48 protein-coding genes and 2 pseudogenes (2 of these 50 only partly in view) are annotated in these 57671 nt (G+C 62.0%); 38 read left to right on the forward strand and 12 right to left on the reverse strand.

Features of this window, described 5'->3' with window-relative positions:
• The 10 genes and pseudogenes from HMPREF9695_RS05635 to HMPREF9695_RS05680 all read left to right on the forward strand — a co-directional run.
• Positions 1-19, forward strand: partial view of an RT0821/Lpp0805 family surface protein gene (locus HMPREF9695_RS05635; RefSeq protein WP_041711362.1) — the final stretch only. Its footprint begins 455 nt before the window's first position; only the last 19 of its 474 coding nucleotides appear in the window; the start codon falls outside the window, past its left edge; the stop codon is at positions 17-19.
• Between the two features lie 115 nt (positions 20-134).
• Positions 135-1553, forward strand: a complete 1419-nt coding sequence (locus HMPREF9695_RS05640; RefSeq protein ID WP_006019853.1) for a hypothetical protein — start codon at positions 135-137, stop codon at positions 1551-1553.
• Positions 1554-1749: 196 nt separating this feature from the next.
• Positions 1750-2850, forward strand: coding sequence for a c-type cytochrome biogenesis protein CcmI (gene ccmI, locus HMPREF9695_RS05645; RefSeq protein ID WP_006019854.1), 1101 nt, complete (start codon positions 1750-1752; stop codon positions 2848-2850).
• 278 nt (positions 2851-3128) lie between these two features.
• The gene (ccmE, locus tag HMPREF9695_RS05650) at positions 3129-3611 is read left to right on the forward strand and encodes a cytochrome c maturation protein CcmE (protein ID WP_006019855.1); all 483 of its coding nucleotides are present in this window, start codon (positions 3129-3131) and stop codon (positions 3609-3611) included.
• The gene (locus HMPREF9695_RS05655; protein ID WP_006019856.1) at positions 3608-5599 is read left to right on the forward strand and encodes a heme lyase CcmF/NrfE family subunit; all 1992 of its coding nucleotides are present in this window, start codon (positions 3608-3610) and stop codon (positions 5597-5599) included. The genes ccmE and HMPREF9695_RS05655 overlap by 4 nt, the downstream gene beginning before the upstream one ends.
• A 5-nt stretch (positions 5600-5604) precedes the next feature.
• Entirely contained in the window at positions 5605-6105 is a 501-nt protein-coding gene (locus HMPREF9695_RS05660; RefSeq protein WP_006019857.1) for a cytochrome c-type biogenesis protein, read from the forward strand.
• A gap of 191 nt (positions 6106-6296) precedes the next feature.
• On the forward strand, positions 6297-7889 hold the full coding sequence (locus HMPREF9695_RS05665) for a Do family serine endopeptidase (RefSeq protein ID WP_041711365.1): 1593 nt from the start codon (positions 6297-6299) through the stop codon (positions 7887-7889).
• Positions 7890-8215: 326 nt separating this feature from the next.
• A complete protein-coding gene (locus HMPREF9695_RS05670; RefSeq protein WP_041711916.1) occupies positions 8216-8941 on the forward strand; it encodes a response regulator transcription factor in 726 nt (241 codons plus the stop codon).
• Positions 8925-10343 (forward strand): sensor histidine kinase, encoded by a 1419-nt coding sequence (locus HMPREF9695_RS05675; RefSeq protein ID WP_006019860.1) that lies wholly within the window; start codon positions 8925-8927, stop codon positions 10341-10343. Before HMPREF9695_RS05670 ends, HMPREF9695_RS05675 begins: the two co-directional genes overlap by 17 nt.
• A gap of 11 nt (positions 10344-10354) precedes the next feature.
• A pseudogene (locus HMPREF9695_RS05680) lies at positions 10355-13237 on the forward strand (bifunctional [glutamine synthetase] adenylyltransferase/[glutamine synthetase]-adenylyl-L-tyrosine phosphorylase); the annotation flags it as partial.
• Here HMPREF9695_RS05680 and HMPREF9695_RS05685 read toward each other — a convergent pair.
• The 3 genes from HMPREF9695_RS05685 to HMPREF9695_RS05695 all read right to left on the reverse strand — a co-directional run bounded on the left by HMPREF9695_RS05685 (position 13158) and on the right by HMPREF9695_RS05695 (position 18256).
• Complete coding sequence (locus HMPREF9695_RS05685) at positions 13158-15617, reverse strand: PAS domain-containing sensor histidine kinase (protein ID WP_006019862.1); 2460 nt, start codon at positions 15615-15617, stop codon at positions 13158-13160. The pseudogene HMPREF9695_RS05680 and the gene HMPREF9695_RS05685 sit on opposite strands and share 80 nt — an antisense overlap.
• Positions 15618-15819: 202 nt before the next feature.
• Positions 15820-17187 (reverse strand): cation diffusion facilitator family transporter, encoded by a 1368-nt coding sequence (locus HMPREF9695_RS05690; RefSeq protein WP_006019863.1) that lies wholly within the window; start codon positions 17185-17187, stop codon positions 15820-15822.
• 100 nt (positions 17188-17287) lie between these two features.
• Positions 17288-18256 carry a zinc-binding dehydrogenase gene (locus tag HMPREF9695_RS05695; protein WP_006019864.1) on the reverse strand — a complete coding sequence of 323 codons (969 nt, stop codon included), beginning with the start codon at positions 18254-18256 and terminating at the stop codon, positions 17288-17290.
• A 189-nt stretch (positions 18257-18445) separates the two neighbouring features.
• Here HMPREF9695_RS05695 and HMPREF9695_RS05700 point away from each other — a divergent pair, with 189 nt between their 5' ends.
• The 3 genes from HMPREF9695_RS05700 to HMPREF9695_RS05710 all read left to right on the forward strand — a co-directional run bounded on the left by HMPREF9695_RS05700 (position 18446) and on the right by HMPREF9695_RS05710 (position 21939).
• A complete protein-coding gene (locus tag HMPREF9695_RS05700; RefSeq protein ID WP_006019865.1) occupies positions 18446-19549 on the forward strand; it encodes a substrate-binding periplasmic protein in 1104 nt (367 codons plus the stop codon).
• A gap of 168 nt (positions 19550-19717) precedes the next feature.
• Positions 19718-21091: an MFS transporter gene (locus tag HMPREF9695_RS05705; protein WP_006019866.1), complete on the forward strand. Its 1374-nt coding sequence runs from the start codon at positions 19718-19720 to the stop codon at positions 21089-21091.
• Between the two features lie 59 nt (positions 21092-21150).
• Positions 21151-21939: an enoyl-CoA hydratase/isomerase family protein gene (locus HMPREF9695_RS05710; RefSeq protein ID WP_006019867.1), complete on the forward strand. Its 789-nt coding sequence runs from the start codon at positions 21151-21153 to the stop codon at positions 21937-21939.
• On the opposite strand, the gene HMPREF9695_RS05715 is transcribed toward HMPREF9695_RS05710, so the two are convergent.
• A complete protein-coding gene (locus HMPREF9695_RS05715; RefSeq protein WP_006019868.1) occupies positions 21940-23064 on the reverse strand; it encodes an acyltransferase family protein in 1125 nt (374 codons plus the stop codon).
• Between the two features lie 385 nt (positions 23065-23449).
• Here HMPREF9695_RS05715 and HMPREF9695_RS05720 point away from each other — a divergent pair, with 385 nt between their 5' ends.
• The 7 genes from HMPREF9695_RS05720 (at position 23450) to HMPREF9695_RS05750 (ending at position 30952) form a co-directional block, all read left to right on the forward strand.
• Positions 23450-24226, forward strand: a complete 777-nt coding sequence (locus HMPREF9695_RS05720) for a FadR/GntR family transcriptional regulator (RefSeq protein WP_006019869.1) — start codon at positions 23450-23452, stop codon at positions 24224-24226.
• A 132-nt stretch (positions 24227-24358) separates the two neighbouring features.
• Positions 24359-25198 carry an ABC transporter ATP-binding protein gene (locus tag HMPREF9695_RS05725; RefSeq protein ID WP_006019870.1) on the forward strand — a complete coding sequence of 280 codons (840 nt, stop codon included), beginning with the start codon at positions 24359-24361 and terminating at the stop codon, positions 25196-25198.
• A complete protein-coding gene (locus HMPREF9695_RS05730; protein ID WP_006019871.1) occupies positions 25198-26076 on the forward strand; it encodes a branched-chain amino acid ABC transporter permease in 879 nt (292 codons plus the stop codon). Before HMPREF9695_RS05725 ends, HMPREF9695_RS05730 begins: the two co-directional genes overlap by 1 nt.
• On the forward strand, positions 26076-27116 hold the full coding sequence (locus tag HMPREF9695_RS05735) for a branched-chain amino acid ABC transporter permease (protein ID WP_006019872.1): 1041 nt from the start codon (positions 26076-26078) through the stop codon (positions 27114-27116). Before HMPREF9695_RS05730 ends, HMPREF9695_RS05735 begins: the two co-directional genes overlap by 1 nt.
• A 19-nt stretch (positions 27117-27135) precedes the next feature.
• The gene (locus tag HMPREF9695_RS05740; RefSeq protein ID WP_006019873.1) at positions 27136-28314 is read left to right on the forward strand and encodes an ABC transporter substrate-binding protein; all 1179 of its coding nucleotides are present in this window, start codon (positions 27136-27138) and stop codon (positions 28312-28314) included.
• Between the two features lie 5 nt (positions 28315-28319).
• Complete coding sequence (locus HMPREF9695_RS05745; RefSeq protein WP_006019874.1) at positions 28320-29132, forward strand: ABC transporter ATP-binding protein; 813 nt, start codon at positions 28320-28322, stop codon at positions 29130-29132.
• Positions 29133-29149: 17 nt separating this feature from the next.
• Positions 29150-30952, forward strand: coding sequence for an AMP-dependent synthetase/ligase (locus HMPREF9695_RS05750; protein WP_006019875.1), 1803 nt, complete (start codon positions 29150-29152; stop codon positions 30950-30952).
• A gap of 25 nt (positions 30953-30977) precedes the next feature.
• Here HMPREF9695_RS05750 and HMPREF9695_RS05755 read toward each other — a convergent pair whose 3' ends face one another.
• Both HMPREF9695_RS05755 and HMPREF9695_RS05760 read right to left on the reverse strand, forming a co-directional pair.
• Positions 30978-32348, reverse strand: coding sequence for a vWA domain-containing protein (locus HMPREF9695_RS05755; RefSeq protein ID WP_006019876.1), 1371 nt, complete (start codon positions 32346-32348; stop codon positions 30978-30980).
• Between the two features lie 4 nt (positions 32349-32352).
• Positions 32353-33300 carry an AAA family ATPase gene (locus HMPREF9695_RS05760; protein WP_006019877.1) on the reverse strand — a complete coding sequence of 316 codons (948 nt, stop codon included), beginning with the start codon at positions 33298-33300 and terminating at the stop codon, positions 32353-32355.
• A gap of 272 nt (positions 33301-33572) precedes the next feature.
• On the opposite strand from HMPREF9695_RS05760, the gene HMPREF9695_RS05765 reads away from it, so the two are divergent.
• Positions 33573-35195, forward strand: a complete 1623-nt coding sequence (locus HMPREF9695_RS05765; RefSeq protein ID WP_006019878.1) for an ABC-F family ATP-binding cassette domain-containing protein — start codon at positions 33573-33575, stop codon at positions 35193-35195.
• 12 nt (positions 35196-35207) lie between these two features.
• Here HMPREF9695_RS05765 and HMPREF9695_RS05770 read toward each other — a convergent pair whose 3' ends face one another.
• Complete coding sequence (locus HMPREF9695_RS05770) at positions 35208-36551, reverse strand: c-type cytochrome (protein ID WP_006019879.1); 1344 nt, start codon at positions 36549-36551, stop codon at positions 35208-35210.
• A 159-nt stretch (positions 36552-36710) separates the two neighbouring features.
• On the opposite strand from HMPREF9695_RS05770, the gene HMPREF9695_RS05775 reads away from it, so the two are divergent.
• Positions 36711-37004 carry a hypothetical protein gene (locus tag HMPREF9695_RS05775; RefSeq protein WP_006019880.1) on the forward strand — a complete coding sequence of 98 codons (294 nt, stop codon included), beginning with the start codon at positions 36711-36713 and terminating at the stop codon, positions 37002-37004.
• A 12-nt stretch (positions 37005-37016) separates the two neighbouring features.
• On the opposite strand, the gene HMPREF9695_RS05780 is transcribed toward HMPREF9695_RS05775, so the two are convergent.
• Positions 37017-37904: a substrate-binding domain-containing protein gene (locus HMPREF9695_RS05780; RefSeq protein ID WP_006019881.1), complete on the reverse strand. Its 888-nt coding sequence runs from the start codon at positions 37902-37904 to the stop codon at positions 37017-37019.
• 87 nt (positions 37905-37991) lie between these two features.
• Between HMPREF9695_RS05780 and HMPREF9695_RS05785 the strand changes: the two genes are divergently transcribed.
• From HMPREF9695_RS05785 to HMPREF9695_RS05805, 5 genes are all read left to right on the forward strand, one after another.
• Positions 37992-38684, forward strand: coding sequence for an ABC transporter permease (locus tag HMPREF9695_RS05785; protein WP_006019882.1), 693 nt, complete (start codon positions 37992-37994; stop codon positions 38682-38684).
• Positions 38685-38686: 2 nt separating this feature from the next.
• Positions 38687-39409: an energy-coupling factor ABC transporter ATP-binding protein gene (locus tag HMPREF9695_RS05790; RefSeq protein WP_006019883.1), complete on the forward strand. Its 723-nt coding sequence runs from the start codon at positions 38687-38689 to the stop codon at positions 39407-39409.
• 18 nt (positions 39410-39427) lie between these two features.
• Positions 39428-40258 (forward strand): ABC transporter substrate-binding protein, encoded by an 831-nt coding sequence (locus HMPREF9695_RS05795; RefSeq protein ID WP_006019884.1) that lies wholly within the window; start codon positions 39428-39430, stop codon positions 40256-40258.
• Between the two features lie 64 nt (positions 40259-40322).
• A complete protein-coding gene (locus tag HMPREF9695_RS05800) occupies positions 40323-41453 on the forward strand; it encodes a molybdopterin-binding protein (RefSeq protein ID WP_006019885.1) in 1131 nt (376 codons plus the stop codon).
• A 10-nt stretch (positions 41454-41463) separates the two neighbouring features.
• Positions 41464-43413, forward strand: a complete 1950-nt coding sequence (locus tag HMPREF9695_RS05805) for a molybdopterin biosynthesis protein (RefSeq protein ID WP_006019886.1) — start codon at positions 41464-41466, stop codon at positions 43411-43413.
• A gap of 10 nt (positions 43414-43423) precedes the next feature.
• Here HMPREF9695_RS05805 and mobA read toward each other — a convergent pair whose 3' ends face one another.
• The 4 genes and pseudogenes from mobA to HMPREF9695_RS05825 all read right to left on the reverse strand — a co-directional run bounded on the left by mobA (position 43424) and on the right by HMPREF9695_RS05825 (position 47895).
• A complete protein-coding gene (gene mobA / locus HMPREF9695_RS05810) occupies positions 43424-44053 on the reverse strand; it encodes a molybdenum cofactor guanylyltransferase MobA (RefSeq protein ID WP_006019887.1) in 630 nt (209 codons plus the stop codon).
• Complete coding sequence (locus tag HMPREF9695_RS05815) at positions 44046-44897, reverse strand: formate dehydrogenase accessory sulfurtransferase FdhD (RefSeq protein ID WP_430648567.1); 852 nt, start codon at positions 44895-44897, stop codon at positions 44046-44048. Before HMPREF9695_RS05815 ends, mobA begins: the two co-directional genes overlap by 8 nt.
• Before the next feature lie 66 nt (positions 44898-44963).
• A pseudogene (locus HMPREF9695_RS05820) lies at positions 44964-45800 on the reverse strand (Mrp/NBP35 family ATP-binding protein); the annotation flags it as partial.
• A gap of 55 nt (positions 45801-45855) precedes the next feature.
• Positions 45856-47895 carry a 4Fe-4S binding protein gene (locus tag HMPREF9695_RS05825; protein ID WP_006019890.1) on the reverse strand — a complete coding sequence of 680 codons (2040 nt, stop codon included), beginning with the start codon at positions 47893-47895 and terminating at the stop codon, positions 45856-45858.
• Positions 47896-48041: 146 nt separating this feature from the next.
• Between HMPREF9695_RS05825 and HMPREF9695_RS05830 the strand changes: the two genes are divergently transcribed.
• The 11 genes from HMPREF9695_RS05830 to mobB form a co-directional block, all read left to right on the forward strand.
• The gene (locus tag HMPREF9695_RS05830; RefSeq protein ID WP_006019891.1) at positions 48042-48797 is read left to right on the forward strand and encodes a biotin/lipoate--protein ligase family protein; all 756 of its coding nucleotides are present in this window, start codon (positions 48042-48044) and stop codon (positions 48795-48797) included.
• A 7-nt stretch (positions 48798-48804) separates the two neighbouring features.
• A complete protein-coding gene (locus HMPREF9695_RS05835) occupies positions 48805-49362 on the forward strand; it encodes a DUF6505 family protein (protein ID WP_006019892.1) in 558 nt (185 codons plus the stop codon).
• Positions 49359-50378: a DUF6352 family protein gene (locus HMPREF9695_RS05840; RefSeq protein ID WP_006019893.1), complete on the forward strand. Its 1020-nt coding sequence runs from the start codon at positions 49359-49361 to the stop codon at positions 50376-50378. Before HMPREF9695_RS05835 ends, HMPREF9695_RS05840 begins: the two co-directional genes overlap by 4 nt.
• A 25-nt stretch (positions 50379-50403) precedes the next feature.
• The gene (locus tag HMPREF9695_RS05845; protein WP_006019894.1) at positions 50404-50913 is read left to right on the forward strand and encodes a DUF3305 domain-containing protein; all 510 of its coding nucleotides are present in this window, start codon (positions 50404-50406) and stop codon (positions 50911-50913) included.
• Positions 50910-51611 (forward strand): DUF3306 domain-containing protein, encoded by a 702-nt coding sequence (locus HMPREF9695_RS05850; RefSeq protein ID WP_006019895.1) that lies wholly within the window; start codon positions 50910-50912, stop codon positions 51609-51611. The genes HMPREF9695_RS05845 and HMPREF9695_RS05850 overlap by 4 nt, the downstream gene beginning before the upstream one ends.
• Positions 51612-51720: 109 nt before the next feature.
• Positions 51721-52509 carry a Cro/CI family transcriptional regulator gene (locus tag HMPREF9695_RS05855; protein WP_006019896.1) on the forward strand — a complete coding sequence of 263 codons (789 nt, stop codon included), beginning with the start codon at positions 51721-51723 and terminating at the stop codon, positions 52507-52509.
• A gap of 41 nt (positions 52510-52550) precedes the next feature.
• A complete protein-coding gene (locus tag HMPREF9695_RS05860) occupies positions 52551-52781 on the forward strand; it encodes a hypothetical protein (RefSeq protein WP_006019897.1) in 231 nt (76 codons plus the stop codon).
• Between the two features lie 13 nt (positions 52782-52794).
• Entirely contained in the window at positions 52795-55761 is a 2967-nt protein-coding gene (locus tag HMPREF9695_RS05865) for a formate dehydrogenase subunit alpha (RefSeq protein ID WP_006019898.1), read from the forward strand.
• Between the two features lie 14 nt (positions 55762-55775).
• Positions 55776-56372 (forward strand): formate dehydrogenase FDH3 subunit beta, encoded by a 597-nt coding sequence (fdh3B, locus tag HMPREF9695_RS05870; protein WP_006019899.1) that lies wholly within the window; start codon positions 55776-55778, stop codon positions 56370-56372.
• Between the two features lie 80 nt (positions 56373-56452).
• Positions 56453-57463 (forward strand): formate dehydrogenase subunit gamma, encoded by a 1011-nt coding sequence (locus HMPREF9695_RS05875; protein ID WP_006019900.1) that lies wholly within the window; start codon positions 56453-56455, stop codon positions 57461-57463.
• 82 nt (positions 57464-57545) lie between these two features.
• Positions 57546-57671, forward strand: the start of a protein-coding gene (gene mobB / locus HMPREF9695_RS05880; RefSeq protein WP_006019901.1) for a molybdopterin-guanine dinucleotide biosynthesis protein B. It continues 402 nt past the right edge of the window; only the first 126 of its 528 coding nucleotides appear in the window; it begins with the start codon at positions 57546-57548; the stop codon falls past the right edge of the window.

The raw sequence follows: 57671 nt of genomic DNA on the forward strand, positions 1-57671 counted from the left end.
CTGGACGGCGGTGGGCTAGGGCACCGCCGCAATTGGCCCCCAAATCCCTGTTCCTCAACGCCAAATTAACGACGCCCCGGCTATGACACCCGGTGGACACCTGCCGGTGTCACCGAAGGTGAGCGTTTGGGTGCATGAGCCAATCGTCGATCGAACGATTGAGAGACTATCTCGGGCAGCTTCCGCCGAAGGCGCAGGCGCTGCTGATGCGCGAGTTCGAGCGGGCGATCGAGCGCGGCGAGGACGTCGCCGTCGCGGGCTTCGTGCTCGAGCAACTGCGCATGATCGTGCGCGCGCCCACCGAGGATATGACGCCCCGGACCGACGATCCGATGCGGCGGGTGTTTCGTCCGCTCGAGCCGTTTCTGGTCGAGAGCATTCCCCATGTCAGGCCCGGCCAGATCAGGCGCTCGTCGCTGGCTCCGATCTGGATATGGCTCGGGCGCGAAGGCGCTCCCGATGCCGTTCACGCCTATGAGGCCGCGCTGGCACAGGCGTCTGCTTCTCCCGACATCAATGCGGCCGTCCGCACCATGCAGGTTGCCGCGTCCGAAGCCATTGCCAATGTCACCGGCACGCTGTCCAGCGGCGAACGCCAGCGCACGCTCGGACGTCTCGGCGCGCCCAGCGTGGTGGATGACATCGCGCCGATCGGCGCAGTTCTCGCAGCCAGCGATTCACTGGAAAAACTCAACAACAAGCTGACCGGACATATCCGGGTGTTCGCGGATTCCCACATCACCTCGACGATGGCCGCGCTGAATATTCCGTCGCTGCAAACCCCGCAGGTGCTGCCGTTCGCGATCTCGCTGGTGATGCAGCGGCTCGCATCACCCTGGCAGATTGTCCGCCTCGGCATCGCGGTCGCAGCATCCGACGATGAGATTCGCGTGGCCGGTACGCCGTTCGGCGTCACCGTGACAATGGCGATCCACGATCTGTCGCGCGTCGCCGCAGAACTGCGCAACGACATCAAGCGCGGCCAGTTCCAGGACACCTCCAACCATCTCAAGACGCTGCACGACGGCGTCCGCGGGCTGCGCACCGAACTCGACATTCGCTCGGACTCCGCATGGGGCAAGCAGCTCGCCGCGATCCGCTCCGAAATCTCCAATTCGCTGCAATCGGAAATCGACAGCGTGCCGGGCCGGGTACGCCGGTTGCTAAGGCAGGGGCCGGACAAGGACGTCACCACCGCGAACCGGATCGATCCGGTGGACGTCGAGGAGACGGCGGCGCTGATCGATTTCGTCGCGATGTGCCGCAACTACGCCAGCGAACTTGCCATCAACGAAGTGTCGCTGCGCGCGCATACCGAACTGCAACACTATGTCGAGAAGGCCACCGAGACGCTGGTGGAATCGCTTCGCACAACCGATCAGCGGGTCCGCACGTTCCGCCTGATGCAGGTGAAGGCCGCAATCCGGTTCTGCGAGGTGATGTTCGGCCCGGATTACGCCTCGCTGATGAGCAAGGCGGCCGAGATGGCGCGGCCGGTGGAGCGCAAGGCGGCCGAGCCCGCGAAACCCGCCAGGCAGCCGCGCGCCGGTTGATCTGGCGCAAGGGTCTCAAGACCCCCGCGCGCTATTGCCTCCACCTGACGCTGCGATTCTCAAAAGGCCGCAAGACGGCCTCGAATCCCATTGAATCCGTGACGGAAATGTCAATTGCGCCCATCCGCCAGCCATGGTGTAACCCGGCACGGAATAGCCGCTTGTAACGGTTCTACTTTGCCGGGAACCCTTTGAAATGACGCTCTGGTTTGTGTTCGCGCTGATGACTGCCGCAGCGGTATTTGCCGTGCTGTGGCCGCTCGGGCGCGGCAACACCTCGGCGCGCGAAGGCAGCGAGGCGGTGGTCTACAAGGATCAGCTCGCCGAGGTTCAGCGCGATGCCGCCGCCGGCATGATCGGAGAAAAAGAGGCGGAAGCGGCGCGCGTCGAGATCAGCCGCCGTCTGCTCGCGACATCGGATGCCCATGCGGGTACTCCTTCGTTGTCGAGCGTTTCGTTTCGCCGCGCTGTTGCCGTGATCGCGCTCATTGGCCTGCCGCTGGTCGCGGTGGGGCTCTATGCGCAGTTCGGCTCGCCGTCGCTCGGCGACTTTCCGCTCGCGGAACGCAGCCGTACCGCAGTTGCGACCGCCTCGATGGACAAGCTGGTGGCGCAGGTCGAAACCCATCTCGAGAAAAATCCGACCGACGGGCGGGGCTGGGACGTCCTGGCGCCGGTGCTGGCGCGGATCGGCCGCTACGACGACGCGGTGCGCGCCTGGCGCAATTCCATCACCTACAACGGCGAGAGCGCATCGCGCCGCGCCGATCTCGGCGAAGCGATTGCCGCAGCGAGCGGCGGGGTCGTGACTGCCGAATCCAAGGCCGAGTTCGACCGCGCCATCGCGCTCGATCCGAATGAGGTGAAGGCGCGCTATTTCACCGGCCTCGCGGCCGAGCAGGACGGCCGCAAGGACGATGCCATCAATATCTGGCGCGGTATGCTGGCGTCGGCGCCGGCCGATGCGCCGTGGCGTCCGCTGGTGCAGGGCGCGCTGGTGCGCGTTGGGGTGGTTGCGCCCAAACTGTCCGACGACACCATCGCGGCTGCCAAGGACATGACCGAAGCCGATCGCAACACGATGATCCGCGGCATGGTGGATCGTCTCGCCACGCGGCTGAAGGACAACGGCAACGATGTCGAAGGCTGGTTGCGGCTGGTGCGCGCCTATATGGTCCTCGGCGAACGTGACAAGGCGCAGGCTGCGCTGATCGATGCGCGGGGCGCCGTCGGCAACGACGCCGGGCGGTTGCAGCAGTTGAACGATGGTCTCAAGAGCCTTGGACTGGATGGATAAATGCGGATTGCATCAGCCACGTCATTGCGAGCGAAGCGAAGCAATCCATCTTTTGGGACAGAAAGAATGGATTGCTTCGTCGCGAGTGCTCCTCGCAATGACGGAGCTCTTTTCACCTCTCCCCGGCGGGGAGAGGTCGGATTGCGAAGCAATCCGGGTGAGGGGGATCGGATTTTACTTCGAGCATCTAGCGCCCCTCACCCCAACCCTCTCCCCAATGGGGAGAGGGAGCAGAGCGCGAGGACGGCAAGCATTCAGGTGCAAACGGAAATGATACGATGACGCGCAAACAGCGGCGATTGACATTGATCGGGTGTTCGCTGGCGGTGCTGGCGATTGCGGCGGCGCTCGTCCTCAATGCGCTGCGCGACTCCATCCTGTTCTTCTCGACGCCGACCATGGCCGCCGAAAAGCACATCCAGCCGGGCCAGCGCTTCCGCCTCGGCGGCATGGTGCGCGAGGGATCGCTGGTGCGCGGCGAGCAGCTTAAAGTGAAGTTTGAGGTGACCGACGGAAACGCAATCCTGCCGGTGACCTATCAGGGGATTCTCCCAGACCTGTTCCGCGAGGGGCAGGGCATCATTTCCGAAGGCGCGCTCGACGCGCAGGGCGTGTTCAAGGCCGATACGGTCCTCGCCAAGCATGACGAAACCTACATGCCCAAGGCCGTCGCGGACGAACTGAAAAAGACCGGGCACTGGAAGGACGACTACGACAAGAAGCCGGCGAATGCCCAGAACGTGCAGGGGAACGCGAAGTGATCGCCGAGGCGGGACATTATGCGCTGGTGCTGGCGCTGGTTCTGGCGCTGATCCAGTCGGTGGTGCCGGTGATTGGCGCGCGCCTGCGCGATCCGGCGCTGATGAATGTCGCACGCTCCACCGCGCTGACGCAGTTCGCGTTTGCCGCGCTGTCCTTTGCGGCGCTGACCTGCCTGCATGTTACGTCGGATTTTTCGGTCGCGAATGTCTACGAGAATTCCCATTCGCTGAAACCGATGATCTACAAGATCACCGGCGTATGGGGGAACCACGAAGGCTCGATGCTGCTCTGGGTGCTGATCCTGGCGCTGTTCGGTGCGCTGGTGGCCGCTTTCGGCAACAACCTGCCGCGCACGCTGCGCGCGCTCGTGCTGGCGGCGCAGGCATGGATCGGCGCGGCGTTCTATCTGTTCATTCTCGCGACCTCGAACCCGTTCGCGCGGATCGCCAATCCGCCGATCGAGGGCCGCGACCTCAATCCGATCCTGCAGGACATCGGCCTCGCGATCCATCCCCCGATGCTTTACCTCGGCTATGTCGGCTTCTCGATTTCGTTTTCCTTCGCCATCGCGGCGCTGATCGAAGGCCGCATCGATGCCGCATGGGCGCGGTGGGTGCGGCCATGGACGCTTATGGCATGGATATTCCTGACGCTGGGCATCGCGATGGGGTCGTACTGGGCCTATTACGAACTCGGCTGGGGTGGCTGGTGGTTCTGGGACCCGGTGGAGAATGCTTCGCTGATGCCGTGGCTGGCGGGCACCGCGCTGCTGCATTCGGCGGTGGTGATGGAGAAACGCGAGGCGCTGAAGGTCTGGACCATTCTTCTGGCGATCCTGACATTCTCGCTGTCGCTGCTCGGCACCTTCCTGGTGCGCTCGGGTGTGCTGACTTCGGTGCATACCTTCGCCAGCGATCCCGCGCGCGGCGTGTTCATTCTGATGATCCTGTGCCTGTTCATCGGCGGCAGCCTAAGCCTGTATGCCTGGCGTGCGACGGCGTTGAAGCAGGGCGGCTTGTTCGCGCCGATTTCGCGCGAAGGCGCGCTGGTGCTGAACAACCTGCTGCTCACAACAGCCTGCGCGACGGTGTTCGTCGGCACGTTGTATCCGCTGGCGCTAGAGGTGCTCACCGGCGACAAGATCTCGGTCGGTGCGCCGTTCTTCAATCTGACATTTGCGCCGCTGTTCCTGCCGCTCTTGCTCGCGGTGCCGTTCGGGCCTTTGCTGGCGTGGAAGCGCGGCGACATTGTCGGCGCGGCGCAGCGCCTGACCGCGGCGGGCATTGTCGCGCTGGTCACCATGGCGGTGCTGTGGGCCTGGACCAAGGGCGGCGGTGCGTTTGCTCCATTGATGATCGGTGTCGCGGCGTTCGTGGTGTTCGGCTCGCTCACTGACATTGTCGAGCGCACGCAACTGTTTCGCGCGCCGTTTGCGATCTCATTGAGCCGCGCGCGTGGATTGCCGCGCTCGACCTGGGGCTCGGCCTTTGCGCACGCCGGGCTTGGGATCGCGCTGATCGGAATCGTCTGTGAGACGACATGGAACAGCGAGAGCATCGCCTCGATGCAGCCGAAGGATGTCGTCACTGTCGGCGGTTATCAGGTGCGGCTCGATGACGTGACCCAGCAGCAGGGGCCGAATTACCGCGAGGCGATTTCGCACTTCACGGTCATGCTGGACGGCAAGACGGTCGGCATCCTGTCGCCGTCAAAGCGCAATTTCGCGACGCGCGGCATGTCGACCACGGAAGCTGCGCTGCTGACGCGCGGCGCGAGCCAGGTCTATATTTCGCTCGGCGACAGCCACGCTGACGGATCGGTGGCGGTTCGCATCTATCACAAGCCGCTGGTGCTGCTGATCTGGTTCGGGCCGGTGCTGATGGCGTTCGGCGGTTTGCTGTCGCTCACCGACCGGCGGCTCCGCGTTGGTGCGCCGAAGCCGGCAAAGACAAACAAGACTTCCGGCGCGTTGCAGGCTGCGGAGTAGCCGCGATGAAACGCATCCTTCCGGCCTTGCTGGCGATCATGCTGACACTGGCGCCGTCTGTCCTCTTCGCCGTGCAGCCTGACGAGATCATGGCCGATCCGGCGCAGGAGGCGAGGGCGCGCAATCTGTCGCGCGAACTGCGCTGCATGGTCTGCCAAAATCAGTCGATCGACGATTCCGATGCGCCGCTGGCGCGCGATCTGCGTCTGCTGGTGCGCGAGCGGATCGCTGCCGGCAACACCGATCAGCAGGTGATGGACTTTCTGGTCGCCCGTTACGGCGAATTCGTGCTGCTCAAGCCGCGCGTCGAAAGCCGGACGCTGTTGCTGTGGCTGATTCCCCCGCTGGTGCTGGCCGGGGGCGGGCTTGCGCTCTGGTACGGCAACCGCCGCCGCAACCGCGCTGCCGCGGCCGAGGAGGGTGCGTCATTCCAACTCACCCCCGAGGAAGAGGCGCGGCTGGAGAAGCTCATTGCGGGCGAGGAACCGCCGAAAACGTCCGTTTAGCGGGCTTTTTGTGCGCCGGTTCCGATCTCGATCCGGCACAGGCTCAAGGGCCGCTGAGGCCCTGTTTTTATTACAAAACATTAATTCCCCCGTCAGAGCGCGGTAAGGCCGCGCGCCCCATCTTCCAGAGCACAGGTGCACACATGCACCGCGAGATTCGCATCCCGTTTTCGCCCCTCTGGAGATTGTTCATGACTGACCGCCCTACCGATCTTTCCAAACTTCCATCCTACGTCGCTCCCCGCCGTTCCATTTTCTCCGCGCGCAAGTTCGCGCTGATGGCTTCGGTCGTCGCGGGCCTCGGCGTCGCCGCTTATGGTCTCAGCCCGTCGAATAACTTCGACCTGCTGACCACGACCGCGCATGCGCAGGTCAACAAGGACGTTCGTCAGGTTCAGCAGCCGATCGGCTTTGCCGACATCGTCGAACGCGTGAAGCCCTCGGTGGTTTCGGTGCGCGTCAAGATCGCGGAGAAGGTGACCACGGGCGAAAACGCGAGCCCGGAAGACAATCCGTTCCCGCCGAACTCGCCGATGGAGCGCTTCTTCCGCCGCTTCGGCGGTCCTGATGGATTCCCCGGCGGCCGTGGCGGCCGCGGTGGTCGTGGCGGTGGTCAGATGACCGGGCAGGGCTCGGGCTTCTTCATCTCGGCTGACGGTTTCGCCGTGACCAACAATCATGTGGTCGATGGCGCCGACAAGGTCGAAGTCACCGCAGACGACGGCAAGGTTCACACCGCGAAGGTGATCGGCACCGATCCGCGCACCGATCTCGCGCTGATCAAGGTCGATGGCGTCAGCAACATGCCGTTCGCTAAATTGTCTGACGGTCAGCCGCGCATCGGCGACTGGGTGCTTGCGGTCGGCAATCCGTTCGGCCTCGGCGGCACTGTGACCGCTGGCATCGTTTCAGCCCGCGGCCGTGACATCGGCAACGGTCCGTATGACGATTTCATCCAGATCGACGCGCCCGTGAACAAGGGCAACTCGGGTGGTCCGACCTTCAACACCGAAGGCGATGTTGTCGGCGTGAACACCGCGATTTATTCGCCGTCGGGCGGCAGCGTCGGCATTGCCTTCGCGATCCCGGCTTCGACCGTGAAGAGTGTTGTGCAGCAGCTCAAGGACAAGGGCACGGTCAGCCGCGGCTGGATCGGTGTGCAGATCCAGCAGGTGACGCCTGAGATCGCCGAAAGCCTCGGTCTGAAGAAGACCGAAGGCGCACTGGTTGCGGAGCCGCAGGCCAATGGTCCGGCCGCGAAGGCAGGCGTCGAATCCGGTGACGTTATTACGCGGGTCAACGACCAGCCAGTGAAGGATGCGCGCGAACTCGCCCGCACCATCGGCAGCATGGCGCCGGGTCAGACGGTCAAGCTGGTCGTGGTTCACAAGGGCCAGGACAAGATCCTCAGCATGACGCTCGGCGAATTGCCGAACGCCAAGGCTGCAAGTGCCGATACCGATCAGAAGGACAGCGGCAAGTCAGGCCGCGGCAACGTCACCGTGCCGAACCTCGGTTTGACGCTGGCTCCTGCGAACAGCGTGGCCGGCGCGGGCAAGGAAGGCGTGGTCGTGACCGACGTCGATCCGAACAGCCCGTCGGCTGAGCGCGGCTTCAAGGAAGGCGACGTCATTCTCGAAGTCGCCGGCAAGCTGGTTTCGAACCCGGCTGAAGTCCGCGAGGCGATCAACACCGCGCGCAGCGAGAACAAGAACAGCGTTCTGGTTCGCGTGAAGTCCGGAGACTCGTCGCGCTTCGTCGCGATGCCGGTCGCCAAGGGCTGAGGCTTCGATAGTTAGGCATCCGCGCAGGCGGGTGAGGAATGGGGAGTTGTCGCCGGCAAAGTAGCCCCCGCCGACGGCTCCTTCCCGGGGGCGGGCCAAAAGCCCGTCCCTTGAAATCAAGGCATGATGCGATTTTCAGCATCATGCAGGGATGCTTTCGATGGAAAACGCCCCCCTCCGTCGAAAGCGGCGCGATCGCACTCCAGTCGGTCGTGCAATGCGGGCGGCGAAGTCCCCCAGCTTCGCCGCCCGTTCTCTTTCTCTTGTCGGGGCTGGCGGCCGCGGGCACGTCGCTCGCTGCCTTGCAAGAGGACGATCATCGCGCCATGGTGATACAAAGCTCCGCTGCTCAGACCCAGACCGAATCACAGATGCGACTGCTCATCGTTGAAGACGACCGCGAGTCGGCGGACTATCTCGTGAAGGCATTTCGCGAGGTCGGCCATATCGCCGACCATGCGGGCGACGGCGAGGAAGGCCTCGCGCTGGCGGAGTCCGGCGATTACGACGTGCTCGTGATCGACCGCATGCTGCCCAAGCGTGACGGGCTGTCGATCATCGGCACGCTGCGCAACAAGGGCAATCATACGCCGGCGCTGATCCTCTCGGCGCTCGGCCAGGTCGATGACCGCATCAAGGGACTTCGTGCCGGCGGCGACGACTATCTGCCGAAGCCTTATTCATTCGCGGAACTGCTGGCGCGCGTCGAAGTGCTGTCGCGCCGTCATGGAGGCCCGTCCGAGGAGACGACTTATCGCGTCGGCGATCTCGAACTCGATCGGCTGTCGCATCAGGTCAAGCGCGGCGCCACCGAGATCACGTTGCAGCCACGTGAATTCCGGCTGCTGGAATATTTGATGAAGCATGCCGGGCAGGTCGTCACCCGCACCATGCTGCTGGAAAACGTGTGGGACTATCACTTCGATCCGCAGACCAATGTGATCGACGTGCATATTTCGCGGCTGCGCTCCAAGATCGACAAGGGGCACGACAAGCCGCTGCTGCACACCATCCGTGGTGCCGGATACATGATCCGTGACGGCATTCGGTAAACTGATCCGGACGACAGCGTTCCGGCTGACGCTGGTCTATCTGTTTCTGTTCGCGCTGTTTGCCGCGTCGCTGCTGGGTTACTTCGCCTGGAACACGCGGCGCATGATCACCGAGCAGATCACCGACACCGTCAACTCCGAACTGAGCGAACTCACCGAGCAATATACCAAGGGCGGTCTGCGCGGGCTGGTCGCTGCCGTCGAGGGCCGCGCGCTGCGTCCGGGCGCCAATCTTTATCTGGTGACAACCCCGCAGGGGCAGGGCGTCGCCGGCAATGTCGCCTCGCTTGAGCCGGGGGTGATGGATCATCCTGGCTGGGCCGAGACGTTTTACAAACGGCTGGAAGAAACCGACACCAAGAGCCACTTCGCGCTGGTGAGAGTGTCCCAACTATCCGGCGGCTTCCGGATTCTGGTGGGACGCGATCTGGAAGAGCGGCGTCGGCTGTTCGGCATCGTGGCCAAGGCCGCGCAATGGTCGGTGCTGATCGTGGTCGTTCTCGGCCTCGGCGGCGGCGTGTTCGTTGCGCGCCGCGTGCTGCGCCGGATCGACGCCATGACCGGGACCACGCAGCGGATCATGGCGGGCGATCTTAGCGAGCGATTGCCGGTGGGCCGAAGCGGCGACGAGATCGACCGGCTCGCGGAAAATCTCAATGCGATGCTGGAACGCATCGAGGCGCTGATGGCCGGACTGAAAGAAGTGTCCGATAACATTGCCCACGATCTCAAAACGCCGCTGACGCGGCTGCGCAATCGCGCCGAAGAAGCGCTGGCGAAATCCAGCAATGAAGGCGAGTACCGCGCGGCGCTGGAACGCACCATCGATGAATCCGATGGCCTGATCCGCACCTTCAATGCACTGCTGATGATCGCACGCGCGGAGTCCGGTCAGGCGCGCGACAACATGACCGATTTTGATGCGGCCGAAGTGGCTCATGGCATCCATGAGCTTTATGAGCCGCTGGCGGAAGACAAGGGCCTGACCCTCGAAGTCGCCGCCGACGCCGCCACGATCCACGGCAACCGCGAACTCGTCAGCCAGGCGCTGGCCAATCTGGTCGAGAACGCTATCAAGTACGGTCAGCCGGTGGCTCCGCGTCCAGACGGCGGGACCAAATCGCCCGATATCCTGATTGAGGCGCGGCGGGACGGGGACAATGTTCTTCTCAGTGTCACGGACCACGGGCCCGGCATTCCGGAGGCGGACCGCCAGCGCGCGGTCGAGCGGTTTGTCCGCCTGGAAGCCAGCCGCACCCAGCCCGGGTCGGGGCTCGGTTTGAGTCTGGCATCGGCCGTCGCGACGTTGCATGGTGGCGACCTGCGACTCGCCGACAGCCAGCCGGGGCTGCGCGTGACGCTTGTGATCCCGAGCCGGGGCGTGGAACAGAAGACTGTATGAGTTCACCTGAGATGGGCCGCGCCGACCGGTCCACCCTGGCGGCCCGTTTCGTGGCCGGACCGAAACTGTTTGCACCGCAGGACGCCGAGCGGCGGCTGGCCGACTGGCTGGGCGACGTGCCGCCTGACGTCGCGACCGCGCTCAGGGAGGTGTCCGGCTCCTTCCCGCATGTCAAAGCGATCCTTGAAGGTATCGCGGAAGCTTCGCCCTATCTGTTCGACCTGATGCGCGCCGATGCGGGCCGCGTCGTGCGGCTCCTTCAATGCGATCCCGACGATCATCTCGCGGCGCTGATCGAGAAGGCGGTGGCCGATGTCGCCGCCGCTGCGACCGAAGCCGATGTGATGATTGTGCTTCGCCGGATGAAATCCGAGGCCGCATTGATGATCGCGCTGTGCGACATCGGCGGCGTCTGGCCGGTGATGCGGGTGACGCGGGCCCTGACCGACGTTGCGGTTACCTCCGTTCAGTGCGCCATCCGTTTTCTGCTCAAGCAGGAAGCGGCACGCGGACGTTTGTTGCCCCCCGATGCCGAGCATCCCGAAATCGGCAGCGGCCTCGTCGTGCTCGCCATGGGCAAGATGGGGGCGGGCGAACTGAATTACTCCAGCGACATCGACCTGATCGTGTTCTACGAGCTGGAAGCGCCGACACTGGCCGAGGGCATCGAGCCGTCGCCATTCTTCGTCAAAGTTGCGCAGGGGCTGTCGCGCCTGCTGCAACAGCGCACCGCCGACGGTTACGTGTTCCGCGTCGATCTGCGGCTGCGGCCCGATCCGGCGTCCACGCCGGTGGCGATCTCGACGGCGGCGGCGCTGCATTACTACGAGCGCGAGGGCCGCACCTGGGAGCGTGCCGCGATGATCAAGGCGCTGCCTTGCGCCGGCGACCAGAAGGCCGGCAACGCTTTGCTGGCAGAGATCGCTCCGTTCGTCTGGCGCAAGCATCTGGACTTCGCGGCACTCGCCGACGTCCATGACATGAAACGGCAGATGCAGACGTTCCGTGGCCAGAACGAGATTTCGGTCGAGGGCCATAACGTCAAGGTCGGCCGCGGCGGCATTCGCGAGATCGAGTTCTTCGCGCAGACCCAGCAACTGATCGCGGGCGGGCGGCATCCCGAACTGCGGGTGCGCCCGACGCTGGAAGCGCTGAACATTCTCGCTGCGAGCAACTGGATTACGAACGAGGCTCGCGACGAGCTGACCTCGGCCTATGACTTCCTGCGGCGGGTCGAGCATCGCCTGCAGATGATCGCGGATGAGCAGACCCACACGTTGCCGGCCGAAGCCGAGGCCGTCGAACGGTTCGCGCGGTTCTTCGGCTACGACGATCGTGCCGCTTTCGCGAAGGATCTGCTGGCGCATCTGAACTGCGTGCAGAACCATTACAGCCGCCTGTTCGAGGGCGATCCGACCGGCACCGAAAAATTGCCGGAGATCGATTACAGCAAGGGCCCCGACGACAACCGGTTGCTCGAGCATCTGCTGACGCTCGGTTTCAAGAAGCCCAAGATGGTCGCGGAAACCGTCCAGCGCTGGATGCACGGCGAGTATCGCGTGTTCAGGGTCGAGGCGACGCGGCTGGCCTTCAACGAATTCGTGCCCGACCTGATCCGTGGCCTGTCGCGCGCCGAGGAGCCGGACGATGCGGTGACGGCGTTCGACCGCTTCCTGCAGGCGCTGCAGCGGGGTGGGCGGTTGATCTCACTGCTGAGCCAGAACAAGGACTTGGTGGCGCTGGTCGCGCTGGTGCTTGGTGCAGCGCCGCGCCTGAGCGACATGCTGGCGCGGCAGCCGCAGATCATGGATGGCCTGATCGATCCGCGCTTCTTCGGAGCGATGCCCGACCAGAATGAATTGTCGGCACGGCTCGAGTCGACGTTGGCTGATGCGAATTCATATGAGGAGTTTCTGGATCGGTTGCGGTTATTCGGGCAGGAAAGCCTGTTCCTGATCGGAACGCGCATCCTGTCCGGCACGGTCTCGGCGCAGCACGCCAGCGTTGCCTTCGCCGACGTGGCCGAGGGTATCGCGCATACGGTGCATGGCCTCGTCATGGACCAGTTCGCGGAGCAGCACGGCCGGATCAAAGGTCAGGAAACCGCCATCGTGGCGATGGGCAAGCTCGGCAGCCGCGAGATGACGGCGTCGTCCGATCTCGACCTGATCCTGATTTACGATTTCGACCATGAAGCGCCGGAGTCCGACGGCAACCGTCCGCTGGAGGGGTCGCAGTATTTCGCGCGGCTGACCCAGCGCCTGATCAGCGCGTTCACCACGCGCACCAACTACGGCGTGTTGTATGAGGTCGATATGCGGCTGCGGCCGTCCGGCCGCGCCGGTCCGCTGGCCTCGCGCATCGATTCCTTCGCCGAGTATCAGGAGCACGAGGCCTGGACCTGGGAGCACATGGCGCTGACGCGCGCCCGCGTCATCTCGGCGTCGCCGGCGTTCCAGGCCAAGATCGAAGCCGTCATCCGCGATGTGCTGACCCGCAAGCGCGAGACCGGCATCATAGCCAACGACGTTCTCGAAATGCGCCGCGCCATCGCCGAGGAAAGAGGCGAGAGCGACATCTGGGACCTGAAGAACGCCGCCGGCGGCATGGTCGATATCGAGTTCATCGCCCAGTATCTTCAGCTCATTCACGCGGCGGAGAAGCCGGAGATTCTCAATGTCAGCACGGTGCAGGTGCTGGACAATGCTGCGCGGCTTGGGGTGCTACCGCAATCCGATGCCGATACCCTGCGGGCGGCATCGCGGCTCTATCATGATCTCACACAAATCATCCGTCTCTGCGTGATCGGAAAATTCAAACCAGAGACAGCTGGGGAGGATCTTCTGCGGGTGCTGACGCGGGCTGGAGACGCGCCGGACTTTTCGGCGCTTGAGGCGCGGGTGCGCGAGACGCAGAACGAGGTGCGCGAGGTTTTCCTGAAGCTGCTTGAGGGATCGCCTCGGCAATAATGCTTGGTGCGGGGTGTTCGCCGTGTCCGCACGGCAGCGTCACGCAGACGATGGTTCCCACGCCCAGCTTCGAGCGCAGCTTCATCGAGCCGCCGTGCAGGTTTGTCAGCGACTTGGCGATGGCAAGTCCCAGGCCGGAGCCGTGATAGCTCTTGGTGAGCTGGCTTTCGACCTGCTCGAACGGCCGGCCGAGTTTCGCCAGCGACTGGCGCGCGATGCCGATGCCGCTGTCGGCGATGGTGAGCACGATCGAGCCGTTGCGCATCCGGCTGCGCACGGTGATCTTGCCATTGTCGGGGGTGAACTTCACCGCATTGGACAGAAGGTTGACCGCGATCTGCTTCATGGCGCGGCGGTCGGCGACGATCGGGATCGCGCCGCGAATATCGGCATTCACTGTCAGGTTCTTGTTTTCTGCCCGGCCGGAGACGACGCGCAGGGACTCGGTCAGGGTCTGCGCCAGGTCGAGCGGCTCGTAATCGAGCTTCATGCGTCCGGCTTCGATCTTCGACATGTCGAGAATATCGTTGATGACGTCCAGCAGGTAGTTTCCGCTGGTCATGATGTCGTTGCAGTACTCTTGATACTTCTCGGAGCCGAGCGCGCCGAACATCCCGCTGCCCATCACTTCCGAGAAACCGATGATGGCGTTGAGGGGGGTGCGCAGTTCGTGGCTCATGTTGGCGAGGAATTTCGACTTGGTCTGGTTGGCTTCCTCGGCCCGGGTCTTTTCCTCGGCATATTTCTGCGCGAGTTCAGCGAGCAACTGGGCCTGCCGCTCAAGCTCGGCCTGCGAGCGCTTGAGGTCGATCACGTTGGCGGTGAGGCGGAGATCGTTGTCGATCAGTTTCTGCTCATGCAGCTTGATCTGGGTGATGTCGGTGCCGACCGACACGTAGCCGCCATCCTTGGTCCGACGTTCGCTAATGTTGAGCCAGCTTCCGTCTTCCAGTTGGGCCTCGAAGGTGCGGGCGCCTGGGGCGAGGGAGTTCGGCAGCCGGGTGCGGATTTCCGGCATGCTGCCGACTTCGATCAGGGTCTCGTAGGAGGTGCCTTGCTTGACGGCGGAGTCGGGGAGCTTGTGCAGGCGCTTGAAGTGCGAATTGCAGAGAACGAGGCGGTTGTCGGCGTCCCACAGCACGAAGGCTTCCGGAATTGTCTCGATGGCGTCGCGCAGCCGCAGGTCGGCTTCGACGGTCTTCTCGGCGAGGCTCTTCTGCTCGGTGATGTCGACGGCGATGCCGATCAGGTGGCAGCCGTTGTCGTTCTGGCCCTGGCTGAGCTCGCAGCGCACGCGCAGCCAGATCCAGTGGCCGTTGGCATGGCGCATGCGGAACGTCTGGTCGATGTGATCGAGTTTGCCGGAAACGAGCTGGTCAGCAATGTGGAAGAGGTCGATGTCGTCGGTTTTGACCAGCGCATTGATTTCGCCGAACGTCAGCAGGTCGCTGCGGCTTTCGAGGCCAAGCAGTTCGAACATCGACTGCGACCAGAAGATGCGTCCGCGTGAGAGGTCCCAGTCCCACAATCCGCAGCGGCCACGGTTCAGCGCGGTATCGATCCGGGCGCGCACGGCGTCGTTGATCAAGTCGCCTTCACGGGCGCGGGTGGACTGCCAGTGGAATGCGAAGCCGAGGATCAGCACGACAAAGCCGGTGGTGGCGGACAGCGTGATCTGCAAGGCGGCATCCGAGCGCCAGGGAGATTCGACCTGTTCCTGAACCACGACGACCTGACCGGGCATCGATTTCACGATGCGCTGGGCGGCGAGGGCGCGGGAGGTGTTGGGAAGATTGACTTCGACCACGCTGGTTTGTGTTCCCTGCAAGGTCAGCAACTGTGTGGCGCTGAGGACATCGATCAGGCGGTTGGCGTCGTCGTTTGGAACATCGATGGACACCCGCGCGATGATGCTCTGGTCGGGGCTGGTCACGATGATATGGCGGCCGGCGGCGGTGCCCCAAGAAGGCACCAAGCCGGGCAACAGGCTCTGAAGCCGCTCGGCCGACGCCGCACGGTCCTGACGCGTCAGGACGATGCGGTCGAGACGTTCCGCCAGCACATCTGCCAGCGCTGAGAGGTCGCGTTTGACCGACGCGCGCTTTTGCCGGGTCTGGTCGAGGACCTGGACGAAGGCGCCGATGCAGATGGTGATGAGAAAGGCGATGATCAGGGTGGGAACGGCGCGCCGCAGCGTCGGCTCCGCGATCAGCAGCCGGTGATAAGCCGGCTTCGCGATCGACTGTGCCAATCCCTTGATAGAATCGGATTGGACACACGTGGTCGCTGCGTGCGAACGCGCCATTCCTTGCCCCTCGAATTTTCTTGTCTGCACCCCGTTCGGGAGGTTTTCCCCAACCCTCCGAATCAATGTGATTTGAATCCAGTTTTCGGGGGCTGTCGAGAGTCAACGAATCGTTAATGCGAAATAAATCTTGTCCAAAGGAGAATCCGACTTGTTTCGATGATGAATGTTGAGTCCGAAACGAGAACGGAGGCGCTGATCGTCAGCGCACGGGCTCGGCGTGACTGATGACGCGCTTCACGGATGGAAACGCGCGGCGCAGGGCGCGTTCGATCTCATCCACCTTCTCATGAACATTGATGACGCTCATTGAGGGGACCGCGCGGCAGTGGAAGTTCACAATCTCGCCGGCCTCGGTATCGCGCACCCGCACATTATGCACGTCGTGGATCGCGCCGCTCTCGGCCGCGTATTGAGACAGCGCCTTCTGGATGGCTTCGACGCGATCCGCGCCGGCATCGGTGCCGTGGGGAAGCTCCGGCTCGAGCGGCTCAATATGGGTGTCGACCTCGACGTCAGCGCCGAATTCATCGCGGATGGCATGTTCAAGCCGGTGCGCGATGTCATGAGCCTCGTCCAGCGGCATGTCGCCATCGACTTCGAGGTCGATGCTGACCGTCAGTTTCCCGCCGAGGTCGTGGACCGTCACATGATGGATTGCGAGGCCCGAGTTGCGGGCGATCACCATGATCCGCTCGCGCACGCTTTCATTGCTGCGGGCGACCGGCACCGCGGTGAAGGTCAGGTCGGCGTCGTGAAGCGCTGTGGTCACCGCATCCTGCGCCTTGCGCTTGATGCTGTCGATGCGATCGATGGGATAGGTGCGGGGGACCTGCACGGTCGCATCGACAAAATGCCGGGCGCCGACCATTCGGACACGCAGCCGCTCCAGATCGACAACGCCGGGAATGCCGCGGATCGCTTCCTCGGCCTTCTCGGACGCGCCATCGGGCGCGCGGTCCAGCAGGGTCTCGATGGTGGATTTGCCGAGCCGCAATCCCAGAATCGAAATCAGCACCGCGACGGCGATGGCCGCGCCGGCGTCGCCCCAGGCATAACCGAAGGCAGCCAGCCCGAGACCGATGATAACGGCGAACGAGCCCAGCACGTCGGAAGCGAAGTGCAGCGCGTCGGCTTCCAGCGCCTGACTCTTGGTTTCCATGGCTGTCTTGTGGAGCGCCCGTGCGCGCCAGAAGTTCACCACGATGTCCACGACCAGCACCACGAACGGCAGGGCGGTCAATGTTGGCGGCGCTACGCCTTCACGCAGGCGGCTGTAGGCCTCGACCACGATGCCGCCGGCCAGAATATAGAGCAGGGCGATCACGCCCAGCGCCGAAAGGCTTTCGAGCTTGCCATGGCCGTAATGATGTTCGGCGTCGGCTGGCTTGTCGGACACCCGCACCACGATCCATGTCACCACGGTGGCGATCAGATCGACGGACGAATGCAGCGCCTCGGAAATCAGCGCGAGGCTGCCGATGGCCACGCCCACGACGAATTTGATCGCGGCCATGCTGGCGCTGGCGGCGATCGATATGGCGGCTACGCGTTGTTTGACTGCGCTCATCGGACCCTCAATGCGCGCGTCTTGTCACGCCCTTTGCAGCGCACGTCAACGCGAGAGTTCGCGACTCCAAATGCGTATCATTCGCAGTTGGCAGCGAGCTTTAAAGTTTAAGGACAATCTTGCCGAAATGCTTGTTGGCAGACATGTAGTCCACAGCCTGCGCAATGTCGCCGAACGGGAAGACGCGGTCGATCGGCAGCTTGAGCTTGCCGGATTCCACCGCAGGCCAGATATCCTGCTTTACGGCCGCGAAGATATCGCGGATTTCCTCAATCGAGCGGCTGCGGAAGGTCACGCCGATATACTGGATGCGGCGCGCGGCATGCAGATCGAAATCGAAGTCGCCATGGGTGCCGCCGAGCCGCCCCACGTTGATGATGCGTCCGAGCACTTTCGTCGCTGCAAGATTCTGGTTCGCAAGCTTGCCGGACACCTGATCGATGATGACATCGACACCCGCGCCGCCGGTGGCTTTCAACACCTGCTCCACCCATGCCGGATCGTTCGAGTCGATCGCGATATCCGCACCCCAATCGGTAAGCTGCGCGCGGCGCTTCGGATCGGTGGACGATCCGATCACAAGCTTCGCACCCTTGAGCCGGGCGATCTGCTGCGCCATCAGTCCGACGCCCGAACTCGCGCCCTGCACAAGCAGGTTTTGACCCGGCTGAAGCGCGCCATTGGTCACGACTGCGTTGTGCATCGTGGTCAGCGCCAGCGTCAGCGAGGCGGCCTGCTCGAAGTCCATCGATGCGGGGATATGAAACAGGCGGCCATAGTCGGTGACGGCATATTCGGCGTAACCGCCGGGACCGGAGCCCATCACGCGGTCGCCGACTTTCACGCCCTTTGCCTCGGGGCCGAGTTCGACGATCTCGCCGGCCCATTCCATGCCGAGCACGGTGCCAACGCCGCCGGCCGCGCCGTGGACATGGCCCTTGATCATGCCGAGATCGGCCCGGTTCATGCCGCAGGCGTGAACCTTCACCAGAACCTGCGGGCCCTTCGGTGCGGGTTTCGGGACATCGGTGATCGCGGCGCCGTTCGCACCGTAGACAAAGGCTTTCATGGAATTGCTCTTTCGGTCATGCAGGCCTGGGATGAGACATTCAGGTATAGCAGTAGTATGCAGGCTTACAAAGCAGCCGGTGGGGCTGTGAGCACTGGCCCGGAGAGGGCATTTTGGTAACGCCGTGCTCATCAAATTCTGTCACAGCTTCGTCACCGATAACCAGCTCACAAACATGCGGAAGAGACGATGATCTTGCGGATAGCCTTTCTGGTGCTCGTGTGGTTGTCCATTCCGCCGTTCGCCCACGCGCAGACGCAAAAGGCAGCGCCACCTGCGAAGCGCGAACTTGTGGTCGGCGTCAACAACGCGCCCCCGTTTGCGATGCAGGGGTCCGACGGCGCGTGGTCGGGTCTCAGCATCGAGCTTTGGCGGCAGGTCGCGAAGGCGACGAACCGGACGTTTCGTTTCGTTGAAATCCGGGACGTGCCCGAGCTGATCCAGCAAACCGCCGCGGGGAATCTCGACGTCGCCGTCGGCGCAATCACCGTCACCGTCGAGCGCGAAAAGGTGCTCGATTTCACGCAATCATATTATTCGACGGGCACAGGCATCGCCGTTCCTGTTGTCAGCGTGATGAACTGGGCAACGCTTCGCCGCGCGATGACGTCCTTCAATTTTGTACAAGCCGTCGCGGCGTTGATCGGACTGACGCTGGTGGCCGGCATTCTTGTCTGGCTATTGGAACGGCGGCAGAACGAATATTTCGGGGGCAGCATCACCAAGGGGATCAGCTCCAGTGTGTGGTGGTCGACGCTGGCGATGACGCAGCGATCGTCGGCAGAGAAGGGGCCGCAGACCATTCTGGGCCGGAGCGTCGCGACCATCTGGCTGGTGGTGTCGGTCATTACCATTGCGGTTTTCACCGCAGGCGTGACGTCAGTGCTGACCACCTCGCAGATCCAGGGCACGATCTACGGCGCCTCCGATCTGGAATCGGTGCGGGTCGGCACGGTCAAGGGAACATCGTCCGAAGGCGATCTCCTGCGGCGCAAGCTGAAGTTTCAGCCCTACGACACGCTCAGCGACGGATTGAAGGCCTTGCGCGCAGGCCGCATCGATGCGTTCGTTTACGACAAGCCGCTGCTGACATGGGCCATTCGGCAGGGCTTCGCGTCGCGGCTGAAGGTGCTGGACATTTCCATCGAAGCGCAGAACTACGCGTTTGCGTTGCCGCCCGACAGTCCGCTGCGAAAATCGCTGTCGATTGCGATCCTCGACACCCTGCAGAAGGAGTCGTGGAGCGAGGCGCGAATCCGCTACCTCGGAGAGGACTCTCTCAGTTCACCTTGAGGGGCTGATCGGGCGGTTCGTTCAGAACAGTTCGACGGAAGCCACGCGGTCCACCGGCAATTCACACGCGCGCATATGCCGCATGCAATGCCGCCAGTGCAGGGCGGCATCTATTCCAGCTACATAAGCACCTCACGCAACGCGCGAACGCCTCAGGACACTTCGCGAATGGACGCTATTTCGGCGAAGATTCCTCCCGTGACCGATGGTCTTCCACCGGAAACCCGGCGTTGGGCGGTGCTGGCGATCTTCACCGCACTTGCGATGTCGGCGCTCGACACCGCTATTGCCAACATCGCGCTTCCCGCAATTGCGGCTGACCTGCACACGACGCCGGCCGACGTGATCTGGGTCGTCAACGTCTACCAGATCGCCATGGTCGCGACGCTGCTGCCGCTGGCGGCGCTTGGCGAAATCGTTGGCCATCAGCGCATCTATCTCGGCGGGCTTCTGCTGTTCACGATTGCCTCGCTGGCCTGCGCGTTGGCGTGGTCATTGCCGACGCTGCTGATCGCGCGCGCGCTGCAAGGACTGGGGGCTGCCGGTGTGATGAGCGTCAACACGGCTCTGGTCCGGTTCGTGTATCCCTCCCGGCTTCACGGGCGCGGCTTTGGCAACAATGCGCTGGTGGTCGCAACCGCGTTCACGCTCGGCCCGGCGCTCGCCTCGGGCATCCTGTCGGTCGCATCGTGGCCGTGGCTGTTTGCCATCAACATTCCGTTCGGCGTGGCTGCGATGCTGATCGGCATCAAGACCCTGCCGGAAACGCCGCGCGCGGCTCATGCTTTTGACTTTCCCGGCGCGCTGCTGACATCGATCAGCCTCTGTCTTTTTATTCTCGGAATCGGCAGCGCCGCGCACAAGGCCCCGGTCGGCGTTGTCGCCATCGAGCTCGCGGGGGCAGTGATCTTCGGCGCGTGGCTGCTGCGCAGGCAGGCGGATCATCCAGCTCCAATGCTCCCGATCGATCTGTTTCGCAGGCCGATGTTTTCCCTGTCGGTTGCAACCGCGGTCTGTTCGTTCGCGGTGCAGGGACTCGCCTTCGTGTCGCTGCCGTTCTACTTCGAGGATGTTCTCCACCGCACCCAGGTTGAAACCGGATTCTTCATGACGCCGTGGTCGATCGTGGTTGCCATCATGGCGCCGATCGCGGGACGTCTGTCGGATCGCCATCCCGCCGGCCTGCTGGGCGGATTGGGGCTTCTTATCCTAGGGATCGGAATGGCGCTGCTCGCCATGCTGCCGGCATCGCCGAGCGTCGCCGATATCGTATGGCGCATGGCGATCTGTGGTTGCGGTTTCGGCTTCTTCCAGTCCCCGAACATGAAAGCCATCATGGGCAGCGCACCGGCCGGGCGCAGCGGCGGCGCGAGCGGCATCGTCGCGACCGCGCGTCTGATCGGCCAGACTCTGGGGGCGGCACTGGCCGCGCTGTGTTTCGCCCTTGCCGGCCATCAAGGCGCGACTGTCGCGCTGGCGCTGGGTGCTGGCTTCGGCGCGCTCGGCTGTGTCATGAGTTTCCTGCGCCTCACTGTGCGTTGACGCTCTGGATTTTCCGGCTTACCGATTGTTCAAAGCAACAATGGTCAAGGGAGATGCGAGTGTCAGATCAGCCGGTGCTTCTGAAGGTCGATGGACCTATTGCGCGCATTGTTTTCAATCGTCCCAAGGTTCTGAACGCGCTGAGCGTGGATGCGGCGGATGCGTTTCTGATCGCCTGCAAAAGCGTCGCCGCCGATAAGGAAAACCGTGTCGTCATCATTGCAGGAGAGGGGCGCGCCTTCATGGCGGGCGGCGATATCTCTGCGTTTCAGGGACCGGCTGACGAAGTGCGCAGGCATGTTCCGACGATCATGGAACCGCTGCATGAAGGACTCGAAATTCTGGCGGGGCTGCCCCAGCCGGTGATTGCCAGCCTCCACGGCGCGGTCGCTGGAGCAGGCATGAGCATCGCGCTCTCGACCGATCTTGCGATTGCCGCCGACAATGCGATTTTCACCCTGGCCTATTCGAAACTCGGCACCAGCCCGGACGGATCGTCTTCATGGACGCTGCCGCGGCTGGTGGGCTTGCGCAAGGCGATGGAAATCGCGCTGCTGTCGGACGTCTACGATGCGCCCGAAGCGCTGCGGCTGGGTCTCATCAACCGCATTGTGCCGGCGGCCGATCTCGCCAGTGAAACCGAAAAGCTGGCGCGCCATCTCGCGGATGGGCCGACATTCGCTTACGGACAGGCCAAGGCGCTGCTACGTGGCTCGCTCGACAATTCCTTGCACGATCAAATGGAAGCCGAGGCAAAGGCGTTTGGCGCGTGCATCGGTACGAAGGATTTTGCCGAGGGTGTCAACGCGTTTCTCGCCAAGCGGCAGCCGACCTTCACGGGCAAATAACTACTCCGCCGGAGATGCAGCCGCCGCAGGTTTCTGCGGCGGGCCGATCAGCAGCTTCGTTAGCCAGCGCCGGGCCGGATTCTCAACCACCGCATAGGACACGCGGCCCACAGCAAGCACCAGCAACGAAATCGCGGCCACCAGCAAGAGCTGCGGCGCGAGACCGATGGTCTTCGAGACCTGTGAAATGAGGATCATCCCCACCGCGTAGTGGTAGAGATAGATCGAATAGCTGCACTCGCCGATCCAGACCAGCGGGCGAACTTCAAAAAGTCTCATCGATGCCGGCTTTGTTGCAAGGAACCAGAACAGGACCATGAATGCCAGCGCAGCGGCGCTGGCGAAGACCGGATCTCGCCCGATCATCGCGTAGTTTGTGCTGACCCGCGCAATCAGAGCATAAATCACGGCGAGCATGATAAGCGCTGCGCCTTTGGCGAGCCGTTCCTTATACAGTTCGTAGAACACCGCACCGGCCGCGAACCACGGCAGGTAATCAGGGATGAATAGCGCATCATAGACCCCGTTGTATCCGGGCATCGCGCGTCGCAGCAGGGCGCGGGCGATGTAGACGACGAGTGTAAAGATGACGAGGTTGCGCGCGAGTTTCTCCCGGGAGAACAGCCAGAACAGGATTGCAGCGATCATGTAGAACCGGATCTCGACCACCAGCGACCAGTAGACCCCGGTGACGTAATCCACCTTCGGAAACCAGCCGGACCACAGCGACGGCGGCGTCAGCGTCAACGACGGCAGGAAATTCGGCCAGGACTGGCGGCGGTGGAGGGCGAACGGCGCATCGGACCAGTTCAGAAGAAAGAAGGTGAGAATCGCAGAAACAATCAGCGCGGGCCAGATGCGCACGAATCTGCGGATCGCGAAATCGATCACCGATCGCGATGATTCCAGCGTCATTGCGATGACAAAGCCCGAGATGATGAAGAACAGCTCGACGCCCATGTAGCCGTACTTGAAGATCAGGACGTTGCTGAACGTCTCGCCGTACGGGTACAGCGTCGATTTATAGTAGAACGACTCGAGATGATAAAAATAATGAAAGCCCATCACCAGCAGGATGGCCACGCCGCGCAAGCCGTCCAGGGCTCGGAGTCGTTGGCTGACCATAGGTTATCCGCTCTGCTGATCGGTGACGGCGCAATATAACCGGAAATTCCGTCTTCGGATTTCGTCTACGGCACCCTCTTTGTCAATTTGCACAGTTGCAACGATGCCAATCGAATTCCGGCATCCGCATGCTCTTGTTTTCGCCGCGGGGAACAGCTCGGCCGCGGTTGTTCAATGCCGGGATGCGGGAGGGCGACATTCTCCAGGAACTGCAACGGGATCAATCAAAAGCCATCGGGTTGGTCTGCATTGTCGGACAAGACAACAAAGGTGAAATCTGGCCGACGAATTTTCGCAATGCAGCAAAAAAAATCGCTGTTAACAGAGCATTGACGAGCCAAAGACACGCCCCTACCAATTGTCCGACAATCAACATCGAGCCTTCATGTCGTCGACGTCCCCGAACTTCAAGCGCATCGAGGTCGCGCCCGCCTATCAAAAGGTGGCTGACGCGATCGAGCGCGAGATCGTCAACGGCCGGATCAAGCCCGATGACCCGATCGGAACGGAGTCCGAACTGGTTCAGCAGTTCGGCGTCAATCGCTCGACGGTTCGTGAGGGTATCCGGGTTCTCGAGGAGAGCGGATTGATCCGGCGGGATTCAAGCCGCCGCCTGTATGCTTGCCTGCCGCGTTACAACAAGCTGGCAAGCCGACTCAGCCGTGCGTTGGTGCTGCACGAGGTCACATTCCGGGAATTGTTCGAGACCGCCATGATCCTCGAGGTTGCCGCCATCGAATATGCGGTGGATCACGCAACGGACGAGGACATCGCCGAGATCGCTCTCAACATCGAGAAGACCGAGCAATCCATCGCCAATCCCGCTGCGTTCGCCGAGCTGGACGCCGAATTTCACATTCTGCTCGCCAAGGCATCGCATAACCGCGTGCTGCAACTCGCGCGTGAGCCGGCTGGGCTGCTGTTCTTTCCGACTACAGAGATGGTCGTGCGCAATGTCGCCGAAGGCATGCCGCGTCTGATTGCCGCACATCATCATCTGCTCGACGCGATCCGAAAACGCGACAAGCAAGAGGGTATGGTCTGGATGCGGCGGCATGTCGAAGACTGGCGCCGCGGCTTTGAACGGGCCGGCAACTCGCTCGATCGGCCTGTGGAGCGGATGTACATGGAACATGCGCTGTTGGCGCAACAGAAGCGATGAGGACGGTGTCCTAAAAACACTTCGCCAAAGGAGCGCTGAAGGCGCCGGGCAATACAAAGGGGAGATCGTGGTGACAGGGTTGGGGAATCCGGTTCGTCCGGATATCGATGGGCTGATCGCGCGGAGCGCAGCATGACGATGCGGGATCGTGATCCGTCATCGTCGGCCGAGTTGAACGTCAGCAATCTGTCGCTGGCTTTCGGCGGCCTGAAGGCGCTGACGGATGTTTCGTTTTCAGTCGCGCCCGGATCGATCACGGCGGTGATCGGCCCGAACGGCGCGGGCAAGACATCGCTGTTCAATTGCATCTCCGGCTTCTATCGGCCATCCACCGGCATCATCGCATTCGGCGGCGAGGACATCAGCAAACTGCATCCGCCGGCGCGGGCCAAGCTCGGCCTGGCGCGCACGTTCCAGAACATCGCGCTGTTTCGCGGCATGACCGTGCTCGACAACATCAAGCTCGGGCGCCACGCCCATATGGAAACGAACGTGTTCGACGCGCTCTGGTATTTCGGCCGGGCGCGGCGCGAGGAACTCGAACTGCGCTCCGAGATCGAACGGCGCGTTCTCGACTTTCTTGAGATGGAGCATATCCGCGATCAGCCGGTGGCGTCGTTGTCCTACGGCCTGCGCAAGCGTGTCGAACTGGCGCGCGCGCTCGCCATGCGTCCACGCATCCTGATGCTCGACGAGCCGGTGGCGGGCATGAACCGCGAAGAGACCGAGGATATGGCCCGCTTCATTCTCGACGTGAAGGAGGAGTGGGGTGTCACCATCCTGATGGTCGAGCACGACATGGGCCTGGTGATGGATATTTCGGACCATGTCGTCGTACTGAATTTCGGACAGGTGATCGCAGCCGGGAAGCCCGCGGAGATCCAGAACAACCCCGACGTCATCTCGGCCTATCTGGGATCGGGTGATGTCGGCGAACTGTCGCGGCGCATTGCAGGCGAGAAGGCAGCGTGATGGATTGGCTCTTTCTCACCGAGATCGTTCTGTCGGGCCTCGGATCGGGCGCGTTGCTGGCGCTGACCGGCATCGCCTTCGTTCTGATCTACAAGGCCACCAAGGTCCTGAATCTCGCGGTCGGCGAAATGCTGATGCTGTGCGCGTATTTCTTCTTCGGGCTGACCGCTGCGCTCGCGCTTCCGGTCTGGCTCGCGATCATATTGACGGTGATCGGCGGCGGCATTCTCGGCGGGGTCATCGAGCGTGTTCTGATCCGGCCGATGCTTGGCGAGAGTCCGATCTCCGTGTTCATGGTGACGGTCGGTCTTAGTTCGGTGCTGATCGGATTTGTTGAATTCGTCTGGGGAAGCGACCCGGCGACGCTGCCGAACTTCCTGCCGTCGAAGCCGATCTTTATCGGCAGTGCATACATCTCGCCGAAAATAGCCGTGAGTTTCGCGGTGGCGACGGTTCTAATCGCGGCCTTCCTGCTGATCTTCCGCACATGGCGCGGCGGTGTCGCGCTGCGCGCCACTGCGACCGATCAGGGCGCGGCATTTTCCTGCGGCATCAATGTGCCGGCGGTGTTCTCGGTCTCGTGGATCGTCGCGGGCATGGCGGCGGCAGGGTCCGGCATTCTGATCGGATCGATCGGCGGTATTTCGCCGACCATGGGTGTGTTCGGTCTGTCGGTGCTGGTCGCCGTCATTGTCGGGGGTCTGGATTCGATTGCCGGCGCGCTCGTCGCGGGTCTGGCGATCGGCGTTGTCGAAGCGCTGGTCGGCACTTATTTGGGCGGTGAATTCAAGCTGCTCGTCACTTTCATCATTCTCGTGGTCGCCTTGATGATCCGTCCTTACGGATTGTTCGGCACCGTTGAAATCGAGCGACTCTGATGCGTATCGGCGCCATCCATCAAACTTACGCTCAGGCAGAAGCGCTGTTCGACACCAGCGTGCAGCGGTTCATGCTGCTGGTGCTGTTCGCGGGGTTGGTGCTGTTTCCGTTCTTCGCCGATCAGTACTGGATCTATCTCGCCTGTCTCGTCCTGATCCATATCGTCAGCACGACAGGGCTTAACATTCTCACCGGCTATACCGGCCTTGTCAGTCTGGGGCAGGCGGCCTTCATGTCGGTTGGCGCCTATACCGTCGCCATTCTGGAAATACGTGTCGGCACGCCGTTCATCATCAATCTTGTCGTGGCGGGATTCGTGTCAGCCGGTGTCGGCATGGTTGTAGGCATTCCGAGTCTGCGGGTGAAGGGGCTTTACCTCGCGATCGCCACCATCGCCGCGTCCTTCATTCTGCATTTCCTGTTCGCCAACGGGCCAGCCATCCTCGGCGGAACGCAAGGGCTCAGCATGCCGCCGGCGCGGCTGTTCGGATACGATCTCGCGCGTCCGTTCCAGTTGTACTGGCTGTTCATGCCGCTGACGGCGCTGTCAGTCCTCGCGGCGGCCAATCTGTTTCGCACGCGCATCGGCCGCGCCTTCATCGCGATCCGCGACCGCGATATCTCAGCGGAAGTGCTGGGCATTCCGCTGCTGAAGTACAAGCTGTTGTCTTTCGCGCTGTCGTCCTTCTATGCGGGCGTTGCCGGTGGCATGTGGGCTTACTTCTTCCGCGTGGTCACTCCCGAAAGCTTCCCGCTGATCTATTCGGTGTTCTTTCTTGCCGCCGTGATCGTCGGCGGGATGGGCACCATTCTCGGCGCGATCCTGGGCGCGATCTTCATGACCATGGTTCCGGAATTCCTGAAGATCGCGGTGTCCTACATGACCTTCATTCCGAATGCGGTGGCGCAATTGTCACCGATCCGGACCATCGTTTTCGGCTTGCTGATCATCGGGTTCCTTCTGTTCGAGCCGCAGGGCCTTGCCGAAATCTGGCGCCGCGTGCGGCGCTTCTTCCATCTATGGCCGTTCAAAAAGTAATATGCAGGGAGAAACAACAATGAGACTCTTTCCAACGCGGCGGAAGCTGCTGTCCTACGCAGCCGCAGGCTGTTTCGCTTTAGGTCTCAACGCTCCGGCACGCGCCGCCGACGAGATCGTGATCGGCGGATCGATGCCGATGACCGGCGTGTTCGCCTTCGCGGGCATCGCGCTGAACAACGCGTTCCAGGACTATGTGAAGATCGTGAATGACGCGGGCGGCATCAATGGCCGCAAGGTCAAGTACGTGGCCGAAGACACCGGCTACAAGGTCGATAACTCGGTGGCGGTGTTCAACCGTATCACCAGCCAGGAGAAGGTGAACCTCTATTACGGAGACTCCACCGCCTTCTCGAAGACCATCAACGCGGAGCTGAATCGCCGCGGCGATATCCTGCTCGCGGGTGCGTCCTTCGCGACCGAACTGAACGATCCGAAGAACTTTCCCAACCAGTTCATCGCCGGTCCTGATTATTCGGAAATGATCGGCATTCTGCTGGAGTACATCGCCAAGACGAAGCCGGGCGCCAAGATCGCTCTGGTCAATTCCGATACCGAATTCGGCCGCGATCCGATTGCGCCGACCGAGAAGCGGGCCGGGGAACTTGGCCTCAAGATCGTCGAGAAGATCGCCACGCCGCCGACCAGCGTCGACGTCTCGACCGAAGTTCTCAAGCTGCGCCGGGCCGATCCCGACTATACGATCTTCCATGGTTACATTCTGGCCCCGCTGCCGGAATTCATGACCCAGGCCAAGCAACTCGGTCTCAAGACCAAGTTCATGGGCACGTTCTGGTCGATGGACAATGCGATCTGGGCGAAGTCGGCAGATGTCGCCGACGGCTTCATGGGCGTGATGCCGTATCGCTACTATTACGACACGGAAGGCAAGTCGCCGATGCTGGAGAAAATCCGGCAGATCCGTCCGGAGTATCAGTCGACCGGCTACATGCAGGGTTTCCTGACCGCCATGCTGATGACGGAAGCCGCCAAGCGCACGCTGGAGGCCAAGAAGGAGCTCACCGCGGCCAACATGAAAGCCTCGCTGAATTCGATCAAGGACTTCGACACCGGCGGCATCATCGGCGTGCCGATCTCGATTCCCGGCAATACCGTTCCTGTCGGCCGCGTCTATCAGTATGACGGCGCGAACAAGACCATGAAGCCGGTCTCCGACTGGATCAAGATCGCGAAGTAACGACAATGACCGCGGAAGCGCTTCTCTCAGTCAACAACATCGAGGTCGTCTATAACAAGACGGTCCAGGTGCTCCGCGGCCTGTCGTTGAAAGTCGACAAGGGGGCGGTGGTCGCGTTGCTCGGCTCCAACGGCGCCGGCAAATCGACCACGCTCAAGGCCGTCTCCAATCTTCTCGAACTGGAAGACGGCAAGGTGACGACCGGCGAAATCCTTTTCAAGGGCGACGCCATTTCACGCTTCGCTCCGCATCAACTGGTGCGGAGCGGTCTTTTTCACGTCATGGAAGGACGCAGGATTTTCGAAGACCTGACGGTCGAGGAAAATCTCACCGCGGCGACCTATGCCATGTCGGGGCGGGCAGGGGGTAAGACGCCGTTCGATCTCGTATACACTTACTTCCCACGTCTGTTCGAGAGGCGCACCGGACGCGCCGGATACCTGTCGGGAGGCGAGCAGCAGATGCTGGCCATCGGGCGCGCGCTGATCGCGCAGCCCGAGTTGATGTTGCTGGACGAGCCATCGCTCGGCCTGTCGCCGAAACTGGTGGAAGAGATTTTCACTATCATCGCGCGCATCAACCGCGAGCAGGGCGTCTCGATGCTGCTGGTCGAGCAGAATGCGGCGGTCGCCTTCGCAGTCTCGACCTACGGATACATCATGGAGTCCGGGAAGATCGTGACTGACGGGCCGACAGAACAACTGGTGCGCGATCAGGACGTCCGTGAATTCTATCTGGGCGTCGGCGCAGCAAATGCCGAGACAAAAGGTTTTCGTGGGATCAAGCACTACAAGCGCCGCAAGCGCTGGCTGTCCTGAGGCTGTGTGAGGATCGCATGAGCGAGAAATTTCCGGAGTTCACGCTGCCGCAGATGTTGCGCGAGAATGCACGCAAACATCCTGAACGTGTCGCGATCCGGCAGAAGGAATACGGAATCTGGAATCCGTGCAGCTGGAAGGACTATTACGCGCGCGCCTGCCATGTCGGGCTTGGCTTTCGCGCGCTGGGGCTGAGCTCCGGCGGGCATGTCGCCATTCTGTCCGAAAACCGGATCGAATGGGTGCTGGCGCAACTCGGCGCGAACATTGTCGACGGAGTCGCGGTCGGCGTTTATCCGACCAGCCCGGCCAACGAAGTCGCCTATGTGCTGGCCCATTCCGAGTCCGAGATCATCGTGTGCGAGGATCAGGAGCAGGTCGACAAGGTTCTGGAGCGGCGCGATGAGTTGCCGAAGCTGCGGAGCATCATCGTCCTCGAAACCAAGGGCATCAGGGATTATCCGCCTGATCAGGTCATGTCGTTCGAGGCGCTTGAAGCCCTCGGCGTCGAGTTCGAGGCGAGCCATGCCGGACTGACGGACGGCATCGTGGACCGGCAGCAGCTCTCGCAGATCGGATTGGTGATCTACACCTCCGGCTCCACCGGCAAGCCCAAGGGCGCGATGCTCAGCTACAAGAACATTCGCGCACAGGCGATCGCCTCGGTGGACCGGCTGAATCTCGATACGTCGGAAAGCCTTCTGTCCTATCTGCCGCTGTGCCATGTCGCCGAGCAGATGACGACGGTGATGGTCCCGGTCTATCTCGGCTCGCTGGTCAATTTCGGAGAATCGATCCGGACCGTGCAGGAGGATCTCCGGGAGGTTGCACCGAGCATGTTTCTCGGCGTGCCGCGCATCTGGGAGAAGCTTCATTCGTCGATTCACATCAAGCTGCTTGAAGCGGGGCGCATTCGCCGCGCGCTTTTCGACAAGGCCTATGCCGCATGTGAACCGTTCGCCGAAAAGAACGTAGCCAGCCGGACGTTCTCTGAGCGCATCACGTTCGCGATTTGCTACTGGCTGATCTTTCGCGCCTTGCAGAATTTCATTGGCCTGCGGAAAACCCGCATCGCGATGACGGGCGCAGCGCCGATTTCGCCATCGATCGTGCATTTTTTCCGCACCCTTGGCGTGCCGCTCGTCGAGGTTTATGGCCTGACGGAAAGCTCGGGCATCGCGCTCGGGCAGATGCTTTCCGACCGCCGCGTCGGAACGGTGGGACCCGGCATCGCCCACATGGAGGCGAAGCTCGGCGACTCCAATGAGCTTCTCATCCGTGGCGACACAGTGTTTGCGGGATACTACCGCAACGAGGAGGCGACCAAAGCCGCGATCCGCGACGGCTGGCTGCACACCGGCGATGTCGCAGAACTCACTGACGGTCACTTCCGCATCGTTGACCGTCTCAAGGACATCATGATTACGGCCGGCGGCAAGAACCTCAGCCCGTCAGAGATCGAGAATACCGTCAAGTCGAGTCCGTTCATCAAGGAATGCATCGTTATCGGCGAAGGCCGCAAGTTCGTCTCCGCCCTGATCCAGATCGATTACGATCTCGCAGGCAAGTGGGCCGAAGAGAAAGGCATCGCCTATACGAATTTCAAGAACCTGACCGAGAACGCGAGTCTGCGTGAACTGATCCAGTCCGAGATCGACGGCGCGAACGCGAAACTCGCGCAGGTCTCGCAGATCCGGCGCTTCTATCTGCTCACCAAGGAGCTGGATCACGATGACGACGAGGTCACGGCGACGATGAAGGTCCGCCGGGCCAACGTGCACAAGAAGTACGAGACCGAGATCGAAAGCCTTTATCGATAGGTCGAATGCGTATTCAGGGGCGGCACTACTGGTAAGACGCAACGATGTCGGAGATGGCGCGTTCAAGTTGCCGGGCCGTCGAACACTGCCGCACGACGCTGCAATAGGTTGCGTATCTCGGCATCTCGGAATCACCCATACCCCAGATCATGCGCCCTTCGGGGTTGAGCCAGACAACGCGCTTCGACCGCTCCGAGATGCGGCGCAGAATGTCCGCACGCGGATTGAGATTGTTGGTCCGGGCATCTCCGAGCACGATGACCGTCGTCTGCGGCGTCACGTGGCGCATCCATTTCGCCTCGAAATCCGCCAGCGACTTCCCGTAGTCGGACGATCCAAGGCCGACCAGCGACATGATGTCGGCCATCGCGGCCTCGGGCGTTTTCGAATCTAGAATGTCGCTGACATCCACCAGATGACCCGAGAACGCGAAAGAGCGCACATCGGAGACAACTTCATGCAGGCTGTAAATCAGCAGCAGGAAAAAATCCGACACCTTGGCGACGGAGCCGCTGACGTCACAGATGGCAACGATTTTCGGCCTGTCGCGGTGGCGGCGTTTCCACGTGGTCAGGAACGGAACGCCGCCCCACGCGGCGTTGCGCCGAATGGTCCGGCGCACGTCGAGATGCCCACGCCGCTGGCGCTTGCGGGGCCGGCTGTAGCGCTCGCGGAGCCGCCGCGCCATGACGCGGATGAGCGCGCGCATTTGCTCGACCTGTCGCCGGTCGAGTTGCGAGAGGGGCGCATTCTTCAGGATTTCGTTGCGAAGATTTTCGGTTTCTTCGCGCCCGTAGAGAAGGAGTGCCTGTGAGACGCGATCGCGAACGTTTTCGCGCAGGGCCTCGGTCGCGGCAGCGAGCCGCTCGGCTTCGGAAGGATTGGTTTGCGCCAGTTGCTCGAGATCGTCGCGCAGTTGCTGAATCCCGAGCAGATCGAGGATCCGGCTGGAAAAGATGCCGCGCTGGGTGAAAAACCGGATGTCTGACAGCGACGCGGCGTTGGCCGCATTGGAAATGGCGGCTTCCATCTCCGCGCGGTCCTGCGAAAGAAGCGTCTGCGCCAGTTGGCCGAGGCCGGAGGAGGGCGCGCCGGGTGCGCCTTCAGTCTGTCCAGCCTCCGAGCCCTCTTGCTGTTCGTCCGAGGCGTCCGGATCACCATCGGCCAGGGGCTGGGTCAGTTCGGGATGATCGAAGAACACATCGAAGCAGTCGCTGAGCAGCCGCTTTTCTTCCTGGCTCTTGGCGAGAGTCACGAGGAAGGTGTCGCGCAGAACGGACCGGTCGTAAAAACCGACGTCAGCCACAGCCCTCATCGCATCCATGCTTTCGGACGGCGAGATACGAACACCGGCGCCGCGCGCTGCACGAAAGAAGCGATGAAGGTTTTCCCTCATTGCACTATCCGAATACGTTCTGTCGGCCGGCCTTGGCCACTAAAGCGCTGACTTGCGGCAACGTGGTTTCGATGTCCGCTTCGTACTTCAGGAGAACGTTCAGCGTTTCCTTGACGGTCTCGCTGTCGAGTTCCGGCGCCTCCAGGAGGACGAGCACGCGCGCCCAGTCGATGGTTTCGCTGACCGACGGCAGCTTCTTCAGATCGAGTGTGCGAACCTCATTGATGAAGCCGACAATCTGCTTGCGCAGGGATTGCGATATTCCCGGAACGCGGCTTTCGATGATCCGCTCTTCCAGCTTCTGATCGGGAAATCCGATGTGAAGATGAAGGCAGCGCCGCTTGAGGGCGTCGCCGAGGTCGCGTTCGCCGTTCGAGGTCAGAATCACGGTCGGCGGCACGATGGCCGAGATCGTTCCGAGTTCGGGAATGGTGATCTGGAAATCAGACAGGATCTCCAGAAGCAGAGCCTCGAACTCCGCGTCGGCCTTGTCGATTTCGTCGATCAGCAATACGCAGCCGTTGGTCTGCTGCAGCGCCTGCAACAGGGGGCGTGGTTCAACGAATTCGCGGGAGAAGAAAACGTCGCCAAAATCGTGCAAGCGGCTCAGGGCGGCGGGAAGCGTTTCAGCCCCGCCGAGGACTTCGCCGACCTTGTCTTTCAGGATCTGCGTATAGAGAAGCTGCTTTGCGTATTTCCACTCGTAGAGCGCCTTTGCCTCATCAAGGCCCTCATAACACTGCAAGCGGATCATCGAGAGGTTGCGCGAGGCGGCGAGAGCCTTGGCAAGCTCGGTTTTGCCGACACCGGCGGGGCCCTCGACAAGGATGGGCTTTTCAATTCGCTGCGCGAGAAAGACCGCGGTCGCAATCTGGCGGCTGGCGATATAGCCGGCCGAGGCGAGGCTGGTTTCGACGGCTTCGATGGAAGCCGCCGGCAGATGTTCCGTCACGATCGATATCTCCGGCTGTTGTCAGATCACCCTAAACCGGACGTCGCCGGTCAGCGAGGGCGTATCAGCGCATTGCTACGATGCTGCGCGGCTGGCGTCCATATTGCTTGAGAAATTCATTGTAAGATATTGATCTGGATCATCTATTTTGTTTTTGCGAAACAGCAAATTTCCGGGGTCGTATTCGCGTGGTCTGGTGGTGATACGCACCCTTCCGTGGCCGCGCCACATGGCCTAAGACGGCGCAACTTTTTCCCCTGACTCGTGTGCACATGATCCGTCTCGACAATATCAGCAAGCAGAACGGCCATCAGATTCTCTTCATCGAAGCCTCCGCAGCGCTTCAGAGAGGCGAAAAGGTTGGCCTCGTCGGTCCGAACGGGTCAGGCAAGACGACACTGTTCCGGATGATCACCGGCCAGGAGCTTCCTGATGAAGGTCAGGTGGCCGTCGATCGCGGTGTGACCATCGGCTACTTCAGTCAGGACGTCGGTGAGATGTCGGGCCGCAGCGCTGTGTCCGAGGTGATGGACGGGGCCGGGCCGGTCAGTTCCGTGGCTGCGGAGTTGAAAGAACTCGAGGCCGCCATGGCGGACCCCGATAAGGCGGACGAGATGGACGCCATTATCGAGCGCTATGGCGAGGTGCAGCACCGCTTCGAGGAACTGGACGGCTATGCGCTGGAAGGTCGTGCGCGCGAGGTTCTCGCGGGCCTGAGTTTCAGTCAGGAGATGATGGATGGCGACGTCGGCGCGCTTTCGGGCGGCTGGAAAATGCGCGTGGCACTCGCCCGTATTCTGCTGATGCGGCCCGATGCGATGCTGCTCGACGAACCGAGCAACCATCTGGATCTTGAGAGCCTCATCTGGCTGGAGGAATTCCTCAAAGGGTATGAGGGCATGCTGCTGATGACCTCGCACGATCGCGAATTCATGAACCGCATTGTGACCAAAGTGGTGGAAATCGACGGCGGCTCGCTGACTTCATATTCGGGCAACTACGAATTCTACGAGCAGCAGCGCGCACTTGCCGAAAAGCAGCAGCAGGCGCAGTTCGAGCGGCAGCAGGCGATGCTGGCCAAGGAGATCAAGTTCATCGAGCGGTTCAAGGCGCGCGCCTCGCATGCGGCTCAGGTGCAGAGCCGCGTGAAAAAGCTGGACAAGATCGAACGTGTCGAGCCGCCGAAGCGCCGCCAGACCGTGGCTTTCGAGTTTCTGCCGGCGCCGCGCTCCGGCGAAGACGTCGTAAGCTTGAAGAACGTGCACAAGGGCTATGGCAGCCGCAGCATCTATGAAGGGCTGGACTTCTCGGTGCGGCGCAGGGAGCGCTGGTGCGTCATGGGCATCAATGGCGCGGGTAAATCCACGCTGCTGAAACTGGTGGCCGGTTCCACAGAGCCGGACAATGGAATGGTGAGTCTGGGCGGCAGCGTGAAGATGGGTTACTTCGCGCAGCACGCCATGGATCTGCTCGACGGCGAACGCACGGTGTTCGAGGAGCTGGAGTATTCGTTTCCTCAGGCCGGGCAGGGTTCGCTGCGTGCGCTGGCCGGATGCTTTGGATTCTCCGGCGACGACGTTGAGAAAAGGTGCCGCGTTCTGTCAGGCGGCGAGAAGGCGCGGCTGGTGATGGCGAAGATGCTGTTCGATCCGCCGAACTTTCTCGTGCTGGACGAACCGACCAACCATCTCGACATGGCGACCAAGGAAATGCTGATCGAAGCGCTATCGCAATATGAAGGCACCATGCTGTTCGTGTCGCATGACCGGCATTTCCTTGCGGCGTTGTCCAATCGGGTGCTTGAACTGACGCCTGAGGGCATCCACCAGTACGGCGGCGGCTATACGGAGTATGTGGCGCGCACCGGTCACGAGGCGCCCGGCCTGCGGAGCTAGGCCGGACAGGCCCTATTTCTTCGTGGCACGCGCCAGAAACTGCACCAGCGCGTCGCGGTCTTCGGGCGACCCGATCAGTTGTTCCGGCATTTTTGTGCCCGGCGTATAGACCGCCGGGCCGACCTCGAACAGCTTCGACACTGTTTCCGGCGTCCAGACGATGTCGAGCTTTTTCAGCGGCTCTGAAAAATTGTAGCCCGGCAGCGTTGCGATCTTGCGTCCGAAAATTCCTGATAACGTCGGACCAGCCTTGTTGCCTTGATCCGGTGCGAGGGTGTGACATGCCACGCAAGCCCGAAAAATTTCGGCCCCGCGGTCACCAGCGAAGGCGGCAAGCGGGTCGTTCGGATTCTCCTGAATCGTCGCTCCGATCGGCTCCCCGGTGCGTGCGTTCCAGCGCCTGATCACGCTGTCGGCGCCGCCGGTCAAAAGCGTGCCGTTGTCCGGCATGAACGCCACCGACCACACCGGAAGTCCCGGTCCGACAAGCCTGCGGGCGAGTGCGCGCGCTTTGCGATCGACGATCGCAACCGAGCCCCGGACATCCGCTGCCGCGAGCAATGCACCATCTTTCGATGCTGCCATTGCAATCACCGGGATCGGCCCTGCGGCAGCTTCGCCATCCGGTTTTCCCGCGCCGGTGAGAAAATAGATTTTCCCGTCTGCGCCGGCTGTGGCGATTTCGCCGTCACCGGACACGATCACCGCGTTCAGCGGAGCGGGCAGGGTCACAGTGGCTGGCGATGCGGTGCTGTCGAGCGGCCAGATGCGAACCGTGAGGTCGTAGCTGACACTGACAAGAGATTTGCCATCGGGGCTGAATGCGACGCCGTTGACGTTTTGCGTATGGCCCTCGAGCACGCGCGCTGTGCCGCCAGCGAGCGGCCAGAGTCGCACAGTGTGATCCCACGCCGCCGAAGCGAGGACTGCGCCATCCGGTGACAGCGCTAACGCGGCGATTGGGGCCGTGTGGCCTTCAAGTACGCTGTCAGGCTGCTGTTTGCCCGGCGTCCAGATTGCAATGCGGCCGTCAGCGCCCGCTGTTGCTGCGCGGCCATCCCTGAGGAGGGCGGTTGCATTGACGGCATCGGCATGAAATCGCAGCACTTGTTCGGCAGCGTCGCGATCAAGCGACCAGCGAATCGCGCTGCCATCGAAGCTTCCCGAAAGCAGTATTCGTCCGTCGGATGAAATCGCAAGCGCCCGAACCGGGCCGCCGTGGCCGCGTAACTGCGCGATGGCGGGAATCGCACCGATTGCCGCGGCGAGTACACTGACCGCGAGCAAAAGGCGAAACCGGTACCTTATGTTGCGACGGTCAACGCCTTGCACCGTGGTTCCTTCTCGAAAAGCCATTTTCATTCCTTATCCAGCGAAGCATGAAAGTCCTGTCCGATAAAGTCCTGCCCAAGAGGCACTGCGTCAGCGCGTCACTGGCTGCAACGGAACAATGATCACGGACGGGCGTTTGCCTTGTTCGGATACTTGATGTTTTCCGCTCACAGGAGCCTCAAAATGATTGACCGGATCACCGCAGCCATTCTTGTGGGCGTTCTCACAACGACGCCTGTCTTCGCACAGACGCCGGCACCGTCGGCTGACAAGCAGGAAACGAGTTGCAACACGGCCCCTGGCACAACGACGGGCAAGGCGGCGGATTCGTCATCGACGAATTCCATGGCGATGGAAAAAAGCGCTATTCTGCCGTCCGCAGGAGGGCATGCCAATTCTGCTGCTCCAACTGTTCAAAGCGACGGCAAGCCGATGCAGGTGAGCCCGGATTGCCCGCCGGACACGAAAACGAAATAGCGGTTCAACTCGTCACGCAAAAAAGCGGACGGTCCCGGCGGGCGAAACGTCATAGCCGGTTAGATCGGTTGCTCGTTGTCGGAGCGGCTTTCTTGAAAAAAAGCCGACCAAGGCTTGCAGCGCCGGCTTGAAGTAAGAGCGCTGCCGCATCACCAGATCGAAATTTTCCCAGAGCAACGGCACGAAATCGAGACCTGCTGCTTTGGCGGCAGCCCGCGTCGCAATGCCGCAATCGGCTTCGCCCGCGCGGATCGCTGTTGCGAGATCGGGTCCGGTCAAGCAGGGGGGCTCGAGCCGGCGGAGGTCTTTCGGCTTCGCGCCATGCTGCTTCAGAAGAACTTCCAGCAGCATTTGAGCACCCGCACCGGGCTGCCGCACGGCCATGGTTGCACCGCGCGTGAGGACATCCGCGAGCCCTGAGAGGTTTTTCGGATTTCCCGGCTGGAGCAGAAGGCCCTGCTCACGCCGCACGAAACCGATCAGCACCGCATCGTGCAGGCCGGCCATGGCGCGCACTGCTGCGACGTTGGCATCTTCGCCTGAATCCTCATTCTCACTGTGAAAATGAATTGCCGCGGCGATGGCTTCGCCCCGCAGGACGCGTCCGACGCCGCTTTCGGTCCCTTCAACAAGAGTGGCGAGACCGGAGCCGGATTCGCGCAGGCACCATTCCAGCAACGCGTCCTGGCTTCCGCCCATGATCAAAGGCGGCTGGGATGTGGCCATTCCGGCCGGCCGCATCAGGCCCGACAGCATCCAGCGGTCGAGTTCATCGCGCGGGAAAAGCCACTTCCCGGTGACCTTGGTGCAGGGGATCGCACCCTCGGCGACCAGCTCGTAGAGCTTGCGCTCGCCAAGTCGGAGGTAATCGGCTGCCTCACTGGTCGTCAGCATTTCCATTCTGCGTTTATATGAATATTTCTGCATATTTTCAATTCATTGACACCATCGAAAAATATGCAGGACAACGCATAGGGAGGAAACGGAATGCTGGATGGGCTGAACGCCTGGCAATTGATCGTGAGCGGCGATGCAGCGTTGTTTGCCATCGTCAAACTGTCGCTCGCTGTCAGCCTCTCGGCCGTCGTGCTCGCGGCCTGCATTGGTTTGCCGCTCGGAGCCGTCCTCGCGCTCACGCACTTTCCGGGGCGCAATGCCATCGTGGTCCTTCTCAATGCCTTCATGGGCTTGCCGCCGGTGGTCGTGGGTCTTGTGGTCTATCTGCTTCTTTCGCGCTCCGGACCGCTCGGCGAGCTCGGCATTCTGTTCACGCCGTCCGCCATGGTGATTGCGCAGGCGATCCTGATCGTGCCGATCATCGCCGCACTTGCACGCCAGACCATTGAAGATCTTTGGACAGAATATCGTGACGAACTGTCGGCGATGGACGTCGGTCCGCTTGGCCGCATGACGACGCTGTTGTGGGACGCGCGCTTCAGTCTGCTGACCGCATTGCTCGCCGGCTTCGGCCGGGCCGCGGCAGAAGTGGGGGCCGTCATGATCGTCGGCGGCAACATCGACGGCTTCACCCGGACGATGACCACGGCGATCGCACTGGAAACATCAAAAGGAAACCTGCCGCTTGCATTGGGGCTCGGTTTGATTCTGGTCGCTCTGGTTTTTGCGATCAACGCCGCTGCGTGGGGCGCGCGGATCTGGTCCGAACGGCAGGCGGGGTGAGCATGCGCGCGCCGGTCACTGATCTGCCCGTGGTTTTCGATCGCGTCTCCGTTCGCGCAGGCGCGACGACCATCATCGATCGCCTGAGTCTGACGCTCGCATCCGGCGCGCCGACCGTGGTGGTGGGGCCGAACGGAGCAGGCAAGAGTACGTTGTTGCGGCTCTGCATGGGGCTTTCGGTGCAAACCGAAGGCGCGATCACCTGGGGCGGCCGCGCTGACGTCAAGCCGACCCGGCGTGCGTTCGTATTCCAGCGCCCGGTGATGTTGCGCCGGACTGCGGCTGCGAACATTGCGTATGGGCTGACACACGCGGACTACCCGAGCGAGAAAGTCGCCGCGCGCACGGCGGAACTGCTCGAACGCGTCGGTCTCGCTGAACTCGCCATGCGTCCCGCCCGCCGTTTGTCCGGCGGTGAACAGCAACGGCTGGCTCTTGCCCGGGCGCTGGCGCGAGATCCCGAGCTGCTTCTGCTCGACGAGCCGACCGCCAGCCTCGATCCGGCGGCAACCCGCAGCGTCGAGGAGATTGTCCGCGCTGCCGCGCAATCCGGAATCAAGATCGTCATGGCATCGCACGATCTGGGCCAGGTGCGGCGGCTTGCCGGCGATGTCGTTTTCATGGTGCGCGGCGCCGTTCGCGAACAAACGCCTGCTGAAGACTTTCTTAAAAACCCGTCGACACCGGAGGCTGCGGCTTTCGTACGCGGCGATCTCGTCGTTTGAACACTAAAAGGACAGGTTATGACACATCGGTATGCTTATGCTCTCGTCGTCTCGCTGCTTGCCGCCGCGCTTGCGACGCCAGTCTCCGCCCAAGACAAGTCCATCGTCGTCGCCTCGACGACATCGACGCAGGATTCCGGTCTGTTCGGTTACATCCTGCCTTTGTTCAAAGCCAAGACCGGCATCGACGTGAAGGTGATTGCGCAGGGCACCGGGCAGGCGCTGGATACGGCGCGGCGTGGCGACGCCGACGTTGTCTTCGTGCATGCCAAAGCGCAGGAAGAAAAATTCGTCAGCGAAGGGCAGGGCGTGAAGCGCTTCGATGTCATGTATAATGACTTTGTCCTGATCGGCCCGAAAACCGATCCTGCAGGCGTCAAGGGCAAGGACATTGTCGTTGCGTTGAAAACCATTCAGGAAAAGGCCGCTCCGTTCGTTTCGCGCGGCGACAAGTCCGGCACCCATTCGGCTGAGCTTGCCTTGTGGAAGCAGTCCGGAGTCGATCTCGAAACCGCCAAGGGTCCGTGGTACCGCGAGATCGGGCAAGGCATGGGCGCCGCGCTCAACACCGCGGGTGCGATGAATGCCTACGTCGTTTCCGATCGTGGCACCTGGCTGTCGTTCAAGAACCCCGGCGATCTCGCGATTGTGGTCGAAGGCGACAGGCGGCTGTTCAACCAGTACGGCGTCATCCTTGTGAACCCTGAAAAACACCCCACGGTAAAAAAGGATCTCGGCCAGAGTTTCATCGACTGGCTGATCTCGCCCGAGGGACAAGCGGCGATCGCCGCCTATCAGGTTAATGGCGAGCAACTGTTCTTCCCGAACGCTGAAAAGAAGGCCTCTTGAGGGCTTGTCTGAGCAGGACCATCCGGCGGTTGCTAAGCCGCTGCCAGATGGTCCACCATCAGGCATGATTCAGACACAGCGTTTGACGGCGGCGCTCACGCCACTCGATGTTGCGCTCAGGTTGCTGTGCAGCGACCTGAAGCCCGTCGATGCCATTGAAGTGCCGCTAGAGGAGGCGATCGGCCGTGTCGCAGCCGAGACGTCTCCGTTAAAGGCGGCGTTGCCGGCGTTCAACACGGCAACGACAGATGGATGGGCGTTGCGCGCGAGCGACATCGTCGGCGCATCGTCCTATTCGCCGCTTCAACTCGTGAAATCGCCGCATTGGGTCGAGACGGGGGAGCGTCTCCCGGACAATTGCGATTGCGTGCTGGATGCCGATCTGGTCGAGCAGACTGGGCCGTTGTGTCAGGTTGTGGCCGAAGCCGTACCCGGTCAGGGAGTCCGCCGCGCCGGAGATGATCTTGCGCCGGGACGATCGATTGTTGAAGCGGGCCGGATTGTCGGCTCACTCGATGTGCTCGCAGCCCGCGTGGCTGGACTTGCGCACGTGGCGGTTCGATCTCCGCAAGTTCGCATTATCGATGTGCAGGCGGCGGACAGCAGCACAGCGTCGTCACAGTTTATTTTCGATTTCGCGAAAGCCGCAGGCGCTCGCGTGACGATGTCGAAAACCAACGGACGCGACGCCGCGTCGATAGTCGCCGCGGTTGGCGTCGAGACTTGCGATCTGCTGTTAACCGTCGGCGGCACAGGTGGCGGCCGGACGGATGCGACAATCCACGCCATCAAGGAATGCGGCACGCTGTTGGCGTACGGACTAGCACTCCAGCCGGGACGCATGGCGGCTGTCGGTAAGATCGGCGCAACGCCGGTGGTCGCGCTGCCGGGCTTGCCCGATCAGGCGCTGGGCGCTTGCCTTGCGCTGGTTCAACCCGTGCTGGACATGCTGACCGCACGACTGCCGCGGCAGGAAATGGTCCGCCCCCTTGCGCGCAAGATTTCTTCCGCTATCGGTGTTGCCGAAATCGTGCTGCTGAAAATGTCGGATCAGGCCTGGATGCCGCTTGCGGCAGGACAGCTTTCGCTCGATGCCATTATCAATGCCGACGCCTGGCTTGCCGTGGCAGGGAACAGCGAGGGTCATGCCGCCGGAACGCCGGTCGGCGCGCTTTCCCTTCGCGAAGTGTCATGAGTTAAGTGAAATGAACAAGTCAGGTCCAGCTTCAAGCCGCGATGGCGCGGATCAGGATCAGTTTCTCACGATCCTGTCGCGTGAGGAGGCGCTCGCGCGATTCGAGGCTGCGCTGTTTCCGCGCGAACTCGCTGTTGAGGAACGTGCGCTTTCGGATGCGCTCGGTCTGGCTTTGGCGAGCGATGTGGTGGCAGCGATGGACGTGCCGCCTTTCGACCGTTCCAACGTTGACGGGTTTGCCGTTCGTTCCGCCGATCTAGAGGCTGCGGGCGAGGCGTCGCCGGTTCACCTGCGGTTGAACGATGAGACAATTGCCTGCGGCACTGCGCCGGAATTGCCAGTGGTGCAAGGCTCCGCAACGCCGATTGCCACAGGCGGTCCCATTCCGCGCGGCGCAGATGCCGTGGTGATGATCGAGCATACGCAGCCGCTGCGCAATGACGCGATCGAGATCCGGCGTGCTGTCTCGCCGGGGCAGTTCGTGTCCTATGCCGGCTCCGATATCGCGCGCGGCGAGATTTTGCTGCGCGCGGGCACGCTGGTGGGCTCGCGCGAGATCGGCATGCTGGCCGCATCGGGTATCGCGCGTGTTTTGGTAACGAAGAAACCGCGCGTTGCGATCATTTCAACCGGCGACGAACTCGTTCAACCTGGCCTCCCGCTGCGTCCGGCTGCGATCTACGACACCAACGGCGCGATCGTTGCGGCTGCGGTTTCGGAAAATGGCGGCGACGCTGTCTTTCTCGGCGCGTTCCCGGACGAGGAGGACAGGCTCGAAGCTGTGATGCGCGAGGCGCTGGCAACCAGCGACATGCTGCTCCTGTCCGGTGGGACCTCGAAAGGCGAGGGCGACGTGTCCCATCGCATTGTCGCGCGGCTCGGCAAACCGGGCATCGTCGCGCATGGCGTTGCGCTGAAGCCGGGAAAGCCGCTGTGCCTCGCAGTGTGCGATGGCAAGCCGGTCGTGATCCTGCCGGGATTTCCGACGTCGGCGATGTTCACATTTCACGACATGATCGTGCCGGTGTTGCGACGCCTTGCGGGACTGCCGCCGCGCAACGATGCGCGTGTGACGGCGAAGGTGCCGGTGCGCATCGCATCGGAACTCGGCCGCACCGAATTCGTCATGGTGTCGCTGGTCGAGGGGGATGAGGGATTGATTGCCTATCCGTCAGGCAAGGGCTCCGGCGCGATCACGTCGTTCGCGCAGGCCGACGGCTTTCTGAAGATCGATGCGCTCGCGGATCAGATGCCGGCAGGAACCGACACCGAGGTGATGCTGTTCACGCCGCATGTCCGTGTGCCTGATCTGGTGATTGTCGGCAGCCATTGCACCGGGCTTGATGTCGTCACAGCCCCGCTGGCGCGCGCCGGACTATCTGTCCGTTCGATCTCGGTGGGAAGCCTCGGCGGATTGGCCGCGGCGCGGCGCGGCGAATGCGATCTCGCCCCGATCCATCTGTTCGATGAGAAAACCGACACATACAACACGCCATTTCTTGTCCCCGGCCTTGAACTCGTCCCGGGCTACCGGCGCATGCAAGGCATTGTGTTCCGTGCAGGAGACGAACGCTTCGAAGGTCTCAGTGCGGAGGATGCTGTGCGTGCGGCCCTGAAAGACCCGTCGTGTTTGATGGTCAACCGCAATCAGGGCGCGGGCACGCGCATTCTGATCGATCGGTTGCTCGATGGTGTGAAACCGGATGGCTACTGGAACCAGCCGCGCTCGCACAATGCCGTCGCGGCGGCGTTGGCGCAGAAGCGTGCCGACTGGGGCATGACCATTGCGCCGGTCGCGCGCGCCGCCGGGCTGGGCTTTATTCCGTTTGCCGAGGAGCACTACGACTTTGCGCTTGTGACTGCGCGAAAGCCGCGGCCCGCCGTACGGGCTTTTCTGGACTCGCTCACATCGCCGGAAACGCGTGCAGCGCTGGAGCGGGCGGGATTCCGTCCGGCATAGTAGGTCCGGGTCAAGCGCCGTCGAGCGCCGCGAGTTGCTCGGCCTCTGCGACGTCCTCGACGGTGTTGGCGTTGAAGAACGGATCGATCGGCTTGTCCGGCCAGGTCACTGTCGCCAGCTTGTAGCGGGCGGTCCAGCGATCGATCTTGCGCATGTCTTCCACCACCAGCGCGTGCCGCAGGTCGCCGCGCAGGGCGACGTTCCAAAGTCCGATCACCGGATGGGTCTGATCGCCGGAAGCTGCGACCGCAAGTTGGGCGTCTTCCGCGATCCGCGCACGCTGCAATCGCGCAACCAGATCGCGCGGCAGGAAGGGACAGTCTGTCGCCGCGCTGAGGACCCATTCGACATCCGGCCTGTGTTCGGCCGCCCAGTCGAGCGCCGTCAGGACGCCGGCGAGCGGACCTGCAAATCCTTCAACGGTGTCTGCGACGACAGGAAGCCCGAACGCCGCGAAGCGGGCAGGGTCGCCATTGGCGTTGAGAATGAGTCCATCGCATTGCGGTGCGAGCCGCCCGATCACACGCTCGAGGATGGTGCGTCCGCCGATGGTTTTCATCGGCTTGTCGCCGCCGCCCATGCGCCGCGCCAGCCCGCCTGCGAGAAGAACACCGACTGTCGATGGCCGGTCCTCAGTCATCGTCGCTGCCCTTGCGCCGGTGCCGCGCGGATTCCTCGGCGACAAATTCCAGGCTTTGGTCGAAGACGATCCGCTCCTGTCCGGACAGTGCGATGAATCGCTTGCCTTTGGTCCGCCCGATCAGCGTTAAGCCGACCTGCCGCGCCAGTTCGATGCCCCACGCTGTGAAACCGGAGCGTGACACCAGAATGGGAATGCCCATTCGCACCGTCTTGATCACCATCTCGGAGGTAAGGCGCCCGGTCGTGTACATGATCTTGTCGGCAGCATCGACCTTATGCCGCCAGGCCCAGCCCGCGATCTTGTCGACCGCGTTATGCCGTCCGACATCTTCCATGTAGCAGATCGGTTCGCCTTCCTTGCACAGCACGCAGCCGTGGATGGCGCCGGCTTCGAGATAGAGCGAGGGCGCGGTGTTGACCGCATGGGTCATCTGATAGAGCCATGATGTGCGCAATTCCGCCTTGGGCAGGACCGCGCCCTCGATGGCTTCCATCAGATCGCCGAAGGCGGTGCCCTGTGCGCAGCCGGAGGTGAGCGTTTTCTTCTTCAGCTTCTCTTCAAAGTTGGTCCCGCGCTCGGTGTAGACGACCACGACCTGGAGATCGTCGTCGTAGACCACCTCGGTTACGACATCGTCGGGCTTCAGCATGTTCTGGTTGAGGAGATAGCCGAGCGCGAGATATTCAGGATAGTCGTTGATCGTCATCATGGTGACGATCTCCTGCGAATTGAGGTAGAGGGTTAGCGGCCGCTCGACCGGTACGCCGATCTCGACAGGCGCGCCGGTCTGGTCGATCCCCATGACACGCTCGGTGAGGCGCGGGTTCTTCGGGTCCGGCATCACGCGCGGGACCAGCTGGTCCTTTCTCGCATTTGTCGACCTGGCTTGAACTGTTTCCGTCATGGCTTACTCGATCACGATACGCGGCGCGGGTCTGACCGCGGCGCCGGTGGTGATGGACGTCCAGAGCTGGCGTGCGATGCCGATATAGTGCTTCGCATGAACGCCTTCCGGGTCGGTGGCAACGACCGGACGGCCTTCATCTGATGTCTGGCGTATCGCCATGTCCAGCGGGATTTCGCCGAGAAAGGGGATGCCGCGCTTTTCCGCGTCAAGCCGCGCTCCGCCGTGGCCGAAGATCGGCGTGACATGGTTGCAGGCCGGACAGCAGAAGCTCGCCATGTTCTCGATCAGGCCCAATATCGGGATGTTGACCTTCTTGAACATCTCGATGCCGCGGCGTGCATCGATCAAAGCGATATCTTGCGGCGTTGAAACGATAACCGCACCCGCCAGCGGTGTCTGTTGAGCCATCGTGAGTTGTACGTCGCCGGTACCCGGCGGAAGATCGACGACGAGAATGTCGAGATCGTTCCACGCGACCTCGCGCAGCATCTGCGTGATGGCCGAAATCACCATCGGCCCGCGCCAGACCATGGCGTTGTCTTCCTCGACCAGAAATCCGATCGACATGACTTTAACCCCGAAGCGCTCCAGCGGCTCCAGCATGCGCGGACCGAGCAGACGCGGTTTGCCGCGCAGGCCGAACAGCTTCTGTTGCGACGGGCCATAGATATCGGCGTCGAGAATACCGACTTTCAGTCCGAGCGCCGCGAATCCGAGTGCGAGGTTGCACGAGGTCGTCGATTTGCCGACGCCGCCCTTGCCCGAGGCCACGGCAACGACGTGCTTCACGCCGGGAATGCCCGCGGCCTTCGATGTCGCGGGTGGGTTGGGGGTGGCATGGGTAACTGACAAATTCAATCTCCCGACCGATCGCGCTCACGGCGCGCGCGGTTCATTGCGATCCGAAAGGATCGTTCTTCTTGCTTTCCCGCGCGCGCAGATAATCCTCGGTGGACATCACGGGCGGCCGTTGCGGTGCGGCGTGGGGATCGAAACTTTCATTGACGACAGCCTCGACCCGGCAGTCCGCGCACATCTTGATGACGTCGAGCCGCCGCGCGTTGGCGCCCTCGAACATCCAGTGCTTCTCCTGCAACTTCGACAGCACGCGCTCGATCGAGCTCCTGGTGCCGAACGGCGTGCCGCAGGCGATGCAATGGAAGGGTTCTTCTTCCTTCAGCACACGCAGCGGTGCATTCCAGGCCTGGAAATCGAGCCGCGGCTCCAGCGTGATCACATCCTCGGGGCAGGTCGCTTCGCACAGCCCGCACTGAACGCAGAGGCTTTCGGTAAAACGTAACATCGCCCGGTCGGGATTGTCGGAAAGCGCGTTGGTTGGGCAGGCGGTGACGCAGGCATGGCAGAGCGTGCAGCCTTCGACATTCAACTGAACGGTGCCGAATGGCGCGCCAGCCGCGAGCGGAACGACATCGACCGGAGCAGGGGCCGTGAGATGCAGTTCCCGGAACATGGTTTCCAGCACGCCGCGCTTGGCGCCGCGCGGAATGAGGCTCGCGGGATTCGATGAAGCAACGCCACGCGGCATCGCGTCGAGCATCGCGCGCAACTGATCGGGATCGTCGGTTTCCAGAATGCGGACAAGGCCGTCGCCGAAGCCGAGCGCAGCGGCGATCGTCCCTGACATATCGGCGGCGCGCCGCAGTCCGGCCGTTTCGTGCCTTGGCTGTGCGCGCATCAGCAGCGCGGCGCCTGTGCCGCCATAGGCGAAGACCGCTGCGAGGGATTCCGGTCCGAGTTGCGTGACTTCGTTGACGCGAACCGGGAGCACGTTGGCCGGCAAGCCGTCGCCAAATCGCGCCAACGCGTCGATCAGCGGTTCGCCGTGGTCGCCGTCATGAAAGAGCACGACCGCCTGTTCGCCGCCCGCCTTGCGATAGGTTTGCAGCAATGTGCGCAAGCGGCGCATCAGCGCATCGGCGCTTGGCAGGGAATAGGATGCCGCTCCGGTCGGGCAGGCTGATGCGCATGACCCGCAGCCGGCGCATATGTTGGGATCGATCGCGACGGCATTCCCGTTCGGTGTGATCGCGCCGGTTGGGCACAGATCGAGGCAGCGCGTGCAGCCTGTGATGTTCGACCGAGAATGCGCGCAGAGTGATTCTTCGAAGTGTATGAAGCGCGGTTTGTCGAACGTGCCGACAAGGTTGCCGGCTTCCGCAATCGCGCGCTCGACGGCGGCGCGGTCGCGCGGATCCGCGCGCAGATAGCCGGGCCGCAGTTCGTGCGCCGGAAACAGCGGCAGGCCACCGCTGAGATCGAGAATCAGGTCGCAGGCCGACGTTGCGCCATCGCGCGAAGCGCCGAACACGAGCTTGCTTCGTGAGGAAGGTGCCGGCAAAGCGTAATCGTCGATGGCGAGTTCGAAGTTGCCGAGATATCCGCGCGCATTGCGGATCGTGCCTTTCAGCACCGGAAACTCATTGACCGCACGCGGCGTGATATCGCCGGGTTTGGTGAGAATGACGGTGATGTCGAGCCGGTCAGCAAGACGCCTGGCCGCGTCGATGGCAACGTCATCATGGCCATAGATCAGCGCGACACCGCCGCTTTCCAGTGTGACCAGCGAAATCGGCGGCATTTCTTCCGAAGCAGCGGCGATCAGCGCCGCGGCTTTCGGCCCAGCCGCCGCGGCATCCTTCGACCATCCGCCGGTTTCGCGGATGTTCACGAAGGTAAGGGGAATGTCGGGAAATTCCTCAGCGACTTCCTTGAACAGCGGCGCTTCCTGCGTACACGCGACCGTGATCGCTTGGCCTTCCGCGAGCGCCGCCTTGAACTGGGCGAGGTCCAGACCGCAGAGCTGGTTGGCCTGTGTCATGTGCGCCGCGCACCCGCGCCCGATTGCCTGCGCATCGAGCGGCATGCTCTTTTCGCAACTGCAAACCAGAAGGCGGGACTTTGCGCTGTTCATGATCTGCAACCTTGACCCTTGGCGTCTGCTCAGAGTGGCTATTTCAACCATATGGTGCCGTGGTAACGGCTCGCGCAAGCGCCCGGCCGCTTGACCGGAATAGCATAGACTGCCCAAATACAAAGAGCTTAGGGAAATTTTCTACGATGATGGTTTCGCGTCACGCGCAAGCGGAACAGCCGCTCGATCTGCCTCCGGGGTACAAGCTCGTATCGCTTCGCGAGTATGGCGACGCGTTTGCGCACGGCTGCACTATTGCAGCCGAAGCCGGCGCGGGAACATTGGTCTGGGTCCGGCGCTACGACCTGGTCGAGTTCGCCGTCGTGCTCGAGCCGGACCAGCCGTTGACATCGGCCCGCCGCGCCTTCTTTGCCGGCATGAATGCGATCGGGGACGCTATCGCGGTGCATTGCCCGCCGGAGCGGGAGGTGCAGTTCACATGGCCGGACACGATCCTGTTCGACGGCGGTGTGCTGGGTGGCGGGCGGCTTGGCTGGCCGAAGGACTGCCGCGAGGATGAAATTCCGGAGTGGCTTGTGTTCGGCGTCATTCTGCGCGCCGCAGACATGGCGCATGTCGAGGAAACCGTTGCGGCAGGCGGCGTTGCCCTGCTCAACGAAGGGTTCGAAATGGTCGAGACCGAGGCGATCGTCGGCAGTTTCGCTCGCCATTTCATGGCGGCGTTCGACCGGTGGAACGAGCGGGGTTTCGAGCCGATTGCGCGCGATTATCTGGAGCGGCTTACGCCGCACGCGGCCGGCCAGAGGCGCGGAATCGACGTCAATGGCGATCTGCTTATCAGTACCTCCGCGAAAAATCCGCCGGAGCGCGACAGCCTGCTCGATGGGCTGGCCAAGCTCGCATGGTATGATCCCGAATACCGCGCCCCGAAACTTGGGTGAGGCGGACATGCTGAAATTGCCGCGCACCATCAGGCTCGATCCCTCGGACACATTCGTATTCGAGCGTGCCGCCGAGCCCGGCGAATGGGCAGTATCCGGTGCGTTCGTATTCTGGGACAGCGATCCCGCAACCCTCGGACAGAAACAACGGGTAGCTCTGCGGTCCGGTTTTCTCGGAATCGAGAGTCTGGGCTGGTCGACGCTTGCGGTCGTGATCGAGGCATCCGAGGCCGAGCGGCAAGGCGTGATCGATCGGCTTGCGGAGCAATTGATGGCGAAGTTCGGCGCACCGAACATCGAGGCCGCGCGCTCTGCCGCTGAAGAAGAAGTCGCGTTTGCGGCTTCGCTGTGTGACCACGAGCCACAAACGTTGCTGGCGGTCGCCCGAAGCATTGAGAATGGAGAAATCCGCGAGCGCTTTCGGACGTTGAAGCCACGCGCGACCGAACCGGGCGGGGATCGATTGCACAGCCATGCACGCGCCTTTACCTTTCATGAGGTCGAAGGCGATGAACCCGCCGAGGAAGTCGATCTTCTTGGGCTCACAAAGACGGACCGGACATGAGAGAATTCTGGGTTGCTTCAGGCCATCATCTTACGCGCCGGGCCGATCATGGCAGGCTGATTGCGACGCCGGAATTGATCATGGCGTATCTGGCGCGGCCGGAACTAATGCCGCCAGACGATGCCTGCGACGCTGAACGTGAGCTGCACGCGAGTCTGCTCGCAGACCCGCTCCGCCCAGTATCGAAAGCCGATATTGCCGCACTCGCCGACGCTGACGCGCGCGAAAACTGGACGTTCATGACGGCGTTTCGCGATCGGCTGATGGCGGCGCCATCGCTTGAGGCCGTGTATGTGGCACTCGCGCGTAAGGGTGCCGGCGATCTGCCGCCGATCTTTCTCTCGCAACTGTGTCACCTGATCCTGCGCAACGCCCTTGAAGGCTGCGACGATCCGTATGTGCTGCGCGCGGCCGAATTGTTCTATCGGAGCCAGAAAGCAACGGTTCACAATGGCGCACTGCTGCTTGCTGATGCCGAAGTCGTTGAGGCGCAGCATCATGCACAGCATGATCTTCATACCTCTCCTCTGACCGCCATGCTCCAGCCGCAGGCGTTCGGCGAGATGGACGTCATGGATGACGAAAATGCGTGGACCTATTGGTCGCGATCCGACGCGCATGCGATGGTCATGAATCTTGGCGGCAATCCGAAAGCGCGCGATGCGCTCTGCCGGGTGATCGAACGCTGGATCGCCCATCTTCTGGGTGTCGCTGTGAAGGTGGAGCCTGTCGCGTCTATCGAGGACCGCGACTGGCGCTGGTTCGTCGGGCTCGACAGCGAGGGAACCCGGATCGGTAACGCGCTGTGGAATGGAGATACGCCCGGCGCAGATGCCGCCGAGCGGATCGTGGCGCTGATGCGTATGACATTTGAGGATTCGCGGTTCGTGGATGAACGCGTCGGCAACAAGCCGGTTTATCTCATTCTGGCGATGGGCGCGGACAAGGTGGTGCGCCTGAAGCCGCAGAACCTTGTTGCGGGATTGCCGCTTGCGCCAGCGGCGAATGTTGCGTGATTCACCGGTAACGGGAGGTTCAGATATGACCGAAGCGTCCCGTGAAGTCGGCGTGGTCTTGCGTCGCCGCGCGATCGACAATCCATGGATCGACCATATGTGGTCGCCTGTCTCCATTCTCGAGACTGTGCCCGCGACCGCGCCCTGGACGGTGTTGTCGCAGGAGGCCGATGCGACGCTATACTACGCTGGCGCTGCATTTATCGATCTGTTCAGCGCAGAGACGGCCAATTACCGAGACAATCTTGTCGATGGGTCGCCGCAGATATGGGTCGCGCTGCGGCGTCAGGACGGCGGACCGGAACTCGAATTGACCAAGGTCACCGCCGATCCGACTGAAGGTGAGGCGATGTTCGAAAGTGGCACCGACGTGATCGGCACCGTACCGATGCCACCGGATATCGCGGCGTGGATCGCGGCTTTCGTTGATGAGTTTCACGTCGAGCAGGTGTTCCACAAGCGTAAACGTGATCAGGCAAATGTTAATCGCAGGCGCGGCGGCGATCCATCCGGGGAGCGGAAAGGCGGCGCATGAGTAAGAACGAGAAGGATACCGAGAAGAGTTTCCTTTCACGCTGGTCGCAACGCAAACAGGATGCGAAGCAGCCAGAGACGGATGGCACGGCTGAAAGATCGGCCGAAGAGGGCGATGCTGCACCCACGCCAGTTGTTGAAGGCGATGCCGAGGAGTTTGATCTCTCAAGCTTGCCGAAGCTGGAAGAGATTACGGAAACCACCGATATAACCGGCTTCCTGCGCAAGGGTGTGCCCGAAAGTTTGCGAAACGCAGCCTTGCGAAAATCCTGGGCGCTGGATCCCGCGATCCGCAATTATGTCAATCCGGCGCTGGACTATGCGTATGACTGGAACACGCCGGGCGGTGTGCCGGGAAACAGCGAGATCGCGGCCGGCACTGATATTGCGAAAATGGTTTTGCAGATCATGGGCGGGGAATCATCCAGCGCTCAGCAATCGTCGGATAGCCTGCCTCATAGTGACGCACCCACCGCTGCGAGCGATGATTCGGGTATTGCGCTGCAAAATTCAGAAGCGGATCTATCACTCCAACAGGTGAGAGTGTCTGCCCCGTCCTCAACCACAACGCCTGTTGCCGCTGATTTCAAGCAAACTGAGCAGGACCGGATTGAGGTTGCGCAAGCTGTCGACGAAACCAGATCTAATGCGTCGCAACATCAGGTGCGGCGGCATGGTTCTGCAAAACCAAGGATTTAGACAAAAGTTTTTGAGGCATAGGACGAACCTATGGTACTAGTTGGAACTAGAATAATTCCAGACCAGATGCCTGATTTTAAGGCACGGAGGGGGGAACTCGGTTCGTACCATGCGGGACTCGGGACTAGAGCAGGCCATCAAGGCAGCAGGCGGCGTCGCCTCCCTGGCGAGGGCCATTGGAATTGCACAGCCTTCGGTTTCGGCTTGGTCGCGTATTCCGGCTGAGAGAGTCTTGGCCGTTGAGTCTCTGACACAGGTCCCCCGTTTCGTTCTCCGCCCCGACCTCTACGGATCAGCCGGGGAGCATATGCCAGCGAAATCAGACATCGACGAAATCGATCAACTTCGCGCCGCGGAGTACGGCTTGCTGTCGCTGCTGCTGGGCAAAGCGCCGACCGCAGACACATTGTCCAAGGTCGCGATGCTCAAAGGCGACGCGTCCGATCTCGGCATGGCGCATATCGAACTCGCCGCCGCGGCGGCGCAGTTCGACGAGCGCGTGGTCGCCAAGGAATTTTTCGATCTGTTCATCGGACTGGGGCGAGGGGAACTGCTGCCCTACGCCTCTTATTATCTGACGGGCTTCCTGCACGAGCGGCCGCTCGCGCGCGTCCGTGAAGATTTCGACGTCCTCGGAATTGAGCGCGCTGGACCGGCGCGCGAGCCGGAAGATCACATCGCAATTCTGCTCGAGGTCATGGCTGGTCTAGCGCGCGGCGACTTCGATACGGACTTCGCAGCGCAGGCGCGGTTCTTCGAGCGGCATCTGAAGCCCTGGGCCGCGCGGATGTTCGCCGATCTCGAGATTTCGCAATCGGTCAAGTTCTATCGCGCTGTCGGGCGCGTCGGCCGCATCTTCATGGAACTGGAATCACAGGCTTTCACACTGTCCGAGTGACGTGAGAGCTGAACTGGAAAATTGACTGGAAGGAGACCGCGATGAGCAAACCGTCCAAGAGCAAGGCATCTCCAGAGGCGCCGCAGGATGCGAAGGGTCTAGATCGTCGCCGCTTCTTCATGATGGGCGGATCCGTCGTCGCGGCGGCCGCGACTGCTGTGCCGCTGGCAACCGAGGCGGAGGCGGACGAGTCGCAGGCCGAGCGCGTCAAGGCTCGTTACAAGGCCGATTCGCCGGACGTCAAAAACTACTATCGCGTCAACCGTTATTGATGGAAGCACGCACATGCTGATCAAGAGAAAAGAAGGAATCGCCGGCCGTGCACGCTTGCAGGGCATTGCCGCGGGCCTCGCATCCGGTGTTCTCGATCGCCGAACCTTCCTGCGCCGCTCAGGACTCGTTGCGGGCGCCGGCGCAGCTATCGGATTGATGCCACTCGGATCGGTGCGCAAGGCGCAGGCCGGACCGAAAATCGTCGGTGCGCCGACGGAGGTCAAAAAGAACATCTGCACGCATTGTTCGGTCGGATGCACGGTCATCGCGGAAGTGCAGAACGGCGTTTGGGTCGGTCAGGAGCCGGGTTGGGATAGTCCGATCAATCGCGGATCGCACTGCGCAAAGGGCGCGTCGGTGCGCGAACTGGTGCACGGCGATCGCCGCCTGAAGTATCCGATGAAGCTGGTCAACGGCGAGTGGCAGAAGATCGAATGGGATCAGGCCATCAACGAGATCGGCGACAAGATGCTCGAGATCCGCGCCAAGTCCGGCGCCGACTCGGTCTACCTGCTTGGATCGGCGAAGTTCTCCAACGAAGGCGGCTATCTGTTCCGCAAGTTCGCGGCGTTCTGGGGCACCAATTCGATCGATCACCAGGCGCGGATCTGTCACTCGACCACGGTCGCGGGTGTTGCAAACACCTGGGGCTATGGCGCGATGACGAACTCCTACAACGACATCCGCAACTCGAAGACCATCGTCTTCATGGGATCGAATGCCGCCGAAGCGCATCCTGTTTCGCTTCAGCACATTCTGACGGGCAAGGAAATCAACCGCGCCAACGTCTTCGTGCTCGATCCGCGCTTCACGCGCACGGCTGCACATGCGACCGAGTACGTGCGCTTCCGCTCCGGCACCGACATCGCGGTGATCTGGGGCATGCTGCACCACATCTTCAACAACGGCTGGGAAGACAAGCAGTTCATTGCCCAGCGCGTTTACGGCATGGATCAGATCCGCGCCGAAGTCGCCAAATGGACGCCGGAAGAGGTCGAGCGCGTCAGCGGTATTCCCGGCGAGCAATTGAAGAAGGTCGCCGAGACATTCGCCAAACAGAAGCCGTCTACGTTCATCTGGTGCATGGGCGGCACGCAGCACACCGTAGGCACCGCCAACGTCCGCGCCTACTGCAATCTTTTGCTCGCGACCGGCAACGTCGGCTCTTACGGGACCGGCGCAAACATCTTCCGCGGCCACTGCAACGTGCAGGGCGCGACCGATATCGGCCTCGATATCACGTCTTTGCCGCTCTATTACGGTCTCGTCGAAGGCGCATGGAAGCATTGGGCCCGTGTCTGGGACGTCGATTACGATTACTTGCAGGCGCGTTTCGACGAAGTGCCGGCAAAGGCGGGCCGTCCGGCCCGCACACGCAAGCAGAACATGGAATTGCCGGGCATCCCGTGGACCCGATGGTTCGATGCGACGCTTGCCAAACCGGATGACGTCGATCAACGCGACACCGTGAAGGGCGTGGTCATCATGGGACATGGTGGCAACACCATCCCGCGCATGACCGAAATGGTAAAAGGCCTTGAAGCGCTCGAATTGCTCGTGGTCGCCGATCCGCACCCGACGACGTTCTCCGCGATCTCGGAACGCAAGAACGGCACATACCTGCTGCCGGCCTGTACGCAGTTCGAGACATCGGGCTCACGCACGGCTTCCAACCGCTCGCTGCAGTGGGGTGAGCAGATCGTCAAGCCGATCTTCGAGTCGAAGGATGACTACGAGATTATCTATCGGCTTTCGAAGAAGCTTGGCTTCGCCGATCTGATGTTCAAGAACATCAAGGTGGAGAACAACCGCCCGGTTCCGGAAGACATTCTGCGCGAAATCAATCGTGGCGGCTTCTCGACCGGTTATTCCGGCCAGTCGCCGGAACGGCTGAAAGCGCACATGAAGAACCAGGGCAAATTCGACCTGGTCACGCTGCGCGCCAAGAAAGACGAGCCCGAGGTCGGCGGCGACTATTACGGCCTGCCGTGGCCGTGCTGGGGCACGCCCCAGATCAAGCACCCGGGAACGCATACTCTCTACAACACGAACCTTCATGTGAAGGATGGTGGCGGCACATTCCGTGCGCGCTTCGGTGTGGTGTACGAGGAGAAGCAACCCGATGGTTCGGTGAAGAACGTCAATCTTCTGGCCGAAGGCTCCTATAGCTTGGGCTCGGAGTTGACCGATGGTTATCCCGAATTCACCTATGGCGTGCTGAAGAAGCTCGGCTGGGACAAGGATCTCACCGAGGCCGAACTCGCCACCATCAACAAGATCGGCGGCAACAATCCGGACGGTGTGGGCTGGGCGGTCGATCTGTCCGGCGGCATCATCCGCGTCACGCTGGAACATGGTGTGATGGCCTATGGCAACGGCAAGGCCCGCGCGGTGGCGTGGAATCTGCCGGACCCGGTGCCGGTTCACCGCGAACCGATCTACACGGCGCGGCCTGAACTGGTGGCGAAGTATCCGACGCGGCCTGACGGACGTCAGTTCCGCATGGCCAACCTCGGCTTCTCGATTCAGAAGGCGGCAGTGGACAAGGGACTTGCCAAGCAATTCCCGATCATCCTCACCTCCGGACGCCTCGTGGAATACGAAGGCGGCGGCGAAGAGACGCGGTCGAACCGCTGGCTCGCCGAATTGCAGCAGGACATGTTCGTCGAAGTGAACACGTCCGACGCGGCCGAGCGCGGCATCAAGGACGGCGGTTGGGTCTGGGTTACCGGACCGGAAAACGGGTCGAAGGCGCGCATGAAGGCGCTTGTCACAGATCGCGTCGGCAAGGGCGTGGCGTTCATGCCCTTCCACTTCTCCGGCTGGTTCCAGGGCGTCGATCAGCGCTCCAAATATCCGAAGGGTGCGGATCCGATCGTGCTTGGCGAGAGCGTGAACACGATCACATCCTACGGCTACGACCCGGTCACAGGTATGCACGAGGGCAAGGTGACCCTGTGCCAGATTCAAACGGCGTGAGAGGAGAATAAACGATGGCTCGCGTCAAATTTCTTTGTGATGCCGACCGCTGCATTGAGTGCAACGCCTGCGTGACCGCCTGCAAGAACGAGCATGAAGTCCCTTGGGGCATCAATCGCCGCCGCGTCGTCACCATCAATGACGGCAAACCCGGCGAGCGCTCGGTGTCCATGGCCTGCATGCATTGCACCGACGCACCTTGCGCCGCGGTCTGCCCGGTATCGTGCTTCTACACCACGGCAGACGGCGTGGTGCTCCACTCGAAGGATCTCTGCATCGGTTGCGGATATTGCTTCTATGCGTGCCCGTTCGGCGCGCCTCAGTATCCAAAGGTCGGAAACTTCGGCTCGCGCGGCAAGATGGACAAGTGCACCTACTGTGCGGGTGGTCCGGAAGCCGATAACTCGCCGGCCGAATACGCCAAGTACGGCGCCAACCGTCTTGCCCAGGGCAAGCTGCCGATCTGCGCCGAAATGTGCTCGACCAAATCGTTGCTGGCCGGCGATGGCGCCATCATTGCCGAAATCTACAAGGAGCGCGTGATGAAGCGCGGCTACGGTTCGGGCATGTGGGGCTGGAAGACAGCCTATAGCGACTCACCGACAGGCTAGGGCGCAGCGCCGAAGGCCCCAGCGGCCTTCGGACAACGTGTCCGAAGTTGTTCTTGATTGAAAACTGGAAGGTCGTGCCGATGTCGATCGCGCTCTCAACCCTTAAGGCCGTATGTGCCGCCGTCGCGGTGCTGTTTGTGCTGGCTCAGCCAGCCGCCGCGCAGCTATCGTTCAAGCCCACCGCCGACGCTGTGCATGAAGACCAGCTTCTCAAGGCGCTGAAGGAAGGCGACAAAATTACCGGGCGGATCACCATTCCTGATCCGATGGCAAGGAGTCTGATTCAACCCGCCGGAAAGGATTGGCGGGATTTCCAGCGCCACACGCTTCCCGTTATTGGCGGCGTTGCCATCCTCGGCATGCTCGCGCTGCTCACGATCTTTCTCATGGTGCGCGGCCGCATCCGGGTGGAGCATGGATTTTCCGGCATCAAGATTCTTCGCTTTGCGAGCTTCGAGCGGTTCACCCATTGGCTGACGGCGAGCTGCTTCATCATTCTGGCGCTGTCGGGCCTGAATATCAGCTTCGGCCGCATACTGATCCTTCCGATATTCGGAGCGGAAGCATTCTCCACGCTGACCGCGTGGGGCAAGATCGCGCATAACTATCTCGCATTCCCGTTCATGCTTGGCCTCGTGATCATGTTCCTGATCTGGGTCAAGGATAACATCCCGGGGAAGCTCGATCTCGTGTGGATCAGGAAGGGCGGGGGCATGCTCAAGAACGGCGAGCACCCGCCGGCAAAGCGCTTCAATGCCGGCCAGAAGGGCATCTTCTGGATGGTCATTATCGGCGGCTTGCTGATGTCGGTATCGGGCTGGTTTATGCTGTTTCCGTACATCCCCGCTAATGTGACTGCATTGCAGTTCTGGACGGTGATTCATGCGATCATCGCCGTGTTGTTTATCGCGGGCATTCTGGCGCACATTTACATCGGCACGGTCGGCATGGAAGGCGCGTTCGACGCTATGGGCACCGGCGAGGTGGACCTCAACTGGGCCAAGGAGCATCACTCGCTCTGGGTTGAGGAAGAACAGGCCAAGGGCCGCGCCCCTGACACCGGCAGCCCACGGGCCATGCCGGCCGAATAATTCCATCTATCGATAAGGCTCATACCTATATAAAGGACTGTCCGGCGTGGCCGGGCAGTCCTTTTGAGTTTCGGAGCAGTGTATGAAGGTGATTGGTCTTTCGGGATGGAGCGGCGCGGGCAAGACGACCCTGCTGACCCGCTTGATTCCGCACCTTATTGCTGAGGGCCTGCGTGTCTCGACAATGAAGCACGCCCATAGCAACTTC

This window comes from Afipia broomeae ATCC 49717 (assembly GCF_000314675.2).
GTDB classification, from domain to species: domain Bacteria; phylum Pseudomonadota; class Alphaproteobacteria; order Rhizobiales; family Xanthobacteraceae; genus Afipia; species Afipia broomeae.

Excerpts from the sequence above, each read along its gene's own strand:
- HMPREF9695_RS05660 (WP_006019857.1), top strand. The coding sequence starts at position 5,605 with ATGAAACGCATCCTTCCGGCCTTGCTGGCGATCATGCTGACACTGGCG.
- HMPREF9695_RS05665 (WP_041711365.1), top strand. The coding sequence starts at position 6,297 with ATGACTGACCGCCCTACCGATCTTTCCAAACTTCCATCCTACGTCGCT.
- HMPREF9695_RS05795 (WP_006019884.1), top strand. The coding sequence starts at position 39,428 with ATGACACATCGGTATGCTTATGCTCTCGTCGTCTCGCTGCTTGCCGCC.
- HMPREF9695_RS05850 (WP_006019895.1), top strand. The coding sequence starts at position 50,910 with ATGAGTAAGAACGAGAAGGATACCGAGAAGAGTTTCCTTTCACGCTGG.
- HMPREF9695_RS05825 (WP_006019890.1), bottom strand. The coding sequence starts at position 47,895 with ATGAACAGCGCAAAGTCCCGCCTTCTGGTTTGCAGTTGCGAAAAGAGC.
- ccmI (WP_006019854.1), top strand. The coding sequence starts at position 1,750 with ATGACGCTCTGGTTTGTGTTCGCGCTGATGACTGCCGCAGCGGTATTT.
- HMPREF9695_RS05750 (WP_006019875.1), top strand. The coding sequence starts at position 29,150 with ATGAGCGAGAAATTTCCGGAGTTCACGCTGCCGCAGATGTTGCGCGAG.
- HMPREF9695_RS05780 (WP_006019881.1), bottom strand. The coding sequence starts at position 37,904 with ATGGAAATGCTGACGACCAGTGAGGCAGCCGATTACCTCCGACTTGGC.
- HMPREF9695_RS05640 (WP_006019853.1), top strand. The coding sequence starts at position 135 with ATGAGCCAATCGTCGATCGAACGATTGAGAGACTATCTCGGGCAGCTT.
- mobA (WP_006019887.1), bottom strand. The coding sequence starts at position 44,053 with ATGACTGAGGACCGGCCATCGACAGTCGGTGTTCTTCTCGCAGGCGGG.
- HMPREF9695_RS05715 (WP_006019868.1), bottom strand. The coding sequence starts at position 23,064 with ATGGTCAGCCAACGACTCCGAGCCCTGGACGGCTTGCGCGGCGTGGCC.
- HMPREF9695_RS05740 (WP_006019873.1), top strand. The coding sequence starts at position 27,136 with ATGAGACTCTTTCCAACGCGGCGGAAGCTGCTGTCCTACGCAGCCGCA.
- HMPREF9695_RS05835 (WP_006019892.1), top strand. The coding sequence starts at position 48,805 with ATGCTGAAATTGCCGCGCACCATCAGGCTCGATCCCTCGGACACATTC.
- HMPREF9695_RS05875 (WP_006019900.1), top strand. The coding sequence starts at position 56,453 with ATGTCGATCGCGCTCTCAACCCTTAAGGCCGTATGTGCCGCCGTCGCG.
- HMPREF9695_RS05695 (WP_006019864.1), bottom strand. The coding sequence starts at position 18,256 with ATGAAAGCCTTTGTCTACGGTGCGAACGGCGCCGCGATCACCGATGTC.
- HMPREF9695_RS05845 (WP_006019894.1), top strand. The coding sequence starts at position 50,404 with ATGACCGAAGCGTCCCGTGAAGTCGGCGTGGTCTTGCGTCGCCGCGCG.
- HMPREF9695_RS05735 (WP_006019872.1), top strand. The coding sequence starts at position 26,076 with ATGCGTATCGGCGCCATCCATCAAACTTACGCTCAGGCAGAAGCGCTG.
- HMPREF9695_RS05700 (WP_006019865.1), top strand. The coding sequence starts at position 18,446 with ATGATCTTGCGGATAGCCTTTCTGGTGCTCGTGTGGTTGTCCATTCCG.
- HMPREF9695_RS05815 (WP_430648567.1), bottom strand. The coding sequence starts at position 44,897 with ATGCCGGACCCGAAGAACCCGCGCCTCACCGAGCGTGTCATGGGGATC.
- HMPREF9695_RS05725 (WP_006019870.1), top strand. The coding sequence starts at position 24,359 with ATGACGATGCGGGATCGTGATCCGTCATCGTCGGCCGAGTTGAACGTC.
- HMPREF9695_RS05790 (WP_006019883.1), top strand. The coding sequence starts at position 38,687 with ATGCGCGCGCCGGTCACTGATCTGCCCGTGGTTTTCGATCGCGTCTCC.
- HMPREF9695_RS05720 (WP_006019869.1), top strand. The coding sequence starts at position 23,450 with ATGTCGTCGACGTCCCCGAACTTCAAGCGCATCGAGGTCGCGCCCGCC.
- HMPREF9695_RS05775 (WP_006019880.1), top strand. The coding sequence starts at position 36,711 with ATGATTGACCGGATCACCGCAGCCATTCTTGTGGGCGTTCTCACAACG.
- fdh3B (WP_006019899.1), top strand. The coding sequence starts at position 55,776 with ATGGCTCGCGTCAAATTTCTTTGTGATGCCGACCGCTGCATTGAGTGC.
- HMPREF9695_RS05755 (WP_006019876.1), bottom strand. The coding sequence starts at position 32,348 with ATGAGGGAAAACCTTCATCGCTTCTTTCGTGCAGCGCGCGGCGCCGGT.
- HMPREF9695_RS05730 (WP_006019871.1), top strand. The coding sequence starts at position 25,198 with ATGGATTGGCTCTTTCTCACCGAGATCGTTCTGTCGGGCCTCGGATCG.
- HMPREF9695_RS05670 (WP_041711916.1), top strand. The coding sequence starts at position 8,216 with ATGGTGATACAAAGCTCCGCTGCTCAGACCCAGACCGAATCACAGATG.
- HMPREF9695_RS05860 (WP_006019897.1), top strand. The coding sequence starts at position 52,551 with ATGAGCAAACCGTCCAAGAGCAAGGCATCTCCAGAGGCGCCGCAGGAT.
- ccmE (WP_006019855.1), top strand. The coding sequence starts at position 3,129 with ATGACGCGCAAACAGCGGCGATTGACATTGATCGGGTGTTCGCTGGCG.
- HMPREF9695_RS05705 (WP_006019866.1), top strand. The coding sequence starts at position 19,718 with ATGGACGCTATTTCGGCGAAGATTCCTCCCGTGACCGATGGTCTTCCA.
- HMPREF9695_RS05765 (WP_006019878.1), top strand. The coding sequence starts at position 33,573 with ATGATCCGTCTCGACAATATCAGCAAGCAGAACGGCCATCAGATTCTC.
- HMPREF9695_RS05855 (WP_006019896.1), top strand. The coding sequence starts at position 51,721 with ATGCGGGACTCGGGACTAGAGCAGGCCATCAAGGCAGCAGGCGGCGTC.
- HMPREF9695_RS05865 (WP_006019898.1), top strand. The coding sequence starts at position 52,795 with ATGCTGATCAAGAGAAAAGAAGGAATCGCCGGCCGTGCACGCTTGCAG.
- HMPREF9695_RS05685 (WP_006019862.1), bottom strand. The coding sequence starts at position 15,617 with ATGGCGCGTTCGCACGCAGCGACCACGTGTGTCCAATCCGATTCTATC.
- HMPREF9695_RS05770 (WP_006019879.1), bottom strand. The coding sequence starts at position 36,551 with ATGGCTTTTCGAGAAGGAACCACGGTGCAAGGCGTTGACCGTCGCAAC.
- HMPREF9695_RS05805 (WP_006019886.1), top strand. The coding sequence starts at position 41,464 with ATGAACAAGTCAGGTCCAGCTTCAAGCCGCGATGGCGCGGATCAGGAT.
- HMPREF9695_RS05745 (WP_006019874.1), top strand. The coding sequence starts at position 28,320 with ATGACCGCGGAAGCGCTTCTCTCAGTCAACAACATCGAGGTCGTCTAT.
- HMPREF9695_RS05785 (WP_006019882.1), top strand. The coding sequence starts at position 37,992 with ATGCTGGATGGGCTGAACGCCTGGCAATTGATCGTGAGCGGCGATGCA.
- HMPREF9695_RS05800 (WP_006019885.1), top strand. The coding sequence starts at position 40,323 with ATGATTCAGACACAGCGTTTGACGGCGGCGCTCACGCCACTCGATGTT.
- HMPREF9695_RS05690 (WP_006019863.1), bottom strand. The coding sequence starts at position 17,187 with ATGAGCGCAGTCAAACAACGCGTAGCCGCCATATCGATCGCCGCCAGC.
- HMPREF9695_RS05840 (WP_006019893.1), top strand. The coding sequence starts at position 49,359 with ATGAGAGAATTCTGGGTTGCTTCAGGCCATCATCTTACGCGCCGGGCC.
- HMPREF9695_RS05830 (WP_006019891.1), top strand. The coding sequence starts at position 48,042 with ATGATGGTTTCGCGTCACGCGCAAGCGGAACAGCCGCTCGATCTGCCT.